This window comes from Rhodoblastus sphagnicola (assembly GCF_002937075.1).
GTDB lineage: Bacteria > Pseudomonadota > Alphaproteobacteria > Rhizobiales > Beijerinckiaceae > Rhodoblastus > Rhodoblastus sphagnicola.
This window is the reverse complement of record NZ_NHSJ01000129.1, coordinates 1-56,639: the sequence shown is the minus strand read 5'-3', so window position 1 is coordinate 56,639 and position 56,639 is coordinate 1. Positions and strand designations below refer to the sequence as shown.

General features: G+C 64.8%; 52 protein-coding genes (1 of these 52 running past the window's edge). 20 read left to right on the top strand and 32 right to left on the bottom strand.

Translation table 11 applies throughout. The features are described 5' to 3' along the window. A protein-coding gene (locus CCR94_RS21230) for an SDR family oxidoreductase (RefSeq protein WP_244594171.1) crosses the window boundary here: on the top strand, positions 1-511 show its 3' portion. The gene continues 263 nt to the left of window position 1, outside the view; only the last 511 of its 774 coding nucleotides appear in the window; its start codon lies beyond the left edge, outside the window; it ends in the stop codon at positions 509-511. 1 nt (position 512) lies between these two features. Here the strand turns inward: CCR94_RS21230 and CCR94_RS21225 are convergent, their stop codons facing one another. From CCR94_RS21225 to CCR94_RS21215, 3 genes are read right to left on the bottom strand one after another with little or no spacing between them, the layout of a single operon-like run. After that, positions 513-1,373, bottom strand: coding sequence for a helix-turn-helix transcriptional regulator (locus tag CCR94_RS21225; RefSeq protein ID WP_104510039.1), 861 nt, complete (start codon positions 1,371-1,373; stop codon positions 513-515). Continuing rightward, entirely contained in the window at positions 1,370-1,789 is a 420-nt protein-coding gene (locus CCR94_RS21220; protein WP_104510036.1) for an acyl-CoA thioesterase, read from the bottom strand. Before CCR94_RS21220 ends, CCR94_RS21225 begins: the two co-directional genes overlap by 4 nt. Then, the gene (locus tag CCR94_RS21215; RefSeq protein ID WP_104510034.1) at positions 1,786-2,595 is read right to left on the bottom strand and encodes an alpha/beta fold hydrolase; all 810 of its coding nucleotides are present in this window, start codon (positions 2,593-2,595) and stop codon (positions 1,786-1,788) included. Before CCR94_RS21215 ends, CCR94_RS21220 begins: the two co-directional genes overlap by 4 nt. A gap of 246 nt (positions 2,596-2,841) precedes the next feature. On the opposite strand from CCR94_RS21215, the gene CCR94_RS21210 reads away from it, so the two are divergent. After that, a complete protein-coding gene (locus CCR94_RS21210; RefSeq protein ID WP_104510032.1) occupies positions 2,842-3,801 on the top strand; it encodes a GNAT family N-acetyltransferase in 960 nt (319 codons plus the stop codon). 230 nt (positions 3,802-4,031) lie between these two features. On the opposite strand, the gene CCR94_RS21205 is transcribed toward CCR94_RS21210, so the two are convergent. After that, the gene (locus tag CCR94_RS21205) at positions 4,032-5,612 is read right to left on the bottom strand and encodes a benzoate-CoA ligase family protein (protein ID WP_104510030.1); all 1,581 of its coding nucleotides are present in this window, start codon (positions 5,610-5,612) and stop codon (positions 4,032-4,034) included. A gap of 463 nt (positions 5,613-6,075) precedes the next feature. On the opposite strand from CCR94_RS21205, the gene CCR94_RS21200 reads away from it, so the two are divergent. From CCR94_RS21200 to pcaF, 5 genes are all read left to right on the top strand, one after another. After that, entirely contained in the window at positions 6,076-6,555 is a 480-nt protein-coding gene (locus CCR94_RS21200; RefSeq protein WP_104510028.1) for a GNAT family N-acetyltransferase, read from the top strand. Between the two features lie 66 nt (positions 6,556-6,621). Next, on the top strand, positions 6,622-7,074 hold the full coding sequence (locus CCR94_RS21195; protein WP_104510026.1) for an Rrf2 family transcriptional regulator: 453 nt from the start codon (positions 6,622-6,624) through the stop codon (positions 7,072-7,074). A 105-nt stretch (positions 7,075-7,179) separates the two neighbouring features. Further along, positions 7,180-8,250 carry a 6-hydroxycyclohex-1-ene-1-carbonyl-CoA dehydrogenase gene (gene had, locus CCR94_RS21190; RefSeq protein ID WP_104510023.1) on the top strand — a complete coding sequence of 357 codons (1,071 nt, stop codon included), beginning with the start codon at positions 7,180-7,182 and terminating at the stop codon, positions 8,248-8,250. Positions 8,251-8,270: 20 nt separating this feature from the next. Next, entirely contained in the window at positions 8,271-10,385 is a 2,115-nt protein-coding gene (locus CCR94_RS21185) for a 3-hydroxyacyl-CoA dehydrogenase NAD-binding domain-containing protein (protein WP_210302456.1), read from the top strand. Further along, positions 10,382-11,584, top strand: a complete 1,203-nt coding sequence (pcaF, locus tag CCR94_RS21180) for a 3-oxoadipyl-CoA thiolase (RefSeq protein WP_104510017.1) — start codon at positions 10,382-10,384, stop codon at positions 11,582-11,584. The genes CCR94_RS21185 and pcaF overlap by 4 nt, the downstream gene beginning before the upstream one ends. Positions 11,585-11,767: 183 nt before the next feature. Here the strand turns inward: pcaF and CCR94_RS21175 are convergent, their stop codons facing one another. The 8 genes from CCR94_RS21175 to CCR94_RS21140 form a co-directional block, all read right to left on the bottom strand. Beyond that, positions 11,768-12,526 carry an SDR family oxidoreductase gene (locus CCR94_RS21175; protein WP_104510015.1) on the bottom strand — a complete coding sequence of 253 codons (759 nt, stop codon included), beginning with the start codon at positions 12,524-12,526 and terminating at the stop codon, positions 11,768-11,770. Between the two features lie 5 nt (positions 12,527-12,531). Beyond that, positions 12,532-14,064: a benzoate-CoA ligase family protein gene (locus tag CCR94_RS21170; protein ID WP_104510012.1), complete on the bottom strand. Its 1,533-nt coding sequence runs from the start codon at positions 14,062-14,064 to the stop codon at positions 12,532-12,534. Positions 14,065-14,145: 81 nt separating this feature from the next. Next, positions 14,146-14,667: a MarR family winged helix-turn-helix transcriptional regulator gene (locus tag CCR94_RS21165; protein ID WP_158254861.1), complete on the bottom strand. Its 522-nt coding sequence runs from the start codon at positions 14,665-14,667 to the stop codon at positions 14,146-14,148. Further along, the gene (hcrB, locus tag CCR94_RS21160) at positions 14,660-15,658 is read right to left on the bottom strand and encodes a 4-hydroxybenzoyl-CoA reductase subunit beta (protein ID WP_104510006.1); all 999 of its coding nucleotides are present in this window, start codon (positions 15,656-15,658) and stop codon (positions 14,660-14,662) included. Before hcrB ends, CCR94_RS21165 begins: the two co-directional genes overlap by 8 nt. Then, positions 15,655-17,973, bottom strand: a complete 2,319-nt coding sequence (gene hcrA / locus CCR94_RS21155) for a 4-hydroxybenzoyl-CoA reductase subunit alpha (protein WP_244594169.1) — start codon at positions 17,971-17,973, stop codon at positions 15,655-15,657. The genes hcrB and hcrA overlap by 4 nt, the downstream gene beginning before the upstream one ends. Then, positions 17,970-18,485, bottom strand: coding sequence for a 4-hydroxybenzoyl-CoA reductase subunit gamma (gene hcrC, locus CCR94_RS21150; protein WP_104510004.1), 516 nt, complete (start codon positions 18,483-18,485; stop codon positions 17,970-17,972). The genes hcrA and hcrC overlap by 4 nt, the downstream gene beginning before the upstream one ends. Before the next feature lie 139 nt (positions 18,486-18,624). After that, the gene (locus tag CCR94_RS21145; RefSeq protein WP_104510001.1) at positions 18,625-20,232 is read right to left on the bottom strand and encodes an NTP transferase domain-containing protein; all 1,608 of its coding nucleotides are present in this window, start codon (positions 20,230-20,232) and stop codon (positions 18,625-18,627) included. Then, positions 20,222-21,235, bottom strand: a complete 1,014-nt coding sequence (locus CCR94_RS21140; protein WP_104509998.1) for an XdhC family protein — start codon at positions 21,233-21,235, stop codon at positions 20,222-20,224. Before CCR94_RS21140 ends, CCR94_RS21145 begins: the two co-directional genes overlap by 11 nt. A gap of 268 nt (positions 21,236-21,503) precedes the next feature. On the opposite strand from CCR94_RS21140, the gene CCR94_RS21135 reads away from it, so the two are divergent. Next, on the top strand, positions 21,504-22,154 hold the full coding sequence (locus tag CCR94_RS21135; RefSeq protein WP_158254860.1) for a TetR/AcrR family transcriptional regulator: 651 nt from the start codon (positions 21,504-21,506) through the stop codon (positions 22,152-22,154). Between the two features lie 38 nt (positions 22,155-22,192). On the opposite strand, the gene CCR94_RS21130 is transcribed toward CCR94_RS21135, so the two are convergent. The 6 genes from CCR94_RS21130 to CCR94_RS21105 all read right to left on the bottom strand — a co-directional run bounded on the left by CCR94_RS21130 (position 22,193) and on the right by CCR94_RS21105 (position 28,005). Beyond that, positions 22,193-23,569: an MFS transporter gene (locus CCR94_RS21130; protein ID WP_104509993.1), complete on the bottom strand. Its 1,377-nt coding sequence runs from the start codon at positions 23,567-23,569 to the stop codon at positions 22,193-22,195. A gap of 82 nt (positions 23,570-23,651) precedes the next feature. Further along, positions 23,652-24,443: an SDR family NAD(P)-dependent oxidoreductase gene (locus CCR94_RS21125; protein ID WP_104509991.1), complete on the bottom strand. Its 792-nt coding sequence runs from the start codon at positions 24,441-24,443 to the stop codon at positions 23,652-23,654. A gap of 3 nt (positions 24,444-24,446) precedes the next feature. After that, a complete protein-coding gene (locus CCR94_RS21120) occupies positions 24,447-25,634 on the bottom strand; it encodes an acyl-CoA dehydrogenase family protein (RefSeq protein WP_104509989.1) in 1,188 nt (395 codons plus the stop codon). Then, positions 25,634-26,452, bottom strand: a complete 819-nt coding sequence (locus CCR94_RS21115) for an enoyl-CoA hydratase family protein (protein ID WP_104509987.1) — start codon at positions 26,450-26,452, stop codon at positions 25,634-25,636. Before CCR94_RS21115 ends, CCR94_RS21120 begins: the two co-directional genes overlap by 1 nt. 27 nt (positions 26,453-26,479) lie before the next feature. Then, positions 26,480-27,226, bottom strand: a complete 747-nt coding sequence (locus CCR94_RS21110; protein WP_104509985.1) for an SDR family NAD(P)-dependent oxidoreductase — start codon at positions 27,224-27,226, stop codon at positions 26,480-26,482. 14 nt (positions 27,227-27,240) lie between these two features. Then, positions 27,241-28,005, bottom strand: a complete 765-nt coding sequence (locus CCR94_RS21105; RefSeq protein ID WP_104509983.1) for an enoyl-CoA hydratase/isomerase family protein — start codon at positions 28,003-28,005, stop codon at positions 27,241-27,243. Between the two features lie 45 nt (positions 28,006-28,050). On the opposite strand from CCR94_RS21105, the gene CCR94_RS24740 reads away from it, so the two are divergent. Both CCR94_RS24740 and CCR94_RS21095 read left to right on the top strand, forming a co-directional pair. Next, on the top strand, positions 28,051-28,512 hold the full coding sequence (locus CCR94_RS24740) for a hypothetical protein (protein ID WP_146090133.1): 462 nt from the start codon (positions 28,051-28,053) through the stop codon (positions 28,510-28,512). Next, complete coding sequence (locus tag CCR94_RS21095; protein WP_104509978.1) at positions 28,505-29,632, top strand: SAM-dependent methyltransferase; 1,128 nt, start codon at positions 28,505-28,507, stop codon at positions 29,630-29,632. The genes CCR94_RS24740 and CCR94_RS21095 overlap by 8 nt, the downstream gene beginning before the upstream one ends. Before the next feature lie 61 nt (positions 29,633-29,693). Here CCR94_RS21095 and CCR94_RS21090 read toward each other — a convergent pair whose 3' ends face one another. Further along, a complete protein-coding gene (locus tag CCR94_RS21090) occupies positions 29,694-31,484 on the bottom strand; it encodes a nickel-dependent hydrogenase large subunit (protein WP_104509975.1) in 1,791 nt (596 codons plus the stop codon). 127 nt (positions 31,485-31,611) lie between these two features. On the opposite strand from CCR94_RS21090, the gene CCR94_RS21085 reads away from it, so the two are divergent. Next, entirely contained in the window at positions 31,612-32,685 is a 1,074-nt protein-coding gene (locus tag CCR94_RS21085; protein ID WP_104509972.1) for a hydrogenase small subunit, read from the top strand. A gap of 36 nt (positions 32,686-32,721) precedes the next feature. Here the strand turns inward: CCR94_RS21085 and CCR94_RS21080 are convergent, their stop codons facing one another. The 9 genes from CCR94_RS21080 to CCR94_RS21040 form a co-directional block, all read right to left on the bottom strand. Continuing rightward, positions 32,722-34,326 carry a hypothetical protein gene (locus CCR94_RS21080; RefSeq protein ID WP_104509970.1) on the bottom strand — a complete coding sequence of 535 codons (1,605 nt, stop codon included), beginning with the start codon at positions 34,324-34,326 and terminating at the stop codon, positions 32,722-32,724. 30 nt (positions 34,327-34,356) lie between these two features. Beyond that, positions 34,357-35,118, bottom strand: coding sequence for a glycosyltransferase family 2 protein (locus CCR94_RS21075; RefSeq protein WP_104509968.1), 762 nt, complete (start codon positions 35,116-35,118; stop codon positions 34,357-34,359). Beyond that, positions 35,115-35,534 carry an HAD family hydrolase gene (locus tag CCR94_RS21070; RefSeq protein ID WP_206605880.1) on the bottom strand — a complete coding sequence of 140 codons (420 nt, stop codon included), beginning with the start codon at positions 35,532-35,534 and terminating at the stop codon, positions 35,115-35,117. Before CCR94_RS21070 ends, CCR94_RS21075 begins: the two co-directional genes overlap by 4 nt. Beyond that, complete coding sequence (locus CCR94_RS21065; RefSeq protein WP_104509964.1) at positions 35,531-37,000, bottom strand: hypothetical protein; 1,470 nt, start codon at positions 36,998-37,000, stop codon at positions 35,531-35,533. The genes CCR94_RS21070 and CCR94_RS21065 overlap by 4 nt, the downstream gene beginning before the upstream one ends. Next, entirely contained in the window at positions 36,985-37,956 is a 972-nt protein-coding gene (locus CCR94_RS21060; protein ID WP_158254859.1) for a lysylphosphatidylglycerol synthase domain-containing protein, read from the bottom strand. Before CCR94_RS21060 ends, CCR94_RS21065 begins: the two co-directional genes overlap by 16 nt. Before the next feature lie 7 nt (positions 37,957-37,963). Beyond that, a complete protein-coding gene (locus tag CCR94_RS21055) occupies positions 37,964-38,767 on the bottom strand; it encodes a glycosyltransferase family 2 protein (RefSeq protein WP_206605879.1) in 804 nt (267 codons plus the stop codon). A gap of 170 nt (positions 38,768-38,937) precedes the next feature. Further along, a complete protein-coding gene (locus tag CCR94_RS21050; RefSeq protein ID WP_104509960.1) occupies positions 38,938-39,375 on the bottom strand; it encodes a hypothetical protein in 438 nt (145 codons plus the stop codon). Between the two features lie 210 nt (positions 39,376-39,585). Next, a complete protein-coding gene (locus tag CCR94_RS21045; RefSeq protein WP_104509957.1) occupies positions 39,586-39,750 on the bottom strand; it encodes a Flp family type IVb pilin in 165 nt (54 codons plus the stop codon). A gap of 134 nt (positions 39,751-39,884) precedes the next feature. Next, positions 39,885-41,333 carry a hypothetical protein gene (locus CCR94_RS21040; protein ID WP_104509954.1) on the bottom strand — a complete coding sequence of 483 codons (1,449 nt, stop codon included), beginning with the start codon at positions 41,331-41,333 and terminating at the stop codon, positions 39,885-39,887. A 195-nt stretch (positions 41,334-41,528) separates the two neighbouring features. On the opposite strand from CCR94_RS21040, the gene CCR94_RS21035 reads away from it, so the two are divergent. Further along, complete coding sequence (locus CCR94_RS21035; protein WP_104509951.1) at positions 41,529-43,358, top strand: hypothetical protein; 1,830 nt, start codon at positions 41,529-41,531, stop codon at positions 43,356-43,358. After that, the gene (locus CCR94_RS21030) at positions 43,358-43,579 is read left to right on the top strand and encodes a hypothetical protein (protein WP_104509949.1); all 222 of its coding nucleotides are present in this window, start codon (positions 43,358-43,360) and stop codon (positions 43,577-43,579) included. The genes CCR94_RS21035 and CCR94_RS21030 overlap by 1 nt, the downstream gene beginning before the upstream one ends. Here CCR94_RS21030 and CCR94_RS21025 read toward each other — a convergent pair. Next, positions 43,576-44,823: a glycosyltransferase family 2 protein gene (locus CCR94_RS21025; RefSeq protein WP_104510184.1), complete on the bottom strand. Its 1,248-nt coding sequence runs from the start codon at positions 44,821-44,823 to the stop codon at positions 43,576-43,578. The genes CCR94_RS21030 and CCR94_RS21025 overlap by 4 nt on opposite strands. A gap of 180 nt (positions 44,824-45,003) precedes the next feature. Between CCR94_RS21025 and CCR94_RS21020 the strand changes: the two genes are divergently transcribed. Beyond that, a complete protein-coding gene (locus CCR94_RS21020; protein ID WP_146090132.1) occupies positions 45,004-45,561 on the top strand; it encodes a GNAT family N-acetyltransferase in 558 nt (185 codons plus the stop codon). Between the two features lie 532 nt (positions 45,562-46,093). Then, a complete protein-coding gene (locus tag CCR94_RS21015) occupies positions 46,094-47,968 on the top strand; it encodes an arylsulfatase (RefSeq protein ID WP_104509945.1) in 1,875 nt (624 codons plus the stop codon). Between the two features lie 550 nt (positions 47,969-48,518). Here CCR94_RS21015 and CCR94_RS21010 read toward each other — a convergent pair. After that, on the bottom strand, positions 48,519-49,967 hold the full coding sequence (locus CCR94_RS21010; protein ID WP_104509942.1) for a tryptophanase: 1,449 nt from the start codon (positions 49,965-49,967) through the stop codon (positions 48,519-48,521). A gap of 133 nt (positions 49,968-50,100) precedes the next feature. After that, entirely contained in the window at positions 50,101-51,327 is a 1,227-nt protein-coding gene (locus tag CCR94_RS21005) for a multidrug effflux MFS transporter (RefSeq protein WP_244594168.1), read from the bottom strand. A 734-nt stretch (positions 51,328-52,061) separates the two neighbouring features. On the opposite strand from CCR94_RS21005, the gene CCR94_RS24735 reads away from it, so the two are divergent. Continuing rightward, positions 52,062-52,265: a hypothetical protein gene (locus CCR94_RS24735; protein ID WP_146090131.1), complete on the top strand. Its 204-nt coding sequence runs from the start codon at positions 52,062-52,064 to the stop codon at positions 52,263-52,265. Positions 52,266-52,318: 53 nt separating this feature from the next. On the opposite strand, the gene CCR94_RS20995 is transcribed toward CCR94_RS24735, so the two are convergent. Beyond that, positions 52,319-52,927: a L,D-transpeptidase gene (locus CCR94_RS20995; RefSeq protein WP_104509938.1), complete on the bottom strand. Its 609-nt coding sequence runs from the start codon at positions 52,925-52,927 to the stop codon at positions 52,319-52,321. A gap of 260 nt (positions 52,928-53,187) precedes the next feature. Here CCR94_RS20995 and rimP point away from each other — a divergent pair, with 260 nt between their 5' ends. The 4 genes from rimP to CCR94_RS20975 all read left to right on the top strand — a co-directional run. Further along, positions 53,188-53,967, top strand: a complete 780-nt coding sequence (gene rimP / locus CCR94_RS20990; RefSeq protein WP_244594167.1) for a ribosome maturation factor RimP — start codon at positions 53,188-53,190, stop codon at positions 53,965-53,967. A 17-nt stretch (positions 53,968-53,984) separates the two neighbouring features. Continuing rightward, positions 53,985-55,658 (top strand): transcription termination factor NusA, encoded by a 1,674-nt coding sequence (gene nusA / locus CCR94_RS20985; protein ID WP_104509933.1) that lies wholly within the window; start codon positions 53,985-53,987, stop codon positions 55,656-55,658. A 10-nt stretch (positions 55,659-55,668) separates the two neighbouring features. Next, entirely contained in the window at positions 55,669-56,421 is a 753-nt protein-coding gene (locus CCR94_RS20980) for an RNA-binding protein (protein ID WP_244594166.1), read from the top strand. Continuing rightward, positions 56,418-56,639: translation initiation factor IF-2 associated domain-containing protein (locus tag CCR94_RS20975; RefSeq protein WP_146090130.1), on the top strand; the 222-nt coding region annotated here is incomplete at its 3' end. The genes CCR94_RS20980 and CCR94_RS20975, both read left to right, overlap by 4 nt.

Here is a 56,639-nt window from a genome sequence, read left to right as displayed (position 1 = left end):
GGTCAACAATGCCGGCATTACCCGCCCGGCCATGCTGGAAAAGATGACGGCGCAGCAATGGTCGGACGTCATCTCCGTGAATCTCACCGGGCCCTATATCGTGCTTCAGGCGTTCGGACGGTCGGTGATCTCCCGCCATGAAGCGGGCGACGAGGCGCCGGCGGCGGTGGTCAACATTTCCTCGGTGACGGGCCGCAAGGGCACGATCGGGCAGATCAATTACAGCGCCGCCAAATCCGGCCTGTTCGGCGTCACCATGAGTGCGGCGCTGGAATGGGCGAAATTTGGCATCCGCTGCAACGCGGTCTGCTATGGCCTCGTCGAGACCGAAATGACCGAGGTGATCCGCGGCGAGAAGTTCCGCGACAAAATGCTCGCGCGCATTCCGATGGGTCGCTTCACCTCGCCGGAGGAATCGGCCAAGCCCGTGTGCTTTTTGCTCAGCGAGGCCGCGTCCTACATCACCGGGCAGATTCTTTCGGTCGATGGCGGGACATTCATGAGTCCGTGACTCAGTCCAGAAATTTCTCTCGCGCGATGGTTTGCAAGAGATCGGCGAGCGAGATTTCCGGCGTTTTTCCGGTGGTGTCCACCGTGGCTTGCGCCTGCTGGTAAAGCGGCGTCCGGCTCGCCAGGATCGCCTCCAACTGCCGCATCGCCTCGGGATTGCCCGCCATCGGACGCAGGTCGCCCTGGGCGCGCAGGCGGGGCATGTATTCGCCGGGCGCCGCCGTGATCCAGACGCTGTGAAAATGCGCGAGCAGGTTTTTGTACGTCTCGGGCTCCCCGACCACGCCGCCGGCGACCGCGACGATCACCGTGTCGTGCAGCGCGATGATCCGTTGGAGCGCCTGGGCCTCCAGCGTGCGAAAACCCTCGGGGCCATAGAGCGCCATCACGTCCGCCACGGGAATTCCGGCCAAATCCTCGATTGTGCGATTGAGTTCGACAAAGGGGATTTTCAGCGCCGCGCCGGCCATGCGGCCGAGCGTCGATTTTCCCGCCCCGCGCAGGCCGATCAGGCAGATGCGTTTGGCGCGGGGGCGCTCGACTGTCGTCAAGAGCTCCAGCACGGTTTTACGCAGATCGGTTGGCGCGGCGCGAAACAGGGCGGCGACCCGCAAAACCTGCGAGGTCCAGGGGTCTTCGTCTCCCACCAGCGCGTCGATTTTTTGGTCGAGCGCCAGCGCCACGCGCTGGAGCAGGCCGATGGAAATATTGCCGTCGCCCGCCTCCAGTTGCGCGAGATAGCGCGGCGACACGCCGGATATTTCAGACAGGGTTTTACGGGACACGCCGCGTCGCTCGCGCGCCTTGCGCACGCGCTCGCCGACGCGCGCCATCAGTTCGGCGACCGCGTCCGGCTTGGTCATCGCGCCGGCCGTATCTTTGACAGGACGAGGGTGCGGATTTCCTCGGGCGGACGCGTCTTCTTGAACTGATCGACCGCGACGAACACGCAGACGAAATCGCCCTCGAAACACAGCACGCCATTCTGAAAGCCTTCGACGTGGAAGCCGATCGAGGTCTCGCCGAGCTTGGTCGGCCACACCCGGCAGATCAGGCGGTGGCGCGGCGTGATCGGGGAGCGCATGGTCATGGCGATGCTGACAAAGGGCGTGCCGATGTTGCGGTCCAGCTCCATATGGAACCAGCCGCCGCCGGTGTGATGCTCCCACCAGGCTTCGATGGACTCGAGCGCGAAGGCCGGCACGCGGCCGGTATAGACGATCCTGGCGGGGTCGCAATCGCCCCAGCCCACGCGAATCTGGTGCTCGAATTCCGTCATTCATTGATCTCCACTTGTTGTAATCCGGCGATGAAGTCAGCCACGGCCGCGAGCGTCCTGTCGGGCTGTTCGAGGTGCGGCGCATGGCGGCAGGCGTCGATCAGCGCCAGCGTGACGGGCGCGCGCGACCGGCGCTCGATCTCGCGGATTTGCGCCAGCGTGCCGTACTGGTCCTGAAGGCCCTGGATCGCGAGAACCGGGACGCGCCAGTGTTCGATAACCTCCGCCACGTTCCAGCGCGCGAAGCCGGGCGCGAGCCAGGCGTCGTTCCAGCCGCGAAACGTCGCTTCCGCGTCCCTGTGATGTTGCGCCATCCGGTGTTTGAGATCGGTGGTGTCGAAGGCGGTTTTCGCCTTGGCGATTTCGGCCAGCCCCATGGATTCGGTGAAGAAATGCGGCGCCATCAGGATCAGGCCGCGCAGGCGCGGATCGTGATGCGCGCCGGCGTGGATTGCGGCGATGGTGGCGCCGTCGGAATGGCCGAACAGAATGATTTCTCGGGCGCCGAGCGCGTCGAGCGCGCGCGGCAGGATTTTGGCTTCGCGCGAGAGATAATCGAGCGGCCGGGGCAGGTCCGCCGGGTCGGATTGGCCATAGCCGGCGCGGGACCAAGCGAACACGCCAAGGCCGGTGGCCTCGGCGAGGCGGGCGGGAAAATCGCGCCACAGCGCCACGCAGCCGAGGCCTTCATGCAGCAGCGCAATCGTCGGCGCGTCGCCGGGCGGCGGCCCCCAGCGCCGCCATTCCAGGCCCTTGCCGTCACTCTCGAAAATTCCGCGACCCGCGGCCCAGTCAATTCGGCGCATATGCGTTATATTGCAAGAGACGCAGCGGTTCGCAACGATATTGCGGCAATTTGTTGCATATTTCGGACGCGCGGTTGCGGCGAGGGCGCGCGAAATCGCTTGCGCAGTCCCTGATAATGGTAATATCGTATGACTATACCAATTGGACTCTCGGCGCCTGGCTTGGCCTTTGCGCAACGAGCGTTGACCGATCCGCGCATGGGTGCGGGGAGACAAATTTTCCCAAGTTAAAATCGAGGAGACCCCATGAGCGAAGTCATTGAAAAACCGTCCGACGCTCGGTCCAAAACCATCCGGGTTCTCACGCCGGCGGACCTCGATCGGATCACCCAGATCGATCGCGCCATCATCGGCCAATCGCGGCGGGGCTTTTTTGAGAACCGCCTGCAAGCCAGCGTCCGCGACGCGCAAGGGTTCATTTCGCTCGGCTATATCGAGAACGGCGTGCTCGAAGGTTTTGTCCTGGCGCAAATTCTCGATGGCGAGTTTGGCGGCTCGGCGCCCGTCGCCGTGCTCGATGCGGTCGCCACCAGCGAAACCGTGCGCGGGCATGGCGGCGCGCGCGCGCTGCTGGACGAGTTAAAGGCCCACGCCCGCGCGCAGGGCGCGACCGAAATCCGCACGCAGGCGCCGTGGACCGATCGGCGGCTGGCGCATTTCTTTGCCGCCGCGGGTTTTGTGCTCGGCCACCGACTCGTGCTCGAACGCGACGCCGAGACGGACAGGCCGGACGGGGACGACGCGTGGGACGGGGATGACTCCTGGCGCGATGAAATCCCGGTGCGCTCCCTCGTGCGCGACGACCTCGCCACCATCATCGGGATCGACCGGCGCGTGACCGGCCGCGACCGCACGCGCTATTACGAGCGCATGGTTCGGGAATCGTTGCGCGACAGCGGCGTCCGCATGTCGATGATCGCCGAATCCGACGGCGTGCAAGTCGGCTTCATCATGGCGCGCGTGGATTATGGCGAATTCGGCGAAACCGCGACGGAAGCGGTGATGGACACGCTGGGCGTTCACCCGGATTTTGCGGGGAAGCGCACGGGAAGCGCCTTGATGAAGCAATTGCTCGCCAATTTGCAGGTTTTGCGCGTCGAGCGCGTGCGCACCGAAGTGAAATGGGATGAGTTCGAACTGCTCGGATTTTTGAGGCGCCAGGGCTTTCGGCCTTCGCAACGCTTGAGTTTGACCCTGGCGCTCTAGTGCGACGTGGCAAAATAAGTGAATCGTCCGCGTTGCAAGGGACGAACCCCTCATCCGTCGCGCTTGCGCGCGACACCTTCTCCCGCAAGGGGAGAAGGAAAGCGCGCTGGCGATTCGTGGCGCTTATCTGGCGCCGGAATTGAAGCGGCTATTTCGCTTCGTTGCCTAAGCCTCCAGGAGGCGCGTTTTTGCAGCGCGTTCGGCGTCGGCGTCGAACGCGCTTTCGTTCGTCAGGCTTCGGCGCGCAGACGAAAACGCTGAATTTTTCCGGTCGCGGTTTTCGGCAGTTCGGGAACGAAGCGGATCCAGCGCGGATATTGATAGGGCGCCAGTCGGCTCTTGCAGAACTGCATCAGCTCGGCCGTCAGGGCGGCATCGCCTTCGCGGCCTGCTTGTAGAACGACATAGGCCGCCGGTTTGATCAGGCTTTCCGCATCGGCCTTGCCGACGACCGCCGCCTCCAGCACGGCCGGATGTTCGATCAATTTTGATTCGATGTCGAAGGCGGAACACCAGATGCCCCCGACCTTCATCATGTCGTCTGTGCGCCCGCAGTAATAGTAAAACCCCTCGTCGTCGCGGCGATAGGTGTCGCCGGTGTCGAACCAGTCTCCCACCATGGTCGCGGCGGTTTTTTCGGGATTGTTCCAGTAGCAGCGCGCCAGCGAGGGGCCGGAGATGAACAGGCGCCCTTCGCCCGCGCCCAGAATGTCGTCGCCCGCGTCATCGACGATCCGCGCGCCATAGCCCGGCACGGGCAGGCCGCTGGAGCCCGGTCGCGCCGCGCCGTGGCGGTTGCTGATGAAAATGTGCAACGCTTCGGTGGAGCCGATGCCGTCGAGAATGTCGAGGCCGGTCGCCGCCTTCCAGCGTTGATAAATGTCCGGCGGCAGCGCCTCGCCGGCCGAGACGCAGGCGCGGATCGAGGACAGGTCGGGCTTTTGTTTGTCGAACAGGGCGAGATAGGCGGCATAGAGCGTGGGCACGCCGTAATAGAGCGTCGGCCGGTGGCGCGCGATCAGCGGGAAGCTGGTGTCCGGCCCGGGTTTTGACTCGTTGAGAACGCTGGTGGCGCCGACCCAGAGCGGAAAGGTGAGCGCGTTGCCGATGCCATAGGCGAAAAACAGTTTGGCCTCGGAATAGCAGATGTCGTCTTCGCGGATGCCGAGGACTTCAACGCCATAAAGCACGCTGGTCGCCACCATGTCGCGCTGGCGATGCACCGCGCCCTTGGGTCGGCCGGTCGAACCCGAGGAATACAGCCAGAAGCAATCGCTGTCCGGCGTGGAGGGGACGGCTTCGAACGTGTCGGACGCTTGCGCCAGAACGGCGTCAAGGCTGTTCGCGCCCTCCGTCGGCAGGACATGGCTTGGCTTGTGCGCGGAGAGTTCGAGCGCGCGCTCGACCTCGGCGGAAAATTCCGGCGAGTAGAAAAAAGCGGTGGCGGCGGAATTTTCGATGACGAAGGCGTAAGTGTCGGAGCGCAACAGCGTGTTGAGCGGAACGGGAATGACACCGGCCTTGATCGCGCCCCAGAACGTGTAAAAAAAGGCGGGACAATCCTTTATGATCATCAGCAGCCTGTCGCCCGGCCTCAGGCCCAGCGCCGTGAACCCGGAGGCGGCGCGGTTCACGTTGGCGGCGAGTTCGGCATAGGTGACGTCGCCCGCGCGGGCATGGATCGCGATCTTTTCCCCCCGACCTTCCCTTGGATGACGGTCGATGAAGGGAACCGCGACATTGAAATTTTCGGCGTAGGAAAGACGCACGGGGGTCTGTGCGCGGTCGATCTGAATCTCGTTCGGCTCCATCGGCTTATCCTCGCTGCGGGGCGGTCTGGGGCCGTCCTTGCGCAATAATGTATTTTGGTATAGTTTTACCACTATAACTTTAAGGAGCGCCCGTTGAACTTGTCAATGATCCAGGTCGGGTTTCCCAGGGCAATCGGATGAATGAGTATGGTCGCAGTCAGGCCGGGAACCCCTTCTCCCCTTGCGGGAGAAGGTGGCGCGAAGCGCCGGATGAGGGGGCGCCTGCCGGAGAAAAACGCCTTTGTTCTTGCGTTTGAACCCCTCATCCGACCCCTTCGGGGCCACCTTCTCCCGCAAGGGGAGAAGGGAACACGACCGCGCGCGCCTTCTCTTAATTCACCCGATTGTCCTGTCGGGTTTCGCGTTAGCCCAACGCGCCGCTTGCATCCGCCCGGCCTTCAGACAAGACTGTCGCCGAAAGTCAGCAAGCTGACGCTGCAACAACAACGAGGCGGGAGGGGGAATGACCAGTTCGATCAAGACGGCGCAGGCGATGCCGGCCGCCGATATAAAAATTCGCTCGGCGGCGTTCGAGGACGTTCCATTCATCGTCATGCTCGACGAACGCGCGACGGGACATTCAAAATGCTGCTACTGGCGGGAGTTGTTCGCCCATTTCGCGCAGACGCCCGGCGAGGGCCGCGCTTTTCTCGTGGCGGAGCAGCAGGGGCGTTTGGTCGGGTTCATCGCCGGCGAGATCAGGGCGTTTGAATTCGGGGCGGAACGCTGCGGCTGGGTGTTCGCGCTGAATGTCGATCAGGACATTCGCGTCAATAATGTGGGGACGCGGCTGTTCGAAGCTCTGTGCGAAAGGTTTAGCAGCGCCGGCGTCGAGAAGGTGCGGACGATGGTGGATCGCGACAATGATCTGGTGCTCGCGTTCTTTCGCAGCCTGGGGATGATGACAGGGCCGCTTATTCAGTTGGAGAAGGAACTGGATTAAGGTTTTGGCCGTTTGATTCGGCGTCATCACAAAAAACAGGCGCCAGCTTTGGGATGATCGAAGGCGATGAAGCTTCAGAAAGCCACAATGTGTGGACTCTACGCGGTGCTTGAACTCGCCACCCATCGCGATCAACAGATTTCGGCCGCCGAAATCGCGTCAAAGTACGAAATCTCGCTCAATCATCTGGCGAAAGTGCTGCGAACCCTGGTCCGCGCGCGGCTGGTCGAGTCCGTGCGCGGCGCTGGCGGGGGCTATCGCTTCTGCGGCAATCCCAAGCGCGTCACGCTGCTCGACATCATCCAGCTGTTTGAAGAGGTCGGCCCCGACGCCGAACCCGCGCCGCCGGTCGATCATGTCGAGGGGCGCACGCTGCACAAGGTTTTGCGCGAGATCGACGACATCGCCCTGGCGTCGTTGCGCGCGGTTTCGATCACCACCTTGCTGAAAATCAACGAGAAGCAGAAGCGGGACCCGGAGGTGAAGGCTGTCGTCGGCCGCGCCGCCAGCGGCGGCTGAGGCGCGGTTGCGCTCGCGCTGAATTTCGCGCTTGCAAATTGGTATTTTATTACTAGATTGCCATTAAATAAGAAAACCAAGGTAAGAACACCAAGGGGAGCGCAGATGAACGAACAGATTTCCGCACGTCGCTGGCTGATGACCGCGGTCGGCGCGCCCATGGTGCAGGAAGGTTTCTTGGCGACGCCTGACGCCGGAGAGGTTGTCGTCGCCATCGCCGGTTGCGGCGTCTGCCACACCGATCTCGGCTATCTCTACGATGGCGTGCGCACCAACCAGCCGCTGCCGCTGGCGCTGGGCCATGAAATCTCGGGCCGCGTCGTCGCCGCCGGCGCCGGAGCCGAATCCTGGATCGGCCGCGCCGTGATCATTCCCGCCGTTCTGCCTTGCGGGGAATGCGAGCAATGCAAGCGCGGCCGCCCCAACATCTGCCGCAAGCAGAAAATGCCGGGCAACGATATCCACGGCGGTTTTGGCACGCATATCGTCGTACCCGCGCGCGGCCTGTGCCCGGTGGATGAGACGCGGCTCGCCAAGGCGGGTCTCACGCTCGCCGACGTCAGCGTGGTCGCGGACGCCGTGACCACGCCCTATCAGGCTGTCGTGCGCGCGGAGGTCAAGCCGGGGTCGGTGGCGATCGTCGTCGGCGTCGGCGGCGTCGGCGGCTATGCCGCGCAGATCGCCAAGGCCTTCGGCGCGACCGTGATCGCGATCGACGTCGATGACGCCAAGCTCGCGCTGATCGGCCAGTATGGCGCCGCGCTGACCCTCAACGCGCGGGATCACGACCAGAAAAGCCTGAAGGCGAAGATTTCCGACTATTGCAAGGCGCAAAACCTGCCGCTGACCGAGTGGATCATTTTCGAGTGCTCGGGGACCGCCATTGGCCAGACCACCGCTTTCGGGCTGCTCACCTTCGGCGCGACGCTCTGCATCGTCGGCTTCACCATGGATCGTGTCGAGGTGCGCCTCTCCAACCTGATGGCGTTTGACGCGCGCGCCATCGGCAACTGGGGCTGTCCTCCGGAGCTTTATCCCGGCGCGCTCGATCTGGTGCTCGACGGCAAGATCGAACTCGGCGCCTTTGTCGAACGGCGGCCGCTCGCGGACATCAACGCCGTTTTCGCCGAGGCGCATTCACACCAGTTGAAACGCCGCGCCGTTCTGGTGCCGTGAACGGAGCCAGGGAGTTTTCTTTGTCCGTTTCCATCCGACGACACGACGAGATTGCGCTCGTCATCATCGACAATCCGCCGGTGAACGCCACGTCGCAGGCGGTGCGGCAGGGGCTTCTCGACGCGGTCGAAAAGATCAACGCCGATCCCGCTGTCAAGGCTGGCGTCATCGGCTGCGCCGGCAAGACTTTTATCGCCGGCGGCGATATTCGGGAATTCGGCAAGCCGCCGCTTTTGCCCCACTTGCCCGACGTGTTGCAGGCCATTGAGGACAGCGGCAAACCGCTCGTCGCGGCGATCCACGGAACCGCGCTCGGCGGCGGTCTTGAGACCGCTCTGGCCTGCCATGCGCGGGTCATGGCGGCCGACGCTTTGGTCGGGCTGCCCGAAGTCAAGCTCGGCCTCGTCCCCGGCGCGGGCGGAACCCAGCGTTTGCCGCGTCTCGTCGGGATGCTGCCCGCGCTCGATCTTGTCGCCAGCGGGCGCCAGGTCAAGGCGCAAGAAGCCCTGTCGCTCGGCCTCGTCGATGTCGTCGTTTCCGGCGATGTGTTTGAGGCCGCGCGCGCGCAGGCGCGAAAACTGATCGGCAAGGATTTGCGTCGCGCCGGGCGACTGGAGGTTCCGGCTTGCGACCAAGTCGCCTTCGCCGCCGCGCGCGCGCAGGTGGACAAAAAGGCGCGGGGGCAGATCGCGCCGGGAGTCGCCGCCGGCTTGGTTGCGGCGGCCTCAGCGCTTCCCTTCGCCGAGGGCATCGCGCGCGAGCGCAAAACTTTTTTCGAGCTGATGCGGAGCGACCAGTCCAGGGCGCTGCGCTACGTCTTCGCCGCCGAGCGCGAAGTCGCGCGGGTGGCGCGGCTCGAAGGCGTCGCGCCTCGTCCCGTGGAAAAGGTCGGCGTGATCGGCGCCGGGACGATGGGCGCGGGGATCGCCGTCGCGCTTGTGGATGGCGGCTATGACGTCCGCGTGGTCGAGACCAGCGCGGCGGCGGTCGATGCGGGCGTTCAGAGAATTGAAGGGCTTTGGGCGCGTCCGCTTAAATCGGGCAAGCTCACGCAGGCGCAGTTCGATCAGAAGCGGGCGCGCGCATATGTGAGCGCGGATTTTTCCGCGCTGGCGGATTGCGATCTGATTATCGAGGCGGCCTTCGAGGACATGGCCGTGAAGCAGGACATTTTTTCGCGCCTTGGCGCGCTCGCCAGGCCGGGCGCCGTTCTCGCCACCAACACCTCCGCGCTCGACGTCAACGCGATCGCCGCGTTCAGCGGCCGGGCCGCCGATGTGATCGGGCTGCATTTCTTCTCGCCAGCCCATGTCATGCGGTTGGTCGAGGTTGTCGAAGGCGGCCGGAGTTCTGCGGACGCGGTTGCGACCGGCGTGGCGGTCGCGAAAAGGCTGAAAAAACTGCCTGTGGTCTGCGGCGTGTGCGATGGCTTTGTCGGCAATCGCATGTTGGCGGTGTGGCGGCCGGTGGCGGAAATGTTTCTGGAGGCCGGCGCGCTGCCACAGGACGTAGACGGCGCGCTTGAAGCTTACGGATTCGCCATGGGGCCGTTCGCGGTGTCCGATCTTGCCGGCCTCGATATCGCCTGGGCGCGGCGCAAGCGTCTCGCCGCGACGCGCGATCCGAATGAACGTTATGCCTCGACCGTCGCCGATCGGCTCTGCGATCTCGGGCGGTTCGGCCAAAAAACGGGGGCCGGCTGGTACGTCTATCCCGACGGCAAGCGCACGATTGATCCGGTGGTGAGCGAACTCGTGGAAAAAGTTTCCGCTGAAAAAGGTTTCGCGCGCAAGACGAGTCCGGCCGAGGATATCCAGCGTCTGGTGCGCGCCGCCATGATCAACGAAGGCGCCAAAATCCTGTCGGAGGGGATCGTCGGGCGCGCGCTCGACGTGGATATGGTTCTCGTCCACGGCTACGGTTATCCCGCCTGGCGCGGCGGGCCGATGTTCGAGGCCGACGCCATCGGCCTTGAGTGCATTCTCGCCGATATCGAGGCTTTGCGCGCGTTCGCCGGTCCCGCATACGAACCGGCGGCCTTGATCCAGCAACTCGCCGATTCCGGCGGGACGTTTGGCGAACTCGCGCCCGGCGAGGCCGCGCCCAAAAACTCGCTGGTGGAGTCGTTGCGATGAAGGACGCCTATCTCTGCGAGGGCTTGCGCACGCCGGTGGGACGTTATGGCGGGGCGCTTTCGTGCGCGCGGCCCGACGACATGCTCGCCCATGTTTTGCGCGCCGTGCTGGCGCGGGCGCCCGGTCTGCCGGCGGAAAGCATTGACGATTTTTACGCCGGCTGCGCCAATCAGGCCGGCGAGGACAATCGCAATGTCGCGCGCATGGCGCTCCTGCTGGCCGGTCTGCCGCCTGAAATTCCCGGCGCGACCATCAATCGTTTGTGCGGCTCCGGTCTCGACGCCATCGGCGCGGCGGCGCGCGCCATTCGGGCGGGCGAGGCCGAGGTCGTGCTGGCGGGCGGGGTCGAATCCATGTCGCGCGCGCCGTTTGTCTACGGCAAGGCGGAGGAAGCCTTTTCACGCAAGGCGGAAATTTTCGACACCACCATCGGCTGGCGGTTTGTGAATCCGCTGATCAAGGCGCAATACGGCATCGAGTCCATGCCGGAGACGGCGGAAAACGTCGCCGCCGAATTCAACATTTTACGCGCGGATCAGGACGCATTCGCCTGCCGCAGTCAGGCGCGCGCGGCGAAAGCGCAGGCGAGCGGCCGGCTCGCGCGCGAGATCGTCGCGGTCGAGATTTCTGATCGCAAGGGCAATATCACCCTGGTCGAAAAGGACGAACATCCCCGCGCGACCACGCTCGAAAAACTCGCGGCTTTGCCGACGCCGTTTCGCAAGGGCGGATCGGTGACGGCGGGCAATGCCTCGGGCGTCAATGATGGCGCGGCGGCTTTGATCGTCGCCTCCGGCGAAGCTGTCGCGCTTTACGGACTGAACCCGATGGCGCGGATATCAGGCCTTGCCACGGCCGGCGTCGCGCCGCGCCTGATGGGTCTAGGGCCGATCCCGGCGACGCAAAAACTGATGGCGCGGCTGGGGCTGAAGATCGGCGATTTCGGCGTGATCGAATTGAACGAGGCTTTCGCCGCGCAGGCCTTGGCCTGCCTGCGTGGGCTGGGCATCGCGGATGACGCGGAATTCGTCAATCCGAATGGCGGCGCCATCGCCATCGGCCATCCGCTCGGCATGTCCGGCGCCCGGCTCGCCCTGACGGCGGCGATGGAGCTTTTGGCGCGCGGCGAAAAGCGGGCGCTGGCGACCATGTGCATCGGGGTCGGGCAGGGCATCGCGCTGGCTCTGGAGAAAGTGTGATCTGGCAAGCTGACGAAAAAGCCGCGCGTTGAACCCCTCGTGCTTCGAGACGCAATGCCGCGCATTGCTCCTCAGCATGAGGGGTTCAATGGAATCAATGGAAGCGCCCTCATCCTGAGGAGGCCCCGGAGGGGCCGTCTCGAAGGACGAGGGCGCTTGGCGCATCTTTCAGCGGCTTTCTTTCTAAACCACCGTCGGGCTTTTGCCGCCGTCCATCACCAGGGTGACGCCGGTGACATAGCTGGCCTTGTCCGACGCCAGGAACGCCACGGCATTGGCGATTTCCTCCGGCGTCGCCAGACGGCCCATCGGAATGTCCGCGAGGTTCTGGAGCAGGGCTTGCGCGACATCGGTTCCCATCAGGTGGGCCTCCGCGATCATGCCTTCGGCGACGCGGGTGGTGTCGGTCAGGCCCGGACTGACGCCGACCACGCGCACGCCTTTGCCCGCATAGGCCGCGCCAAGGCCCGCCGTCGCCAGCATCAGCGCGGCATTGGCCGCGCCGCCCGCCAGATGGGTGGAGGTCGCCGTCTTTCCGCCGACGCCGATGATGTTGACGATCACGCCCCGGCCACGTTGCGCCATTCTTTTCACCAGCGGATCGACAGCGTTGATCGTTGTGAAGAATTTTGCGTCCATCGCCGCGCGCCAGAAATCCGGGGTCAGCGCGTCCGGCGGGCTGCGCTTGGCCGCGCCGGCGGAATTCACCAGCACGTCGATGGGGCCGAGGCGCGCTTCGACGGCGTCGATCATCGCCTCCGCCTGCGCGGCATCCGACAGGTCGGCGGCGACGCCGAACGCGCCGGGAAGCGCGTTCGCGACGGAGCGCGCGCAGATCGCGACGCGCGCCCCTTCCTCCACAAAAAGTCTTGCGCAGGCGAGCCCGATGCCTTTCGAGCCGCCCGTCACGAGAACCACTTTTCCGGCGAGACTGAGATCCATGGCGATCAGCGTAGCAGAAAGCGTTGCAATTTTCCCGTCGCCGTTTTCGGCAATTCCGGGACCACCTCGATCCAGCGCGGGTATTTCCACGGCCCGACCGCATTCTTGACATGCGATTTCAGGTCGTCGAACAAGTCGTCGTCGAGCGCGACGCCTTCGGACAGCACGACATAGGCTTTTGGCTTGATCAGATCGTCCTGGTCCTGGCTGGGAACGACGGCGGCTTCCAGAATGGCGGGATGGCTGGCGAGCGCCTCCTCGACCTCGTAGGGCGACACCCAGATGCCCGACACCTTGAACATGTCGTCGGTGCGGCCGATCAGGACATAGACCCCGTCGTCCCGGCGCATGTATTTGTCGCCGGTGCGCGTCCATTCGCCGATGAAAGTGTTGCGCGACCGGGCGCGCTGGTTCCAGTAGCCGGCGGCCGAGGTTTCGCCGCGCACCCAGAGTTCGCCGGGTTCGTTGGCGCCGACCTCCTGGCCGGCTTCATCCACCAGTTTTAAGCTGTAGCCCTCGACCGGCACGCCGGCCGTGCCATATTCCACCGCGCCGGGAATGTTGGTCACGAACAGATGCCCCATTTCGGTGGAGCCGACGCCGTTGACAATGTCCACGCCGAACCGCTCCTTCCACGCCTGGCCGACATGGGCCGGCAAGGCTTCGCCGGCGGAAAAGCACAGGCGCAGCGCGTGCGAGCCGTTCTCCCGCGTGCAGTTTCGGTCGGCGAGGATCGCCGCGTAGAGCGTGGGAACGCCGAAGAAAATGCTGGGCTGGTAGGTGTTCAGCGTTTCGAACACGGTGGTCGGCGTCGGGCGCTCCGGATAGAGCACGCTGGTCGATCCCGCCCAGTTCGTGCAGACGATGGAATTCGACAGGCCATAGGAGAAGAACATTTTCGCGGCCGAGAACACCACATCCTCCTCTCTGTAGCCGACCCGCTTCTCGCCCGCGGCCTTGGCGACCGCGCGGGGGGCGCCGTGGACGTGCATCACCCCTTTCGGCATGCCGGTGGTGCCCGACGAATACAGCCAGTAGGCGACTTCGTCCACGCTGGTCTGGGCGGGTTCGGCGGGGCGCTTTTCGGCGGCGAGCAGGGTTTCGAAATTGGGAACGCCCGGAGGCGCGCCGCCCACGGCGACCAAGGCTCTCAAACGCGGGCAACCGGCCGACGCCTCCTTGACCGCCGGCAGGAGTTGCGGCGAGACGAACACGGCTTTCGCGCGCGAATCCGCCAGAAGGTAGCGGTATTGCTCGACCGTCAGCCGCGTGTTGAGCAGGACGGGAACGACGCCCGCGCGGATGGCGCCCCAGAACAGGATCGGGAAATCGACGGTGTCGAGCAGCACCAGCGCGACGCGGTTTTCCGGCTCGACGCCCATCTTGGCCAGCATCGGCCCGACGCGCGACACGGAATCGGCCATGGCGCCGTAGGTCAGGCTGCGGTTGGTGTCGATGAAGGCGATTTTTTCGGCGCGGCCCTCGGCAATATGGCGATCGACAAAATCGACCGCCGCGTTGTAATCGCGGTCGTTCATAGCATCCTCCCAGCACAGGCCTTTTGGCCTTTTTGTTTGGACGGCGGGCGCGTCGCGCCGCCGTCCGGGCTTCCCAAATTCTTAGGGAAAGCTTGCGGGCTGAGCGCCCTGGCACAGCCGCTCCAGCAGGCCGATCAGGGTTTGCACTTCCTCGGTCGACAGGCGGGACCGGACCAGAAGCGCCTCGTGATTCAAAATCAATTCGCGGATGCGGGCGCGCGCCGCCTTGCCGGCCGGGGTCAGGCACAGCCTATGGCGGCGTTTGTCGTCGCTCGATGGCCGGCGCGCGATCAGGCGGCGCGCCTCCAACTGGTCGATCGCCTTCACAATGGTCGAGCGGTCCACGCCCATGGCCTTGGCGAGTTCGCTTTGCGCCAGCCCCTCATTGGCGGCGATCACCTCCAGCATGCCGAACAGGCCCGGCGTGATCGATTCCTCGGGGCTGACAAACTCCATGAAATGGGAAAAAACCGCCGTCTGGCTGCGGCGCAGATGAAACCCCAGCAATTGCGGCAGCACGCCATAGGAGACCGGCGCGGAGTCGGAGGCGTCGCGCGGTTCGCGATCCTTTGATGCGAGCCGGACGATCCTCCGATCATTCATTGGCCGACTCATTTGTCGATTCTTGCGCCCACGCCTGGTCCATCAGCCGGCGCGCCAGGCCCTGCATCGCGCGGCGGCGGTATTTCGGGCCGGCGAGCGTGGTGGCCAGCGCGGTCGCGCGCGAGCGCAGGGCGTTCGACAGCAGCGTGGCCGTTTCGTCGCCCCACGGCTTGCCGATCAGCTTGCTGACATCGACCAAGAGCGGCGCGGAATTCATGCCGGTGATGGCGACGCGCAGGGCGGCGATGACGTCGTTTTCGCGCGTCAGCGCCACCGCGATGCCGGTGAGGGGAAAGTCGATGGCGTCGCGCACGCGCGCCTTGACGTAAGCCGCGCGCTGCGCGCCGAGCGGCGGCAGGGCGATGGCGGCAAGGATTTCATCGGGCGCGAGCGTCAGGTAATGGGCGCCGTCCTCCTTGAACAGATCCTCGACCGGCAGCCGCCTGATGCCGCCCTCCCGCACCACGATGGCGCTGGCGCCGAGCGCGATCAGGACGGGCGCGAGATCGCCGTGATAGGTGGCGTAGCAGCGGTCGCTCTTGGCGACGACATGGCACTTGTCGCCGTCGTGTTTGAGACAGAACCCGTTGCCGGTGCGCCACCATTCGCTCTGGTTGAAATAGACGCAGCGCGTGTCCTGGCACAGATTGCCGCCGAGCGTCGCGGCGGCGCGATGCGTGGGGCCGGCGACGCTCGCCGCCGCTTCAGCGATGACGGGATAGGCCGAGGTGATCTCGGGGTCGCGCGTGAGCCGCGCCAGCGTCACCAGCGCGCCGATCCATAGTTCGTCGCCCTGGCGCTGAATTTCGTTGAGGTCGCGCAGGCCGGAGAGGTCGATCAGGTCGCGCGGCTCGGCGAGGCCGCGTCGCAGGTTGACCAGGAGATCGGTGCCCCCGGCGACGCAGGCCGGGTTTCCGAATTGGGTTTTCAGGCGCACGGCTTCGTCGAGCGTGGCCGGACGGTGAAGGCGGAAGTCGGGAAGGATGTTCATTTTTTCACCCTGTCGCGCGCATCGAGAAGGTCGCTGATGCGGTCGGGCGACAGCGGCAGCGTGTGCGGCCAGACGCCGGCCGCTTCATGGACTGCGTCCATCAGCGCGGGCAGGAAGCCGGCGAGCATGCCCTCGCTCGCCTCCTTGGCGCCGAAGGGGCCGTTGGGGTCGATGCTTTCGACGATGTGGACTTCGATGTCCGGACTTTCGACGCTGGTGGGCACGCGATAGTCGAGCAGGTTGCCGTGCAGCATCTTGCCATCGACAAAACGGGTTTCCTCCGACAACGCTTGCCCCATGCCCATCCAGACGCCGCCCTGAATCTGCCCTTCGACCGCCAGCGGATTTAACGCACGGCCGACATCGACGGCGACCCAGACCTTGTGGGCGGTCACCTTGCCGGTAACCTCGTCCACCGAGGCCTCGACCACCTGCGCGGCGTAACAAAACCCCATGGTGGCGCCGATGGCGCTGCCCTTGATCGCCCTGTCGCCCATGAATTCCTTGGGACTGTTGAAGGCGCCGCTCACCGTGATGGCCCCGCCGCCAATCAAGGCGGCCTTGGCGACTTCGGCGAAGCTGAGGCCGGGATCCTGACCGACGACGCGGAAAACCTCATCGTCGCATTCGACGTCTTCCGGCCGCGCGTCGAGTTTTTTCGCCGCCGCCTCGATCAGGATTTGCCTGAGTTGCTGCGCCGCGTCGATGGCGGCGTTGCCGACCATGAAGGTGACGCGCGAGGAATAGCTGCCGTTGTCCTTGGGCGTGAGCGCGCTGTCGGCGGAGATCACGCGGATGCGGCGCCAGTCGATGCCGAGGGTTTCGGCCACCATCTGGCCGGCCATGGTGTTGGAGCCCTGGCCGATGTCGGCCGCGCCGGTGAGCACGGTGACGCCGCCATCGAAATCGAGCCGCAGATTGACCACCGCATGGGGTTCGCCGGTCCAGTGTTTCGGCGTCGTCGTGCCCGAGACGAAATGCGAGCAGGCCACGCCAAGGCCGCGCCCCTTGGGCATCTTGCCCCGGCGCTCGTCCCAGCCCGAAGCTTTTTTGACCTTCTCCAGGCATTCCGGCAGGCCGTAGCTCATCACGCGCTGGGCGTAGGCGGTGACATAGGGGACTTGCGGCAGCAGGTTGATCTCGCGCACCGCGAACGGGTCGAGGCCGAGTTCGTCGGCCATTTCGTTCATCAGCGCCTCGAACGCTGCGCGGGGATCGACCGTGCCGTGGCCGCGCTGCGCGCCGCAGGGCGGCGTGTTGGTGTAGACGCGCCAGCCGTCGTGCTTGATGGCGGGAATGTCGTAGATGCCGTGCAGCAGCGCGCCGGTGTAGAGAATGGTGATGATGCCGTAGCTGGCGTAGGCGCCGCCGCACTGGGTCGCCTGGAGGTGGCAGGCGGTGAGCCTGCCGTCCTTCTTCATGCCGAGTTTGACCGTGATCGAGGTTTCCGGCCGGCCGCGATGGGCCAGGAACGTCTCTTCGCGGGTTTGCAGCAGGCGCACGGTCCGTTTGGCCTTGCGCGCCAGCAGCGCCGCGATGATCTCGAAATGCAGGCATTCCGTGCGCGCGCCGAAACCGCCGCCGACAAAGGGTTTTATGACGCGGACGTGCGCTTCCTCGATTTCGAGGCATTTGGACACGTTGCGCAGCACATAATACGGCACCTGCGTCGTGGTGTGGATCACCAGGCGACCTCCGTCCGTCTCATATTCCGCGAGCGTCGCGTTCGGCTCGATGTGGGCGTGGTTGACCTCGGCGAATTTGTAGGTCTTTTCGCGCACCAGATCGGCGCTGGCGAAGCCGGCTTCGGAATCGCCAAACTCCGCGTGGACCTCGCGCAAAATATTGTTGGGCTTGTCGGCGTGAACAGCCGTGACGCCCTCGGCCATCGCCTTTTTGGCGTCAAAATAGGCCGGCAGCTTTTCGTATTCGACGCGGATCAGTTTCAGCGCCTTGTCGGCGGTTTTCTCGTCTATCGCCGCGACGGCCGCGACCGGCTCGCCGCGATAGCGCACCTTTTCGCGCGCCAGCGGAAATTCGTTTTCCGCGATCGGCAGCACGCCGAAGGGAATGCGGCAGTCCTCGCCGGTGCAGATGGCGATGACGCCCTCAAGCGCCAGGGCCTGCGACACATCCACGGACACGATGCGCGCATGGGGAAGCGATGCGCGCAAAATGCGGCCGCACAGGGCGTCGGGCGCGGGCAGGTCCGCCGTGTAGAGCGCCTTGCCGGTGACTTTGTCCACGCCGTCGATGAGAGGGGTGGGCACGCCGACGCCGCCGATGCGGGTCTTTTTAAGCTCCTTGATGCTCACCGGGCGGCCTCCATGGTCTCGGCCGCTTGTTTGGCCTCGGCGGCGGCCTGCATGGCTTGCGCCGCGGACTCGATCGCCTCGATGATTTTGACGTAGCCGGTGCAGCGGCACAGGTTGCCGGAAATCGCCACCTTGATTTCCTCGCGGTCGGGACGCGGATTGCGCCGCAAAAGGGCTTCGGCCGACAGGATCATGCCCGGCGTGCAGAAGCCGCATTGCGTCCCGAGCTTTTCGTGGAAGGCGCGTTGCAGCGGGCTGAGTTCGCCATCCTTGGCCTGTCCCTCGATGGTTTCGACGCGGCGATCCCGCACCTGCAAGGCCAGCGTCGAACAGGCCAGCCGCTGCTCGTCATCGACCAGGACCGTGCAGGCGCCGCACTCGCCGCCATCGCAGCCCTGTTTCGTCCCGGTGAGCCCGACGACCTCGCGCAGATAGTCGATCAAGAGCATGTTGTCGGGAACGAGATCTTCGCGCCGCCGCCCATTGACGGTGACGGAAAGGATTGATTTCATAAGACTTCGAGCGCCAGGTCGCGCTTCCTCTGCGCCGGCTTTCCGGCGTGTTCAAATTTGTTTGCCTAGGAAACAGTTTTTCGGCTTTTTCCACATTGATCCGCATCAAAATAGGGCTGCGGAGGGATGGTTTGGCGGATCAACTGGATAGCGTAAGGCGCTGGCGCCGCAGCAAGTCTTCGGGCGTATCGAGATCGGTCAGCACGCCGTCGTCGTCCGCCTCGACCTCGACGACCCATTCCGCGAATTCGCCCAGCAGATGCCGGGCGCCGGAATCGCCATGCGTGCGCTCGATCAGCGCCGGAAAGAAGGTTTTGGCCCACAGCACGGGATGGCCGCGCTTGCCCTCGCGCATGGGAACGACGATGGCGCGCAGCGCGGCGGGATCGAAGGCCTGAACCATCCGGCCGATCAAGGCGAGATCGACATCGGGCATGTCGCCGAGAAAGATCATGGCCGCGTCAATGTCGTCGGTCAGGGCGCGCACGCCCGCCTGCAACGAGGTCGAGAGGCCCTCGGCGTAGCGCGGGTTGACGACAAACCGCAGGGTTTCGCCCTCGAACAAGGCGCGGGTCTCCTCGGCGCGATGCCCGAGCACCACGACAATATCCGAAAAGCCAGCGGCCTTGGCCTTGTCCAACACGTGACGCAGCAGCGGCTTGCCGTCGAGATCGAGCGCCGGCTTATGCGCGCCCATGCGGCTGGAGCGCCCGGCGGCGAGGATGACGGCCGCGATTTTTGGCTTTGTGTTCACCTCCGCCCTCGTCTGTTCGCGCGGCGACGGCGCCTCGCGTAAAAGGCCGCCGACGCCCATGCGGGCGATGTCTTGCCGCGAAATGGCTTCGCCAGCGAAGACCAGACGCAGGATGGCGTCAAATCCGTTGGGCGTCGGGGCGCGCGCGCAGCCCGGCATCACCACAACCGGGGTCGCGCCGACGCGGCCGATCAGCATGAGATTGCCGGGTTCGACCGGCATGCCGAAATGCTCGATCACGCCGCCGCAGGCGGTGATGGCCATGGGGGCGACGTCCTTTCGGTCCGACGCGGCGGAGGCGCCGCAGATGAGGATGACATCGTCGCCCGCGCTCAGGCGCGTTTGCAGCGCCTGCGCCAGATCGGCCGTCGCATGGGCCGTCCGCGCCTGCGCGACGAGCGCGCCGTCCAGCGTCTCGACCCGGTTTTTGGTGACGCGCGCCGTTTTTTCGATCACGCTTGGTTTCGGCCCGCCAGCTTGGGTCTGGATCAGCGACGCCCGCAGCGGCCGCAGGGCGGCGATGCGCCACGGTTTCGCCGCCTGTTCCCATGCGATCACAGCTTGTTCGGGCGCCGCGAACGGAATCACTTTGAACGTCGCGACGATTTCGCCCGCCTCGACCAAAGTCTTTTCCAGCACGGTGGCGACGGTGAGCGACTCGTCGATCAGGTTGAGCCTGCAAATCTCGTCCGGCTCGAAACATAACAAGCCGCGCCGCGCCGCGTGCAGATTGACCCTTCCGCCCTCGGCGTCGCGGGCGAAAAAATCCTCGCCGACCAGCGGCGCGGCGATCCGCCGGGCGGCCTCGTCCTCGTGGATGTCGCCGTCTTCGAGCACGGCGACCAGGATCGGCCCGGCGCCCGCCGCCTTCAGCTCCGCAATGATTTTGCTTGTCAGGCGCAGGCCCTTGGGCAGTTTGGCGCCAGCGATGTGTTGGCTGTGGGCGAGCAGCGCGCCCTCGGCCTGTTCGGGCGTTCGCTTGTCATAGCGCATGTGCGACGTCCTTGATCTCGGCGGTTGCGCGATGGCGGCAGGCGGTGATCTCGGCCATGATCGACACCGCGATTTCCGCCGGGCCGACCGCGCCGATATCGAGACCGACCGGGCCGTGAATGCGCGCGAGATCTGCGTCGGAAAACCCTTGTTTGCGCAAGCGCGCTTCCCGCGCCAGCCCCGTTTTTTTCGAGCCGAGCGCGCCGATGTAGAAGGCGTCGCTGCGCAGCGCGGCGGCCAGCGCGCGGTCGTCGATCTTGGGGTCGTGGGTCAGCGCGACGATGGCGCAGCCGGCGTCGAGGCCGAAGGCGGGCAAAAAGTCGTCGGGCCAGACCGGCTCCACCGCGAGGCCGGGAAAACGTTCCGGCGTGGCGAAGGCGCTGCGCGGATCGATGATGGTGGCGCAGTAGCCGCAGGCTGCAGCGATCGGCGCCAGCGCCTGCGCGATGTGAACCGCGCCGACCAGCACAAGCCGGAGATCGGGACGCCAGAATTCGAAGAAAAATTCGCCCGCGTCGGTTTCGATGCGGCGGCTGCGCTTTCTTTGCGTGGCCTCCCGCAACACGCTGGCGGCGTCGGCGTCGATGTCCGGGCGCCAGCGCGCGCCGTCGGACAGACGCGTCGCCAGAAAAACCTCGCGTCCGCCGCGCTGGTCGGCCAGCGCCTGTCGCAGGAGATCGCCATCAAGCAGGGGCTCGACCAACACCGAAATCTTGCCGCCGCAGGACAGGCCGACGGTCCAGGCCTTTTCGTCGCTGACGCCGAAATCCAGCACTTTGGGGCGGCCCGTCGCGATGACGTCGAAAGCTTCCTCGATCACGGCGCCCTCGACGCAGCCGCCGGACACCGAGCCGAGGAAATCGCCGTGTTCGTCGATGAGGAGGCGCGCGCCGACCGGGCGCGGCGACGAGCCCCAGGTCTGGATCACCGTGGCGAGCGCCACGCGCCGGCCGTTTGCGAGCCAGTCGAACGCCGCCGCCAGGATTTCGGTGATGTCGCTCATGACCTGTCTTTCGTCGTTGCAGCCGCTCCGGCGCTTTTTCCCGACGTGAAACGCAGGGCGTCGCTTGAAAGGCGAGGACCGGGGGCTTTTCCAATCCTGGCGCTCTCCTGCGTCTACCTGCGCCAACGGTTGCGCATTATAAAGCATAGTGATGCCGTAAATGGGCGATATGTCAAGTCGTGTTGCAATATCATGCAGGGTTGACTAAATGTTCATTCATTTTCATTCTCACCGTCGCGCGGTCTGTCCGCCGTTTGCGGAGGACGCGATGAGCATCGAAATCGAAAGCCAGATCGAAAATCCCGATCGCGTGGAATGGCGCCGCGAGCAGGTCGTCAATGCGGCGGTCGAGAGATTCGCCCAGAACGGCTATCACGCCACCACGATCAAGGAGATCGCCGAGACGGCCGGCGTCAGCCCCGGCCTGATCTACACCTATGTCAAGGACAAGGAAGATGTTCTCCTGCTTGTCTTCCTGGCGGCGTTTCGGAGATATCAGACGGAAATCCCGCAAAAGATCGCCGGAATTTCGGACCCGCTGCAAAAATTCCGCGCCGCCTTTCGCGCCTATTGCGAATGTGTCGGGAGCAATCTCGACTCGACTCTGATCGCCTATCAGGAAAGCAAGTCCCTGAAACCGGGGCGGCGCAAGATCGTCCAGGACCTGGAGATCAAGACCAACGCCTTGATTTCCGAACCGCTCCAGGACTGCATCAAGGCGGGCTATATCGCCTGCGCCAATGTCGATCTGGCGACCTTTCACCTGATCCTGCACGCCCATGGCTGGGCGCTGAAGAACTGGTTCTTTCGCGAGAGAATTTCGCTTAACGGCTATATCGAGGAGGGCCTGAGCCGCTTCCTCAACAGTTCGTTGACCCCTTCGGGATGGGAGCGCTGGCGCGCTGAAGCCAAGGGATGATCCCCCGGTTGAGCCGGGGGATCGTGACTTTGGAGTCTTCAGTGCAGCACCGAAAGTTCGGCCTTTTCGGCGGCGGCTTCGGCGCGATAGGCGATCTGCTTGACCAGCAGCGCGACCACCGCGACCCCAGCGGGAACCGCCGCGACGGCGAAGATTTCCGAAAAGCCGAACTGCCGGCGGGCGAGTTCGGCGACCATGAAGGTGCCGGCTATGCCGCCGAAGCGGCCGACGCCGAGCATCCAGGACACGCCGGTGGCGCGGCCGCGCGTCGGATAGAAACTCGCCGCCAGCGTCGGCATTGAAACCTGCGCCGTGTTCATCGCCGTGCCCGCGAGGAAGACGACAAGCGCCAGACCGCCGACACTGCCGATGCTCTGGCCGATGCAATAGACCAGGATCGACGTCAGCAGATAGCAAAACGCCACAGTGTAATTGGCGTTGAAGCGATCCATCAGCCAGCCGGACGCCAAGGCGCCGAGGCCGCCGAGTTGGAACAGCGCCGCGATCACCACCGCCGTCGATTGGTCGATGCCGCTGGCCTTGAAAATCACCGGCATCCAGTTGAGCAGGCCATAGACGATGACGAGGCCGCTGAAATAGGCCAGCCACAGACAGATCGTCCCCAGCATGAAATAGCGCGACAGCACCAGGCCTATGCCCGCCTTGTCGCCGGTGAAGGCTTCCGATGGCGCGATCGGCTCTTTCAAATAAAAGCTGTCGGCGTTGTCGGCCTCGGGCGAAATGCGGCGCAGCGCCTTGCGAATCTTGTGGGCAGGAAAACGCCGCTGCGCCATGTAACGCACGGATTCCGGCAGGTTGAAGACGATCGCCAGCGTCAGCAGCAGCGGCAGGACGCCGCCGACCAGCATGACCATGCGCCAGCCGAAATGCGCGATGATCCACGCCGCGAGGAAGCCGCCGAAGGCCGAGCCGACCGGAAAGCCGCAAAACATCGCGTTGGTGAGAAAGGCGCGCTTGGATTTCGGCGTGTATTCCGCGACCAGCGTCACGGCGTTGGGCATGGCCGCGCCCAGGCCGAGACCGGTGACGAAACGCCAAATGGTCAGAGCCTGCAAATCGGCGGCATAGGCGGCGGCGATGCTGGCCGCGCCCATGACGGCGACGGAGACGAGCAGGACCAGCTTGCGGCCGAACCTGTCGGCGATCGGGCCGGAGCACAGCGCGCCGAAGGCGAGGCCGAACAAAGCGGCGCTGAGAACGGGCGCGAGGTCGGGCCGGGCGATATGCCATTCCGTCATCAGCGACGGCGCGATATAGCCGATCGCCGCCGTGTCGAAACCGTCGAGAATGACGATGAATAGGCAGATCGCGAAGATGATCCACTGGAAGGTGGAATATTTTGCCCTGTCGATGAAGTCGTGAACGTTGATGGCATTCCCACGCGTGTCTGGCATAGGTTCCTCCCCAATCGGGCGGCTTGGTGTTGTTGTTGGCCGCCCGTAAATGTCGCGCTTTTTCTTGCGCGATTATAAATCTTCACATCAATTCGCCGCCGGCGACGAGTATGCTCTGGCCGGTGATGGAGGCCGACGACGGCAGGCAGAGCCACGCCACCGTCTCCGCGACTTCGCTCGGCTGGATCAGCCTGCCTTGCGGATTGTGCGCGATCAATTCCGCGAGGGCCGCTTCGGTGGCGCGGCCGGTTTTCGCCGATATGCCGGCGACGGCGCCGGAGACGATATCGGTGTCGGTATAGCCCGGACAGACCGCGTTGACGGTGACGGGCGTCCGCGCATATTCCCGCGCCAGCGCGCGGGTCAGGCCGATCAGGCCGTGCTTGGCGGCGCAATAGGCGGCGATATAGGGATAGCCTGACAGCCCCGCCGTCGAGGCGATGTTGACGATGCGGCCGTAGTCCGACGCCGCCATTTTCGCGATCACCTGACCGATGCAGAGGAAGGCGCCGGTGAGGTCGGTGTCGATCACTTCGCGCCAGAATTTCTGGTCTGTTTTCGGGAACGGCGCGGCGCGCGCGATGCCCGCATTGTTGACCAGGATCGCGGCGGGGCCAAACCGGGCCGCCGCGCTCTGGAACGCGGCTTCGATCAGGGCGCCGTCGGTGACATCTACCCTTTCGTGTGCGACATCGACCTGAAATCGCAGGGAAAGCTCGGCGGCCTGGGTCTGCAACACATTTTCGTTGCGGCCCATGAGCGTGACGACAGCGCCACGGCTTGCCAGCGCCTCGGCGACGGCAAGCCCGATGCCGCGACCGCCGCCTGTCACGATCGCGTGTCGTCCGGCCAGGGGAGGGGCGTCATCGGGCACGGATCACTCCTGCGGCTTGTAGGCTTCGAGCACCTTGCCGGCGATGACCAGTTTCTGGATTTCGCTGGCGCCCTCGTAGATTCGCAGCGCGCGGATTTCGCGATAGAGGGTTTCCACCGTGACGCCGCTGACCACGCCGGTTCCGCCGAAAATCTGCACCGCCGCGTCGATGACTTTTTGCGCTTCTTCCGTGGCGAACAGTTTGGCCATCGAGGCCTCGCGGGTCACGCGCGCGCCTGAAGAATCTTTCACCCAGGCCGCGCGGTAAATCAGCAGGGCGCTCGCGTCGATCGCCACCGCCATATCCGCGATCTTGGCCTGTGTCAGTTGGAAATCGGCCAGGGGTTTGCCGAAGACGCGCCGGTTGAGCGCGCGTTGCGCCGCCTCGTCGAGCGCGCGCCGGGCGAAACCCAGCGCCGCCGCGCCGACGGTGGAGCGGAACACGTCCAGCACCGACATGGCGATTTTGAAACCGTCGCCGGGCTTGCTCAGCATGTTTGCCGCCGGTACGCGGCAATTGCTGAATTTTAGCGCGCCCAGGGGATGAGGCGCGATGACGTCGATCCGCTCCGAGACCGACAGACCGGGCGTCGTCGCCTCGACGATGAAGGCCGAGATGCCCTTTGCGCCAGGGTCGTCGCCGACGCGGGCGAAGACGGTATAGAAGTCGGCGAGGCCGGCGTTGGAAATCCAGGTCTTGGCGCCGTCGATGACGTAATCGTCGCCGTCCCTAACGGCATTTGTTGACATCGCGCCGACGTCCGAGCCGGCGTCCGGCTCGGAAATCGCGAAGGCGGCGATGGCCTCGCCGCGCCCCACCGCCGGCAGAAAGCGCGCCTTCTGTTCGGCGTCGCCGAACAGGGTGATCGCGCCGCTGCCGAGGCCCTGCATGGCGAAGGCGAAGTCGGCAAGGCCATCGCGCCGCCCGAGGATTTCGCGGGCGAGACACAGGCCGCGCACGTCGAAAGTTTCCGCGCGACCGCCATATGCGGCGGGGATGCAGGCTTTGAGGAAGCCTGCTGCGCCGAGGGCGCGCACGAGGCGGCGGACGGTTTCGTCCATCGCGGCGCCGTGCGCGTCACCGCCGCAAAGTTCCGCCAAGCCGTTGGTCGACCAGTTTTCCAACGCCGCCGCGAAGGCGCGATGCGAGCTTTCAAAAAACGGCCAGGAGAGGAACGAAGCGTCGGACATCAATCCCCCGCGAAAACCGGAGACTTCTTGTTGGCGAAGGCGGTGTAGGCGCGCTCGAAATCCTTGGTTTTCATGCAGATGGCCTGCGCCTGCGCTTCCGCCTCGATGCATTCGCCAAGGCCCGCGCTCCACTCCTGCCACAGCATTTTCTTCGTCATGGCGTGGCCGAAGGTGGGGCCGTCGGCGAGGCTTCTGGCGAGGCTGGTCGCCGCCGCCAACACATCGTCGGACTCGTGGAGGGAATTGTAGAAGCCGAAGCGTTCGGCCTCGTCGCCCGGCATGGCGCGGCCGGTGTACAACAGTTCGGCGGCGCGGCTGAGGCCGATCAGGCGCGGCAGCAGCGTGCAGGCGCCCATGTCGGCGCCGGCGAGGCCGACGCGCACAAACAGGAAGGCGACCTTGCTGCGCGCCGTGCCGAGACGGATATCGGAGGCGCAGGCGAGCATGGTTCCAGCGCCGGCGCAAATGCCGTCTATGGCCGCGACGATCGGTTGCGGCGCCATGCGCATCGCCTTGACCGCGTCGCCGGTCATGCGGGTGAATTCGAGCAGTTCCGGCATGTCCATTTTGGTGAGCGGCCCGATGATCTCGTGGACGTCGCCGCCCGAACAAAAGTTGCCGCCCGCGCCGGTGAGGACCACGGCTTTCACGTCATTGGCGTAAACGAGGTTGGTGAAGAGGTCGCGGAGTTCGCCATAGGAGTCGAACGTCAGCGGGTTTTTCTTTTCCGGGCGGTTCAGCGTGAGCGTCGCCACCTTGTTTTCGACTTTCCAGTCGAAATGCTGGGCCTTGTAGTCGGCCGCCCTAAACTCTCTCATGGCTGTCTCCCCTTATTGAATGAATGTTCAGCCAACCATGGCTATGCCGCCGTTGGCGGATAAAACCTGGCCGGTGATGTAGCTGGCGCGGTCGCTGGCCATGAAAATGATGGCGTCGGCGACTTCCGACGGTTTGCCGAAGCGGCGCAGCGGAATGGCTTTCAGGAAGGCTTCCAGGAACTTTTCCGGCTCCGAGCGCAGCAGCGGCGTGTCGGTCGGGCCGGGGCAGACGCAGTTCACATTGATGCCGTGGCGGGCGCCTTCCCGCGCCAGCGCCTTGGAGAAGGCGATGACGCCGCCCTTGGCCGCGGAATAGACGGATTCGCCGAGGCTGCCGACGCGGCCGGCGTCGCTCGACACCAGCACGACACGGCCGCCTTTCTGCGCGATGAAGACGGGGAAGAAGGCGCGCAAAAGTTCGACGGGGCCGCGCAGGTTGAGCGCCATCACCTTGTCGACGAAGGCGTCGTCATTGTCGACGAAGGGCTGGATGTGGCCCCAGCCCGCGACATTGGCGAGCACGTCGAGCCGGCCATGCTTTTCCAGGACGTGATCCTTGGCGGCCTTGATCGATGCCGTGTCGGTGATGTCCAGTTTTATGAAATGCGCCTTGCCGCCGGCGGCGCGGATGTCGGCCGCCGCCGCTTCGCCCGCTTCCGCATTGATGTCGGCGACGAGAACTTCGGCGCCGAGCGCGGCGAGGCCTTGCGCCGTGCAATGGCCGATGCCGGAGGCGGCGCCCGTCACCAGGGCGATTTTCCCTTCAAAATTCATGATGTTCTCCCAAATCAGCTTTTGTTGGACAGGAAGGCGTCCACGCGTGCGCGCGTCTCCGACTCGTTGAGCAGGAGGTATTTGGTTTGCTGCAATTCTTCTTCAAAACCGTCGCGGGCGGGGTCGGCATAGGCGGCGATGCAGGATTTGGCGGCGGCGGCGGCGGCGCGGGGGATTTTGGCGAGGCGCGCGGTCAGGTCGGCGACGAAGCCGGCGACGTTTTCGCGCGCGACCGACCAATGCGCGAGGCCGAGGTCTTGCGCGGTCGCGCCATCCAGAATTTCGGCGCCGAGGATCAGGCGCTTGGCGATGGCCGTTCCGCACAGAGCGGTCAGCCGTTGTGTGCCGCCGGCGCCGGGGATCAGTCCGAGATTGCACTCGGGCAGGGCGAGCTTGGCCGCGTTGGCCGCGACCCGGAGATCGCAGGCGAGCGCCAGTTCAAGGCCGCCGCCCAGCGCCGCGCCGCCAATCTCCGCGACGGTGGTCAGGGCCAGGGATTCGATGCGCTGCAACAGGCCCTGCATGTCGCGCACGGCGGCGATCTGGGTGTCGATCAAATCCGGCCGGGCGAGATTGGCGCGCATTTCCGCCAGATCCGCCCCGGCGCAGAACACTTTGAGCGCGCTTCTCACATGGAGGACGCGGATTTCGGCGTCGGCTTCGACCTGATCGAGCGCGGCATGGAGCGCGCGCACGAGGGTCTTGCTCAGCGCATTCACCGGCGGCGAAGCGAGCGTGAGCACGGCGACGCCATCGCCGCGCGACAGTTCGACAGTCACGTCGTTCCTCCCCTTGCCGCTTCCGCAGCGTTGTTTATTAAATGAATGATCATTCAATTTTGGAGTCGAGTCAAGCGCCGGCCCTTCAGGAACGATCGAGACGCGCCGAATTGCGCGCCTTCTTCGGCGTGGCCGCACAGTGAAAAGCAGAGCTGCGGGTTTTCCCCCGCTGGCCGAAATGGCTCTGGCGGTGTCATACGAAATCCGAATGATCCATTATTGATTTCGTATCCCGTTCGCGCGGAATTTCGCTTCCGCCTCAAGGAAGTCCGCGCGATTTTGTTTCCGCTAATCGCCAAGCGATCCGGCAGAAGTCGTATCACTGGCGCCGCCGCCGTTTCCCATTCCGCGCGTCGCGTTGAAGTTGACAGCGCTGGCGCGCTGGCGCCTATTACGCGCCACGCCAGCCGCGCCTATGCGGGTTTTTTCAAAGCTCGGGCGGCCCGCGCGGGCCATGGTCTCGGCGGAATGATTGCTGACAAGGCGGAAGGAGCGGGCCATGGCTGAATTGCTTGCGAGCGGGCGCTCCATCGACTTCGTTCTGGCGATGATCGCCCTGGAGGCGATTGTGCTGATCGTGCTGTGGCGCAAGCGCCTGTGCCCGTTGCGGCCGAGCTCGACCCTGCTCATTCTCGCGCCGGGAACCTGTCTGTTGCTGGCCTCGCGCGCGGTTCTCTCCGGCGCGTCCTGGACAGCGGTTTCCTGGCTTTTCCTGGTTGCGCTGTTCATTCATCTGGTCGATCTGCGGCAAAGGTGGCGGCGCGAAAGCGGTCGCCTGGACACGGCCTCGGCGGACAGGAGCGGGATGACCATCCCGGCGCTGCCGGCGCGCCTGCTTTACAAGGCCGCGTCAACCCACGCTTTCACCGAGCGTGGTCTATACCTGAACCTCGGTTACTGGCCGAAAGCGCGGACCATCGACGAGGCCTGCGAAGCCATGGTCGAACTGGTCGGCCAGACGGCCGGCCTCACCAGCGAGGATGAGGTCGTGGATGTCGGCTTCGGCTTCGCCGAGCAGGATATCTACTGGATCCGGCGCTTTTCGCCGCGACGCATCATCGGGGTTAACATCACGCCCGAGCAGGTGCGGGTGGCGCGGGAGCGCGTCCGCGAACTGGGGCTGGAGGCGCGGATCGATCTGCGCGAAGGTTCGGCCACCGCGACCGGCTTGCCGGACGCCTGTTGCGACGTGGTCACCGCCGTCGAATGCGCCTTCCATTTCGATACGCGCGAACTGTTTTTCGCCGAGGCCGCCCGCTTGTTGCGGCCGGGTGGCCGCCTCGTGCTCGCCGACTCGATCCCGATCAGGGTCGAGTCCGATCCGTGGCGCCACCCGCTGCGGACTTTTCTGCACGCATTGGTCCGCGCCGCGCTCGCGGTGCCGCTTGCCAATGTTTACCCGCGCGAGGTTTATGCGCAAAAACTCGCCGCCGCCGGGTTCGAGTCCGTGCGGGTGGACTCGATCCGCGATCAGGTGTTTCCGGGCTGGCGCCGCGCCGTGGTCGAGGACGCCGGGTTGCGCCGGCGGCTTGGCCCCGTGGGCTGGCTGCTGCGCGCCATGCCGGAGACGCCGATGGACGAGGGTTTCGATTACGTGCTGGCCGTGGCGTATCGGCCGCGGGGATAGAGTGTCCCCGCTTCATGTGGCGCTGGGCGCCGCGCCTTGCGCCGCCGGGGGCTTCGCGTCGCTATCTCACGCGTATCACGGCCATCTCCTGTCCGTCCTCGCTCATCACATGGGTCGAGCAGGCCAGGCACGGATCGAAGCTGTGCAGCGTGCGTAAAATTTCCAGTGGCTGCTCGGGGTCGGCCATGGGGGTGTTCATCAGCGCCGCCTCGAAGGCGCCGATGTTGCCCTTGGGGTCGCGTGGGCTACCGTTCCAGGTGGTCGGCACCACCGCCTGATAATTGTCGATCTTGCCGTTCTTGATCTTGATCCAGTGGCCGAGCGCGCCGCGCGGCGCCTCGGTGAAGCCGACGCCCTTCACTTCCGCCGGCCAGGTCTTCGGATCCCATTTTTCGACATTGGCGGTTGAGGAGTCGCCGGCCTTGATGGTGGCGATCATCTTGTCGAAGAAATGGCGCATCTTGTAGCCGGCCCATTGGCTTTCCAGCGCGCGGGCGGCGGTGCGGCCCAGCGTCGAGAACAGGGCCGGGAACGGCAGGCCCAGGTCTTGCAGGAATTTGTCCACGGGATCCTTGAATTCGGCCTTGCCCTGGGCGTAGCCCACCGTCCAGCGCGACAGCGGGCCGACCTCCATGGCGTGGCCCTTCCAGCGCGGCGACTTGATCCAGCTGTATTTGCCGTCCTCGTCGAGGCTGTCGATGGCGGTTTTCGTTCCCTTGGTTTTCGGACCGAGTTCGTAATACGGGTCGGTCACGCCGTCCCAGGGGTGCAGGCCCTTGGTCTCGTCGGGGTATTTGTACCAGCTGTGGGTGACGAATTCCTGGATTTCGTCGGGGGCGCGCAGATCGACGGGCAGGATTTCGCTCAACTTGCCGCCGACAATGGCGCCCTGGGGCAGAGCCAGGTTTTCCGCCGAAAAATCATTGGCGCGCTCGGGTATGTCGCCATAGGCCAGCACGCATTGGCTGGAAATGCCGCCGCCGTGCAGCCAGTCCTTGTAGAACGAGCCGATCGCCGCGACATCCGGCACATAGACCTGATCGTTGAACTGGATGATGCGCTCGATGATTTCGGCCACATAGTTCAGGCGCTCCATGTTGAGCGCGCCGACGCCGCCGACGCCATCGACATTGATCGGGCAGGGCACGCCGCCGACCAGCCAGTTCGGATGCGGATTCTTGCCGCCGAAAATGGTGTGGATCTTCACGATCTCCTTCTGGAAATCGAGCGCCTCCAGATAATGCGCCACCGCCATCAGATTGGCTTCGGGCGGCAGCTTATATGCTTTGCTGCCCCAATAGCCGTTCTTGAACGGGCCGAGCTGGCCGGATTCGACGAATCTCTTCAGGCGGCTCTGCAAGTCCTTGAAATAGCCGGGCGAGGACAAAGGCCAGGACGAGATCGACTGCGCCAGGGTCGAGGTTTCCTTGGGGTCGGCCGAGAGCGCCGAGATCACGTCCACCCAGTCCAGCGCGTGCAGGTGATAGAAATGCACGACATGGTCGTGAACCAGCAACGCCAGTTGCATCATGTTGCGGATGGAATTGGCGTTTTCGGGAATCTTGATGTTCAGCGCGTCTTCGACCGCGCGCACCGAAGCGAGCGCATGCGTGCCGGTGCAGACGCCGCAGATCCGCTCGGTGAAGGCCCAGGCGTCGCGGGGGTCGCGGTTTTTCAGGATCACCTCGATGCCGCGCCACATCGTGCCGGTAGAGACGGCGTTGCGAATGACATTGTTGGAATCGACGTTCACCTCGACGCGCATATGGCCTTCGATGCGGGTGACGGGATCGACGACGATGCGCTTGCCGGACGTGTCGAGTGTGAAGCCGTTGGGTGTCTGAACGCTCATGCTGGATCCCTCATGCCCCTCGATAGGCGGCCAGGCTGGATCGAGCCTTTCGCGCCAGCTTTCGGCAAGCTTGCCGCCTTAGCCTGCCGAGAGGCGCACGCTGCGCGAAACCGGAAAAAGGTCTTTCATGCAAGGCGCGGAAACGTTTTACGATGTTATCAGGCGCCAGGGGATCACCCGACGCAATTTCTCCAAATTCTGCTCCCTGACCGCAGCCAGCATGGGGCTGGGCGCGACCGGCGCGTCCGAGGTGGCCCATGCGCTGGAGACCAATCCCCGCGTGCCCGTGATCTGGCTGCACGGCCTGGAATGCACCTGCTGTTCGGAAAGCTTTATTCGCTCGGCGCATCCGCTGGCGAAGGATGTCGTGCTGTCGATGATTTCGCTCGATTACGACGACACGCTGATGGCGGCGGCCGGACATCAGGCTGAGGCCATTCTTCAGGAGACGCGCGAAAAATATAAAGGCAAATATATTCTGGCGGTGGAGGGCAATCCGCCGCTCAACGAAGGCGGCATGTTCTGCATCGACGGCGGCCGTCCCTTCGTGGAAAAGCTGAAAACCATGGCCGCCGACGCCATGGCCGTGATCGCCTGGGGCTCCTGCGCCTCCTGGGGCTGCGTGCAGGCGGCCAAGCCCAATCCGACCCATGCCGTGCCGATCGACAAGGTCATCACGGACAAGCCGATCATCAAGGTGCCGGGCTGCCCGCCCATCGCCGAGGTCATGACCGGCGTCATCACCTTCATCAATACATTCGGACGCTTGCCGACGCTCGACCGTCAGGGGCGCCCGCAAATGTTCTATTCGCAGCGCATCCACGACAAATGCTACCGCCGCCCGCATTTCGACGCGGGACAGTTCGTGGAAGAGTGGGACGACGAATTCGCGCGGAAGGGCTTTTGTCTCTACAAGATGGGCTGCAAGGGGCCGACCACCTACAACGCCTGTTCGACGGTGCGCTGGAACGATGGCGTGTCCTTCCCGATCCAGTCGGGCCACGGCTGCATCGGCTGTTCGGAGCCGGACTTCTGGGACAATGGCCCGTTCTATGCGCGTCTCACGCGCATTCCCATGGGCAATATCGAGAGCACCGCCTATGACGTCGGCGCGGCTTCCGCGGCCATCGTCGGGACGGCGGTGGTGGCCCATGCGGCGGTGTCGGCGGTGAGCCGCGCGCGGTTCAAGCTGGACAAGTGAGCGGGGCGGCCACGGCCGCCCCAGTCGCCGCGATCCTCAAGCCCGCGCGATCGCGCCCGCGTCTTCGGGCCGTCCGGTCCTCCCACGTGTCAGGACAGAGCGGACCCCCGAACCGGCGAAAGCGCACAACAGGCAGATCAGCGCGCCGGTGAGCGGCGACATGAAAACGACGTAACGGTCAACCGGCGCCACCGAAACCAGCATGACCCCGTAAATCACCAGCCGCGCGCCGATCAGGCTGAACAGCGCCAGGGTCAGCGGCCACAGCCGGCCCGAGATCGCGCCGAACACGCCGATGACGAAACACAGGGCGGCCAGCGCCGCGATACCAAAGCGATAATTTCCAGCCACCGCTTCGCGGATGGCGTCTTGCGGGCCTCGGAACTGGCGCGCGACCAGAGCGCCCCGCCGCGTCAGGGCGGCGTCGAACAGATCGGGGCGGAAATCGTCGAGTTTGCGCACGCCGGCCTCGTCGGCGGAGGGCGCGACCAGCATGTGCAGCACCTGTCCCAGTTCCGCAGGCAAGGCCGGCAGCCATGCCGACAGATTGGGATCGAACGGGTAGGGCAGGCGCAGGTCTGTCCGGGGCAATGCGCCGCTCGCCAGCGCGGCATGGACTTCCGCCGTCGCCGCCTGCAACTTCTCGACCAGAACCTTCGGGTTTGCGCCATATTGGGCGACGACGAGGTTATTCACCAGCCAGAGCGTGCGCGAAGGATCGATTTCGAGTCTGTGAACGAAGCCTGACGAATGTTCGCGCGGGATTTTGATCATCGGCGGCGCCTCCTCATCCGAGGCCAGAGCCGGTCCCACGAATTCGGCGAAGGTCTTGCTGACGCGCGCGGCCTCGGCGAAACTTTTCCGCGTCGCCGGGGCGTAGCGCACGGAATCGTCCACCTTGATCTGGTGGATTTCGGTCAGGAAGTCCCGGATGTAGGGGAACAGGCCGCGATAAGCCGGCACGCCCCAGTTGGCGTTGTGCGCCACCGCCGTCAAGCTGCACAGCGTCACCGTGATCAGCGCCGCCGGCGCGACCAGCAAGCCGGCCTTCCTGACCCAGTCGCGCCGGTCATCGCGCCGGAACAGGCTGAACAGGCAAAGCGAGGCGACGAACACGACAATGAAGACCTCCTCGCCCTCCCGCGTCAGGACGATCGCGGCGCAGAACAGGCCGAAGAAGGCCGAGGCGATGGCGCGCTTGCGAATGGCCTCAGCCTCGTCCAGCACGATCAGCGCGCAGCCCAGCAGAACGATATATTCCACATAGAGGAACGGTTCGCGCTGGAATTCCGTGAAGGCGCGGATGGCGTAGGGGTTGAATAGCAGGGCGGCGAAAACGGCGAGGGAGACCCAGGCGTTGAACCGGGGCCGCACTTGCAGGGCGAGAAAGGCGGCGGCGCCGATCAGGGCGGCTTCCAGCCCCATCCGGTAGGGGATGGCGAGGGCGGCGAACCAGTGCGCGACAATGGGAACGACGGGCGGACGGTAAAGCGAGCCCATGTCGCCCCAATAGCCGGCGCGCGCCAGATTGGCCAGGCCTTCGGTGTCCCATTGCGCGCCGACGATTTCCGTGTCGGCGCACAGCGCATAGCGCGCGATCGCCAGCAGCGCCAGCAAGGCAAGATAAATCCGGTTGGACATGAGGTCTCGTCTCTGGTTTGCCGGTCGCCGTCAGCTTGCGCGCGCGGCGACCGCGCGCGCCGATGCCGGCGGGTTGCGAATGAAATCTTCAACTTGTGCGGGCGTGCCCAATTGCCCGACCTCGTCGAGGGCAAGTTCGAGAATGCGCAATTTGCAGCCGTCCGCGATCAACTGGTTGTACATGGGCGCGATATAGCGCTCGCCCTTTTCCTCGCCGCCCCCATCGAAGAAGCGCCGATAGGCGTCGCGATACAGTTTCGCGCTGGAGAACCAGTAGAATCCGACCGTGGCGTGATCGGAGATGCGCTTTTTCTCGCGCAATTCCACCGCGACTCCGGTGTCATCGAGGCGCACGAACGACCAGCCTTCGCCGGCGCCGGGAAAGCAGGGGATCCAGCCGTCGCAGGGCGGTATGGCGGCGGGGGTCATGGCGCCCGGCCGCACGAAAGTGTCGATGTTGAACACCGCGAAGGGCGCGTCGGCCGGGGCGTGCTCGGCCAGCAGCAGGGCGGTGGTGGCCTGGCCGTCGGTCGGCGCCGGCAGGCTCAGCAGGCGGCCGAGCGGAATGTTCAGGGCGCGGCAGCGGGCGCGAATGAAATCCTCGGCGTTTTCCTGCGCGCGCACCGCGAAGTCGAAGGTCCAGCCCGCCTGGCGAAAGCCCTCCAGCGCCAGCATGGACCAGTCGAACAGCGGCCGCCCCAGCGCCTCGATGCGATATTTCGGCGCGGTATAGCCGGCATTGGCGAAACGCGAGCCGAAGCCCGCCATGGTGATCGCGAGCGTCGCCGTCATGAGTCCTGCATCTCGCCTTCGCCCGCGAGCCGATCACGCCGGCAAATGGCTTCGAGACCCTCAAAGGTATTGTCGAGGAATTCGCGCGGACGCACGGCGCGGTCGTCGATATAAAAACCGTTCGACCCCGCCCACGGTTTGGCGACGTGCAATTCGTGAAAGGGAATGTCGTGGCGGCGCAGCCAGTCGAGCAGGACCGGCGCGACATTGATGGCGATCTCGCCGGCATTGCCGTCATAGGTGCGCATGCCCCGGGCGGTCTGGATCACGATGCGCCAGCCTTGGTCGGCCAGGGTTTTGAGCTTCGCTACGATGCGCGGCTCCGGCGTCAGATCGGCGTAACTTTGATCGCGCGACTTGATCGGGCACAGCGTGCCGTCGACATCGACAATCAGGATGTTCTTGCTTGCTATCACGGTTGTTGTTCCAACCAGTCGATCAATTGGCATGCGGTCAGCGCGAAGCCGACCAGTTTTTGCGGATGGTCCATGTGCAGCGGCAGCATGGACAGAAACAGCGACAATTCATAGGCCCGGACCACCTTCAGGTCGATTCCGGCGCCTTGGAGCCGGGCGGAAAACATCTCCTGGCTCCAGCGCGGCGGGCCGCCGGATTGAAGCAGCAGTTGCAGCGACAGCGATTTGTCGATCACGCAGTCGAACAGGTCGTTGTTGATGAAATCATAGCCACCCAGCACGGAATGGCTGAATTTGGCCAGATCGTAAAGCGGATGCATCCAGGCTTCGTCGCGCGAGCGGGCGCCGCGCGGGTCGATCAGCCGCATCAGGCGGGTGCGGCGGTCGAACAGGATGTTGGAAAAGCAGGGATCGCCATGGCCGATCGCCAGGCTGTCGGAGCGGTCGGCGTCGATGGCTTGCGCGATCAGGGCGCGCGCACGTCCAGCGAACTGGGACAGCGCGCCGAGCGGGCCGGCCTCCGCCAGCATCCGGTCCACCCGCCGGCCCATGTCGCAGCCGAGAAATGTTTCCAGCCTTGCGTCCATCTTTTCGACAATCGTTTTCCGCGCGACATTTCGCACCGAAGTGGCGCCGTCCGGGCGCAATGGCCGCGCCGCGATGAAGCAGAGAAAGCTGTCGATCAGGTCGCCAAACGAGGTTTCGTCGAAGGCGAAATGGATGAATTGCATGGCGCAATCGGGCACCGCCAGCCGCTCCATGGCGTAGGAGGCCACGCGCCCGTCATCCTCGAAGCCGAAGGTCGGCAACAGGAAGGGTTTCAACTGCTCCGGCACGATATGGAAGAACTGGTATTCCGCCTCCATTTTGGCGCGGTCGGACGAACTCTTGCGCAGGGTCCAGCCGCTGATGCGGGCATTGTTGAAGGCGCGCGTTTCGGTCGCGCCGGCCATGAATTCCAGAAACGTTTCGGGACGGCGCAGGTCCACGAAGCCGCACGGGTTGGCGCTGACCTTGGCGTTGAAGACGGGGCTGAGGAAATGCTCGCGTATGCCCTGCTGGTTGTAGGGCCGCAGCAGGGGCAACAGGTCGGACGCCTCCAGCAGGGCGGGGGCCTCGCCATTCACCGGCTCGGCCAGCAGGCGGGAGCCCGGTGTGTAGATCGCCTGCGCGGCGAGGTCGGCGAGCTTGCCGGCGCGCGTGGGCATCTGGCACGAGGGCAGGCGCAGGAAAATCGAGCCCGGCGCGGAGGTCTGGATCATGCCCGCGAGGAAATTGGCGTCGAGATCGTCGGTGAGATGGTAGAAATCCTCGCAGCCGCCTTTGAGGATCTCGTCGCGGATCGATTCGCCGAAGGTGACGCGTCGCCTGAGAATGGCGGAAAAGCGGCCCGCGCCGACAATTTCCTCGATCTCGCGGGGCAGCGGCGGCCGATCGTCGTAAACGACGGTCAATCTGGCGAACATGTTGACCTGCGGAACATGTGAAGGCGGACCCGGCGCGGCTGCGAGCGGTTGGCGAAGGAAATATGCTTGAGGTCGCCGTTGGCCTTGCGGCCGGGCTTGCGCGCCATGCGCAGCAACTGGAAGCTGGCGAACGGCCAGCTCACGGCGATCGCCGTCAGCGCCACCGCGCCATAGGCGCTCGGCGGCAGCCCGTTCTGGAACGACAGGAGGCCCACGAAATCGTCGGCCAGTTTCGGCAGCGACAGCGCCGGGGCGAGGCTCGCCACGGTCGCGGCTTCCGCCAGCCACACCGCCAGGGAAAAGGCGAGCAAGGCCGCGAAATTGCGGGCGGCGCAGCCGCGGGCGAGTTCGACGGCCTGGCGCAGCGAGCAGAGGATTCGCAACACGAAACGCGCGTCGCGCGACAGATGATGGGTGAAGACATAGTCCTGCAACGCCAGCAGGCCCGGACCGGCGATGAAGACCAGGGCGAAGCCGGCGCCGATGACAAGGGCCAGGATCGTCAACGTGAGGCGGAACGGTTCGGGAAATCCGACTCCGAGCGCGCTCAGGCCGATGGTGAACACGATCAGGGCGATGGCGTCGAAAACGCGCTGCACCAGCGCGATCAGGAACGCCTTGCCGGGATCGCCCGACAGCAGGGTCAGCGCCGCGATCAGATAGGCGTCGCCCAGCTTGAACGGCAGCACCAGCGAGGCCGGCGCGGCGTGAAAATGCAGCGCCAGCAATTGGCGCAGCCGCAGCGGCGCGACCCCCGCCGCGATCAGCGCCAGCCGCAGCGCGCGCAAGACATGGGACAGCAGATAGAACGCGCCCGCCGCGAGCAGCCAGTTCCAGGCCGGAAGGATCGGGGACGAGGTCTTGACCCAGGCGTGGGCGTAAACCAGGAACAGTCCCGCAAGCGACAGCCCCGCGACAATGGACAAGGATTTGAGGAAGGTCGTCGCGTTGCGCACGGGTGACTCAGGCTCCGGGCCATGCCCTGACGGTTTGCGATGAATAATCGGCGATGGCGACCGCGCGATGTTCGGACGCCAGAAACCCCTTCGGATCGAAAATGCGTTGCGCCAGCAGCTTCAGCATGCGCACGCCCTGGCGGAACAGCTTGGCGTTGGAGATCTGATCGTCCTCGCACCAGGTCAAGGGAAAGAATTTTTGCCGGAAGCCCTTCTGGCAGCAGGCCAGAATCAGGAAATAATTGAAGGTCAGATCGTCGCGAAAGCGCCGGTGAAAGCCGTCGCGGAAGATGTCGAGCCGGTAGAGATTGAGGCCGGAGCCAAGATCGTAAAGTTTTTGACCTGAAATGATCGAGAAAATGGCATTGAAAACCCGGTTCGCCAGGGTGCGCAGCGCCGAATAGCCTTGCAGTCGGGAGCCGGGCATGAAACGCGCGCCGAGCAGGCAGTCCAGCGAGTCATGGGCGCCGGCGGCGACAAGCGGCGTGAGATCGGCGATCGAACCCTGGTCGTCGCCATGCAGCACGACGAGGTGCGAATAGCCTTGCGCGAGACCGAAATCGATCGCGACCTTGTGCGAGCCGCCCAGACCGTAATTGCCGGCGTTGCGCAAAATCGCGCGAAAGGGAAGGGGGACGCGCTCCATCGCGGCGGCGGCGACCTCTAGTGTCGCATCCGGCGATTGGTTGTCCACGCAGAGCACGCCATGGAAAAACTTGGCGACATCGGGGTTTTCGAGTTGCTTCAGCACGCGCCCGATCTGTTGAGCGCAATTATACATCGGGATGAAAATCAGGATTTTGTCGGCCATGAACAAACTCGTCTTATGCCGGGGTTCTCTAGAGCGCGATGCGTTTCCACGGAAACGCATCGCGCTCTAGGCTATTTGTTTTCGCATGATCTTTTCCAAAAACCGGTGTCCACTTTTTGGGATCATGCTCTACCCGACAAGCCCGGCCTTGTCTTGCGAAATTTCGGCGCTCACAGCAGCGAAACCCTCCGTTCGACCAGCCAGCCCATGAACAGGAAATTGCTGTAGAGCGTCAGCGGCGTCACCGCCACCTTGGCGGCGAGCGAGGCGAAGGTCAGCTTTTGCCCGTCGTGGAGATGCAGCAGGGCGAAGAGGTCGGCCGGCGCGGCGGCGAGCAGGACGAACGCCAGTTTCTGGATCACGATGGAAGCCAAAGGGACCGCCACGGCCTGATACAGGAAATAAGCCGCGAATTTGGCGAACAGAAAGCGGCCGTTGTCGATGAAGACGCGGTTTTGCGCGGCGAAGAAGACAAAGCTGATGGCGAGGCCGGCGCTGGTCAGGTTGGCGATGAAAACCGAAACCCCGCCCGAAACCAGCAGGGTCATCACCAGCATGTCGATCAGCCAGCCAAGGCCGGAAATGATCGCGAAACGATGCAGCCGCATGACGCGCCAAGTCCAGAGTTCGCGGGGTTCGAGGCGGCGCGCCGCCTCGGCTCGCCCTGCGATAGCACCGGGCGGCCCGCGACACAACGCAGGAGAAAATGGCGGGAGAAATGGACGCAAGAAGATGGCGCGGGAGCAGGCTCTCGCGCCACAAAAGCTGGAAAGACGGGGGGAACGGCGCCGACGGCCTTGCGTCGCGCCGCAGCCCGATCAGTTGAGGCCGTTTGAAACCGCGATGAACTTGCTGTTGATCTTGGTGCCGACCGTGGTGAGGGTCGCGATGGCGACCACGGAAATCAGCGCGGCGATCAGGCCATATTCGATCGCGGTGGCGCCGGACTCGTCACGGAGGAAATTCTTGAGCTGACGGATCATGATAGTCTCTCTCGATCGCGGAAGGTTGGGGCTGCCCTTCCGTCAGTCGGGTTATGGAGGCTTAAACGTTGCAATTTCGTTTACGTGAAGGAGTGCTTGATGGTGATGCAGCGTTTCTCGCAACGCGCTGAACATTATAGTGAATTTTTGCTTGCGGGCGAGCGCGCGCCAGCAGGGGCCATGACGATGTCAGCCGCGCGAGGGGGGAGCCGCCACGGGGGCCGCGTCGGTACGGTCGCGCGCCGGACCAGCGCGGCCAGACTCAGCAGCACCGCGAGATGCAGGCCGGCCAGGACTTCGGGCCGGACCAAGCGCGCCAGGAGTTCAGGCAATTCCTGGATGATGGAGAGGACGAACAACCCGTAGAGCGTCCCGGCCGAGAGATAGCAGCCGATCGTCGCGGCGCGCGCGCCGCGCGGCGCCAGCACGGCGGCGGCCAGCAGCGCGAACGGATAGAAGTGGTAGAGATAGCGCTCGTGCGTGCCGGTGAGGAAGAGGTTGAAGCCGAGGTTCATGAGCGCCACCAGCAGCAGGCAGCCGGCCAGAAAGCGTCTTGACGACTCGGCGTCGGCGGCGGCGCGCCAACAGAACCGCGCCAGCAGCGCGCCCGCGCCCAGCGCATAAAGGCCGTAGAGCGCGAAGCCGGCGACGCGCGGCGTCAGGCTGACCGCGCGCCCGAACAGGCTCAGGTTCAAGAACGGGTCGTCGGAGGACGACGCCATGTCGCGGCCGAGAAACACCCAGATGTTGAAGCCATTGCCGGTGAGGATGCGGCCGTGATGGCTGCCGCCGCCGAACCAGACATAAAGGAAGCTGGAGCCGAAATAGCCGGGGATGTCGGCCTGCCGGTCAAGCCACAGCAACAGGGCGCCCGCCAGCGCCACCGCAACGGCGCCGAGGGCGAGGGCGCGTTTCGAAGCGGCGCCGAGACGCCAGAGCGCGGCGGCCGCCAGCGGCGCCATGGCGACGATGGAGAAAATCGCCAGTTGCTTGGTCAGGGCGCATAGCGCGAGCGCGCACAGGCCGACGAGGAAATGCGCTTGCGCCTTGGCCCGGTCCCTGGTTTGCGCCGCGCCGGCCAATTGCCAGGCGCGCATAAGACCATGCAGGCTGGCGAGCAGAAAGAACTGGGAGATGGTGTCGATCTGGCCCCAGACCTCGCCGCCAGCCCAGGTCGAAGGCAGCAGTTCGATCGCCAGGGCGAGCGCGACCGCATGGCGAAGGCCCAGCGCGCGGCCGATCAACGCCAGCAGGACGAAATTGGCGGCGTCGAAACAGGCCAGCACAAGGCGATAATAACGGGCGATCTCCTCGACATCGTCGAGGTGGAAGACCTCCCGCAGCCCGGCGATGACGCCGGCGCTGAAAAAAGTTCCGACCAAGGGATAATTGGCGCTCGGGCACAGGCCATAGACATGGCGCGCGTCGGCCTTCCAGCAATCCGCCCATTCGACGAAAATGCGCATGTCGTCGTAATGAAACACATTGGCCAGACGCAGGATCAGGAAGGGAAAGGCGAGGCCGAAGGCCAACAGCACGGACTCAAGGCGCGGCGCGCCCGCATTTTCGACTGCTTTCCCCATCCGCAAGACCTCGATGCCCGAATAACGCCAAGCGCGAGGTCAAATTAGGCGAGAACCGTTACGAACTCTTTGCCTTACGCTGCTTCGGCCTGGTTTGACGGCCTCCCGCGCGTTGCGGCGACTTCCCAAGCCTGTCGGCGACTTCCCAAGCCTGTCGGCGACCTAAGGTTAACTATTTGCGGGCAAGACTGGATCATGTCGTTCTCCGTTTCCTCCACACCCGCCCGCGCCGCGGCGCCGCCGGACAACCTTGTCTTCGCGCTGTTCGTGCTCGGCGCCCTGGTGCTGTCGCTGGTTTTCCAGCAGGGGCGGCTGCTTGACGTCTGGAGCGGCGGCGGTTTTTACGACACCGACGACGCCATGCGCATGGTTCAGGTGCGCGACCTGCTGGCGGGACAGGGCTGGTACGACCTGACGCAATATCGGCTCAACCCGCCGCAGGGTTCGATCCTGCACTGGTCGCGCATCGTCGATATTCCCCTTGTTATTCTGCTGAAGTTTTTTGGCCTGTTCCTCACCCCGGACCTCGCCGAGCGCGCCGCGCGCATCGTCTTCCCGACGCTCGTCCTCGCCGTGCTGCTCGCCGGCGGCGGTTTCGCGGCGCGAGTCTTCGCCGGGTCCGCGATGCGCCTGTTCGGCGTCTTCGCCGTGTTCTGCTGCGGCGTGATGTTCTGGCAGTTTCCGCCCGGCCGCGTCGATCATCATTCCGTCCAGATCACGCTGTTGCTGTTCGCCGTCGCGACGCTGGCCCGCGCCTTCGATCCAGCACAGGCGCGCTGGGCGGCGTTGTCGGGCGCTTGTGTCGCGGTGTCGCTGGGTATTGGCCTGGAGAACCTGCCGTTTTTCACCGCGCTGGCGGCGGCGCCGGGCCTCGCCTTTTTGCTGCGCGGCGCCGAGGCGCGCGGGCTGCTGCGGCGTTTTGGCGGCGGCCTCGCCCTCGCCCTGATCGCCGTGTTCCTGCTGACGGTCGGCGCGCAACGCTGGCGCGTTCCCGCCTGCGACGCCCTGTCGATATCGTGGATGACGCCAGCCCTGATCGGCGCCGCCGCCTACTTCTTGCTGTCCTTCGCCGGCAATTTTTCGCGCGCCGGTCGCGCCGTGCTGCTGGTCCTCGCCGGGGCGGCGGCGCTGGCGCCCGTCGTGGCCTTGTGGCCGGACTGCCTGCGCCCGCCCTATGCCGATGTCGATCCGGTGCTGAAAACCTTCTGGATGGACCATATCGGCGAAAACCAGACGCTTGCGCAAAACTATGTCATCGCGCCCGGCGCGGCGGTCTTGATGGCGGTTCCGACGTTGATCGGCCTCGCCTGCGCCCTGTTCGGCGTTGTCGTCGGACGCGGCGTGGCGCGGGCGCGCTGGCTGGTGCTCGCGGTGCTGCTGGCGCTGGGTTTTGTCGCCGCCTGCGCCTGCCTGCGCATCTTCTCTTCGCTGGCGCCACTGGCCGCCGTCGGCCTGCTGGCGCCGGTCGATGCGGTCCGCCGCGCTCTGGCGCCGCGCGGAAAACTGCTGGCCGGGGTGGCCGCGAGTGTGGCGCTGCTGGCCGGGTCGTCCTTCGGCGTCGCGCTCGCCATGCCGGAGCTGGAGCCGGCGCCGGAGGCGAAGGCTTCGCCGGATTTGGCGTGGCGGCGGCCCGATCCCTGCATCGACTCCGCCAGCTATCGTTACCTCGACGACCATAAGCCCGGTCTGGTCGCGGGGCCGATCTCGCCCGGCTCCTATATCCTTGCGCATAGCGCCATGCGCGCGCTGGCCGCGCCCTATCATCGCAACAATGCCGGCAATCTCGCCGCGCTGAACATTTTACGCGCCGCGCCGCCGCAGGCCGAGATTTTGGCGCGCAAGGCGGGTGTGGATTACGTGCTGTTGTGCTGGGCGACGCCGGCCGACGCCGCGGCGCTGCGCGCGCTGTCGCCGGACGGTCTCGCGGCGCGCGTCGAGGACGGCGAAATCCCCGGCTGGCTGCGCGAGGTCTCGCCCGAGGGCGCCCCGGCGCGGCTCTACCAAGTTCTGCCGCCGAGCGACTGATGCGATCGGACCTGCGCGCCCTCAACGGGTTTGCTGGCGTCGGCGGCGCGGGCGCGCTCGCCTATGCGACGATGATTCCGCTGGTCTATCCGGCGCAGCGAAGCCTCGCCTTCCGCTCCAGCGAGCCGCACGCAAAAGCGTTTCCCAAATATGTCGCGACGCAATTGCTCGGATTGCAACTGTCCGCGCTGCTGAAATTCTGGACTTTTGCGCGGGCTTAAGCCGCCTCGCGCATCGGTTCGGCGGGTCTGGCCTCCGGCTGCGCCGGCTTCAAAAAGTCCGCCTCATGGCCGGCGCCGATCGCCAGCAAAAAGCCGCCCATGGCGTTTTGCGCGCCGATCACCATCAGCGTCGAACCGAGCACGGCGGGCAGGACATTGCGGATGCCGCTGAAATTATGGCCGGACCACCAGGCCAGCACGCCCGACAGCAGGCCGGCGCCGGCGAGGAAAACCAAGCCGCCGGCGATCAGCATGCTTTCCAGCGAAATCCACCGCGCCAGAAAGCCATCGGCGCGGAGGGCGGGGCGGTAGCCGGCGCGCACGCTGTAGAGATGGGTGGCGGCGCCGAGCAGGCCGGCGGTATGGGCGAGGCCGAGCAGCGAACCGGCGAGAATCGCCCAGTAATTGCCGAAAAAGCTCTCCTCCCAATGGCCGCTCGCCCAGGCCGACAGGCTCATGGCGAAAATGAACAGCGAGACGCTCGCGGCCAGCGCGGCCGGGGCCGCGAAGGCCCAGGCGGGGCTGAGCATCAGCAGATAGCGCAAATGGCGCCAGCCGTCGCGCCACGGGCGCAGATGTGGCGGCCGGTCGCGAATGTCGCGCGACAGTTTGACCGGGGCCTCGGCGATCTTCTCGCCCTTCAGCGCCGCCTTGATGATCATTTCGCTGGCGAATTCCATGCCCGAGCCGCTCAGCCCCAGGCGGTGGAAGCAATCCTTGGTCAGCGCGCGCAGGCCGCAATGGGCGTCGGACACGCCCGAGCGGAAAAACAGGTTCAGGATTCCGGTGAGCACGGGATTGCCGATATGGCGATTCTTCCAGGGCATGGCGCCCGGCGCGATGCCGCCCTTGAAGCGCGAGCCCATGGCGAGGCCGGCGCCGTCGCGCAGCAGGGCGACGAGATCGACCGCCTCGCGGAAATCATAGGAGCCGTCGCAATCGCCCATCACGAGATAGCGGCCGGACGCGCCTTCGAAGCCAGCAATCAAGGCGGCGCCATAGCCCCGGCGGGGCGCATCGACGACGCGGGCGCCGCCGGCGCGGGCGATCAACTGGCTGCCGTCGGTCGAGCCATTGTCGGCGATCACGATCTCGCCGGTGAGGCCGAGGCGCGACGCCAGCAGCGCCAGCGCCTCGCGGGCGTTGGCGAGGCAATGCGGCAGGCTCAGCGCCTCGTTGAGGCAGGGCATGACGATGGAGACGTCGGGGGCGTCGAGGGAATCAACGGCGCGAATGTCCGGCATTTTGGCGGTGTCCAATAAAACCTGGGCGCATCATGGACCTAAGGTCATTTATTTTCCCTGAAGCACGTTGGCGGTCGCGGGCGTGACATTTTGCCTGCGCTGGGCGGATGGCGACTTGTGACGGAGACGCCTAATATCGCCGCGCTCGCTCGTCCGTTTTTTTCCGTGGGACTTCCGTTCATGGCTTCGTCCGATTCAGATCCTTTCGTCCTGCGCGCCGCCGAGGCCGCCGACATTCCCGCCGTAACCGTTCTGATCAATTCGGCCTATCGCGGCGAATCCAGCGCCATGGGCTGGACCACCGAAGCGAACATCCTCCAGGGACGCCGCATCGACGAGGCCGGACTGGCCCGCGTCATGGCGGCGCCGGATACAATGTTTCTGCTCTGCTTCCAGGATGACAGGCTGATCGGCTCGGTGCAGTTGCAAAAGGTATCCGAGGGCGTCGGCTATCTCGGCATGTTCGTCATCAGGCCCGGCTTGCAGGGCAGGGGCCTCGGCCGGCGCTTCATGCGGGAGGCCGAGGCGACGGCGCGACGGCGCTGGGGCGTGACGCGCATGACGATGAGCGTGATCGGCCTGCGCAGCGAATTGATCGCCTATTACCAGCGTTGCGGCTACACGCTGACCGGCGAGCGCCTGCCGTTCCCGTTCGAGGACGGGCTGAGCACGGCGCTGGTGGACGGCATTTATCTCGCGGTGATGGAAAAGGATTTGGCGCTGGCGCCGGCGCAGTGAGCGCTTGTTTCTCCCCTTGCGGGAGAAGGCGGCTCGTCGCGGCGAGACGGATGAGGGGGCATCCAAGACACCCACCAGACATGGGCTTGGCGGCGAGCCAGATTTGAGATCGGCTGCGTTCGGCGCGAAGGCGTCTTTCAAGCTTTTCTGGCGATGGCGGGAACCATGCCGTCAGCGGAATTTCCCGGCCTCGGTCAAACGCGAATTGATGTCGCGAAGCCGTCGCTCGCCGAGGGAACTCTCATCACGTCCCATTCAATTGGGCAGAATCCGGCTGTTTTGTGGAAGACAGGGCGGATGTGTTTTCCATGTGGGAAACGCCAGTTGAAAAAAGACATTTCCGATTTAATCGGTAGACTAAGTAGAGTGGCCTCTATAAGCTGACTTTGTGTGTGAAACGCGGGATTCGACGGAGCGGAATGGCGCGCCGAAATCGGGCTGGCGCCCGGTCGGCGGCGGCCCGATCCCTTCGGCGGGAACCGGCTTGACACCCGCTAACCAAGTCATCTTCGCGCAGCAAACGGGGCCCTCCATGAACGAAAAAACAATATTGAAGACTGCGACCTTGGCGGTGTTCCTCGCCTCAAGCGCGGGAAGCGCGCTCCAGGCCCAAACGGCGCAGCCGTATCAGGGAGTCGTCGGCAGAACGCTCGCTGAATCCAAGGAATGGTGGCCGACGCCGACGCAGGCTCCCGCCAGCGCCCCCAACATCATCTGGATTTTGCTCGACGATGTGGGCTATGGCGCGTCCGACGCCTTCGGCGGGCTGATCGAAACCCCCACCCTCGACACGTTGGCCAACAACGGTTTGCGCTACACCAACTTCCACACCACCGCGATCTGCGCGCCCACCCGCTCGGCGCTGCTGACCGGCCGCAACAGCGCCTCGGTTCACGTCTCCGGATTCAGCCACACCGTGCTGTCCGCCGGCTTCCCCGGATGGGACGGCCGGCTTCCCTCCACGGCCGGCACCGTCGCCGAGATCTTGCGCGACAACGGCTACAATACGTTCGCGGTCGGCAAATATGGCGTGACTCCCGACGAGGAAGCCACCGACGCCGGTCCCTTCGATCACTGGCCCACCGGAAAGGGTTTTGACCACTTCTTCGGCTTCCTCGGCTCACAGACCGATCAATACAAGCCCGATCTGGTCGAGGATCAGGCCCACGTCCGTCCCGACGGACGCCACCTCAGCGCGCAGATCACCGACAAGGCGATCTCCTACATCGATCGCCAGAAGAAGGTCGCTCCCAACAAGCCGTTCTTCCTGTATTACGCGCCCGGCGCCACGCACGCGCCGCATCAGGTCGATAAATCCTGGAGCGATCAGTACAAGGGCAAATTCGACGCGGGATGGGATGCGTATCGCGACGAGGTCTTCAAGCGCCAGAAGAAACTCGGCGTGATCCCGGCCAACGCCCAACTGCCGGACCGCAACCCCAACATCAAGCCATGGGACACGTTGCCGCCCGAAGAGAAAAAGCTCTATGCGCGGTTCATGGAGGTCTATGCCGGCTATCTCGCCTATACCGACTATGAAATCAGCCGTCTGGTCAACCATTTGAAGGAAAGCGGCCAACTCGACAACACGCTGATCTTCATTTCCGTCGGCGACAACGGCGCCAGCAAGGAAGGCACGCTCAACGGCGACATCGACCGCTCCCTGGCGACGCCGCCACTGCCGGAGAAGGAAAACATCGCCCATAATCTCGCCAAGATCGGCGAAATCGGCACGCCGGAAGCCGTCGAGGGCAATTACCCGCTCGGCTGGGCCCAGGCGGCCGATACGCCGTTCAAGCAATGGAAGCAGGACGCCAATGCCGAAGGCGGCACGCACAACCCGCTGATCGTCTATTGGCCGAAGGGCATCAAGGACAAGGGCGGCATCCGGCCGCAATACAGCCACGTCATCGATCTGCTGCCGACGACGCTTGATCTGATCGGCGTCAAGGCGCCCGAGGAAATTCGCAGCGTCAAGCAGCAGCCGATCGAGGGCGTCTCCTTCGCCGATTCTATCGACAACGCCAACGCGCCCTGGCATCACACCGAGCAATATTATTACATCTTCGGGTCGCGCGCGATCTACAAGGACGGATGGAAAGCGGGGCTCGCCTATCCCAGCAGCTTTATCACCGGCAATCTGAGCAACCGTGAGCCGTTCGACGAAAACGCCTGGGAGCTCTACAACCTGAACGACGATCCCACCGAGCGCATCGATCTGGCCAAGAAGAATCCGGAAAAACTCGCCGAACTGAAGGCCGAATTCGAAGCGCAGGCCAAGGCGCACAATGTCTATCCCCTGATCACCTGGGATGACGTTCTCAAGGGACGTATTCACGCCACCAAAGGCAGAAAGAACTTTTTCGAAGCCGTCAAAGACATAACAAAGGCGGGCGACAACCAGTAGACGTCCCCCGCGCCTCGGCCCGAGCCCTCCGGCTCGGGCCCTCCGCTTCTGGCGCTTGTCGAGGCCAAGCTGGACCCATCGCCAATGGAGCCGGGCGCCGTCCATGCGCTGACACATCCCAATCGTCGGCCCGCCGCCAAGACCCGCGCCTGGGTAGACTTTCTTGTCGCCCGACGTCCCGCGACGGCGCCAGACAGGTGACGATTGGCATGAAGGGCGCCGACAGGCGCAAACGTTTTTCCGAAATTAGACTATTCAGTTAAATCATCATTGTGGTCGGCAACGACTGGAAATGGCGCATCCCTCCGGCTGAGCCTTCGACTGGTCCATCGCCCGACTCCCGCTTTCCGCCGGCTCCTGTCACTGTTGCCGGCTGGATCGGGTGGGTGACGCCTCAGCGCGCGGCGGGTGTTGTGGTTTGCGCGTTTTCACTTTTGACGGCGCGACGCGCTTCGCGTCATGCGTTTCCGCGGACAGCCGCCGCCGCGCCCCGCCGTCGCCCAAGCGCGCGGCAGCGCAAGGGGAGAAGGAAGCGCGGCGGCCTCATGCCTTACAGACTGTCGCCCAAATCAGCGCGGAACTTCGCCAGCAGCTTGTGCTGCCAGTCGCTGGTCGCAACCAGCTTGCCGAAGAAGAACCGCAACATTTTCGGCTCCTCGACAAAGCGCAGGCCGCCGATCAGATCGCGGTTCTCGTGGAGCCAGACAATGCGATCGACCGCATATTTCAACTGCGACAGGGTGAAGACGCGGCGCGGCACCGCGAGGCGCAGCAATTCCATGTTGGAATAGACTTCGTTGCCCTGGTCGTCGCGCTGTTCGGACACCGAGCCGCGCTCCATGCCGCGCACGCCGCTGACGAGGAACAAGGCCGAGGCCAGCGCGCCGGCCGGATATTGCGTCTGCGGCACATGGGGAATGAAGCGCAGCGCGTCGAGATGGCAGCCCAGCCCCCCCGGCGGGGTGATCACCGGCACGCCCTTGCGGTTCAACTCATCGACCATGAATTTGATGAATTGCGGCCCCTGCGAAATCATGTCCTCGTCCATGGTTTCCTCAAGGCCGACCGCGATCGCCTCGATTTCGCGCACGGACATGCCGCCATAGGTGAGGAAGCCCTCGAACAGCGTGACCAGTTCGCGCATCTTCATGTAGAGATCGCGGCTTCTGGTGCAGATGCCGCCGCCGCGCGCGCAGCCGAGTTTTCGCGCCGAGAAATAGACGATGTCGCACAGATCCGCGATGGCGCGGGTGATCTCCCGCACGCTCATGCCCTTGCAGGCTTGCTCGCGCGTCTTGATGAAATAGAGGTTGTCGGCGAGCAGGCTGGCGTCGAGCACGAGCAGGACGCCGTGCTGTTTGCAGACCTTGCTGACCTGCCGCAGGTTTTCCAGCGAATGCGGCTGGCCGCCGATCAGGTTGGTGCCGGTCTCGACGCGGACGAAGGCGATGTTGGCGGCGCCATGCCGGGTAATCGACGCCTCCAGCTTGGCGATGTCCATGTCGCCCTTGAACGGCAGATCGCTGGTGACCTCCAGCCCCGCATCGATGATGAGTTCCTCCACGGCGCCGCCATTGACGGTGATATGGGCCTTGGTCGTGGTGAAATGGTAGTTCATCGGCACGACGGAACCGGGCCGGCAGAACACGCGCGCGAGGACGTTCTCGGCGGCGCGGCCCTGATGCACCGGCAGGAAATAGTCCATGCCGAAGATGTCGCGGATCTTGGTTTCGAGCTTGGTGAAGGTGGCCGATCCGGCATAGCTGTCGTCGGATTCCATCATCGCCGCGAGTTGCTTGTCGCTCATGGCGTTGACGCCGCTGTCGGTCAGCATGTCGAGGTAGATATCGGCGTTCTTCAGCAGGAAGGTGTTGTTGCCGGCCTCGTCCAGCGCGGCCAGCCGGCGCTCGATCGGCGGCAAGTTCAGTTTTTGCACAATGCGGACCTTGTGCATCTCCAGCGGGACTTGCTCGCCGGAGTAGAATTTGATGTTGGCCATGGACGTTTCCTGCTTGTCGTTTGTCGAAACCAAGACATTACCAATGCGAACGCTTAAGCACATTGTCACGGGGGCGAAATGTGACCCATTGTCCCAACGCAATTTTTTCAGGCGCGCGCCGCAAGGAAAGCGCTTATTTCCTTGCGGAAACCAGCGTCCACGCGCACACGGCGCAGCCGAGCCCCGACAGCGCGATGGTCAGGGCCATGGGCCAAGGGGTGCTCGAAGGCGTTCCGTCGCCCAGCGCGCCGACGAGGCCTGAGCCGACAATGCCCGCGCCATAGTGCGAGGCGCCGACCAGCGCCGAAACCGCCCCCGCGCGCTCGGGAAAGGCGGCGAGAGCGCCGGCGATGGAATTGGCGACGATCAACCCGGTCGAGGCGACGAAGACCAACAGCGGCGCGACCAGTCCCGCCAGCCCGCCCAGGCAAAGGCGCGTATCGACGGCCACGGCGATCCCGGAAACGGCCGCCGCCAGCGCGCCGATCCGCAGCAGGCGCAGGCTGCCAAATTGCGGAATGAGGCGCGCGTTGAGCAGGTTGGCGGCCATGATGCCAAAAGTCCCCAGCCCGAACAGCAGCGCATAGCGGGCCGGCGTCACGCCGTGATAGACGATGAAGGCGAAGGGAGAGCCGACGACATAGGCGAACAGCCCGACATAGAACAGGGCGCCGACGCTGGCGAAGCCAAGGATTCGCCTGTCTCCGAGCAGGCGGCCATAAGCCGCGAACGCCGTGCGCAAGGACTCCTTGTTGCGGCGCGCGACCGGCAGCGTTTCCGGCAGGGTCGCGAGCGCGGCCAGGGCGGCGGCGGCGCAGGCGACCAGGGTCCAGAAGATGGCGCGCCACGACGCGAAGGCCAGGATCTGGCTGCCCGCGAGCGGCGCGACCAGCGGGGCGATGGCCATGACGGACATGAGCGTGGACATCATCCGCGCCGCTTTTTCGCCGTGGTAGAGATCGCGGACCATGGCGCGCGACAGCACCACGGCGGCGCAGGCGCCCAGCGCCTGCACGATGCGCCAGCCGATGATCTGGCCGGGCGTCGCCGCGAGGGCGCAACCGCCGGAGCCGAAAGAATAAATGACGAGGCCGAGCGCGACGGGCGCGCGGCGGCCGTAGCGGTCGCCGACCGGCCCCCAGACCAATTGTCCCAGGCTGAAACCGATCAGAAAGCCCGAAATCGTCCATTCCATCTCGCCGGATCCGGCCCGCAGCGCGACGGCCATGGCGGGCAGCGCCGGGAGGTAGAGATCGGTCGAAATCGCGGCGAAGGCCATCAGGGCGCAAACGACGGCGAGCACACGCGGGCCGGTTGGCCTGGCGCCCACGCCAGCGGTCGCTCCGGCTTCGAAATTCAACTGCGCGGGTCCATTTTGATCATCCTTGCCGCAACGGGCGACGCTGGGTCGCGACGCATGTTCTTGTCTGTCGCCGGAAATTCTTCAAGGCGGAATCGCAAGCGGCGCGCGGAGTTTGGTCAGATGACCGGATCCGGGCTTTGTGTTCGCCTCAACCTTGGCTGTGGCAAGGGCATCGGTTCTGACACGGTCCGCTCCGGTTTCGGCGCAAGGCGTGCGGCGCCGGGCGACAGTTGCGCATCATCGGGTGGTTCCCGCCGCTCGGGACGAATCTTGCCGCCGCCATGATCACGCCGAGCGCAATATCCGCATGAATTTTCTGTTGGTTCACACAAGGATTCCGGCGCAATTTCGACTTGTCGCGGGGTGTCTGGCGGTCGCCCCCCGTCACGCGGTCTTCGCCATTGGGTCGCTGACCTCCGGGTCCCTGCCGGGCGTCAATCTGTTCCAATATGCCCTTGCCCATGGCGGTCCCGTCGGCGACCCTTCAGGCGCGTCCCTCCGCGCGGGCCGTCATCATTGGCGGCGACGGTGTCGCCTGCGGCCCGGCCGCGCTCTGCGGACAGACGTGGAAATCGATCCTTCTCGACGAAGTAAAGGAGCGCCTCGACCTCAGCCGAGTTCATTTCACCGGCCATATCCCGGTCGCGCGCTATCGCGCGGCGCGCCCTTTTCTCTTGACCCCCGGCGCTTTTGCCTTACTGCAAAATCAACGCAAGAAAGGAGGCCCGCCGATGGCTTCGGAATGGATCAAATTGACCGACCGCGACAATGGCGAGCCGATTTTCGTCAATATGACCAATGTGCTGACCGTGCAGCGCGGCAACAAATGCTCGTGGATCTGGTTTCCCACCGGCGTCAGTGACGATTCCATGCTCGAAGTGGTCGAGACCCCAGAGCAAATCTTCGAAATGCTGAAGCAAAGCCGGGGTGGCTGATTTCAGCGCATGATCCCAAAAAGTGGGCGCCGGTTTTTGGATAAAAATCCTGCTTAGCGCCGTCCGCGCGGCTTCGGCTGGGCGGCCGGCTCGCTTGGCGCGCTGAAGCCGAAGATCAGGGCCAGTGGATTGTCGTTTTGCGCGGCGACGGGCGCCGCAGCGACCCGCTGCGGCCGCGCGGCGGTCTGGCGCGGCGCGGCCGGAGACGCTTCCCGCGGCTCGACATCGCGGACATAGGTCGCGTTGGATGCGTCGCCGATGATGTGGATGGTCGCGCCCTCCTCTCGCACCAGCTCGTAAAGCGTCGCGGCGTTGGCCGGCGAGATGCGCACGCAGCCATGCGAAGCCGGGCGGCCGAGATTGGCGAGATCGTAGGTGCCGTGGATGGCGAAGCCGCCATTGAAGAAGATCGAATGCGGCATCGGCGAATTATGATATTTTTTGGAATAGTGCATGGTTTGCAGGCTTTGCACCCCGTAGGTTCCGCGCGGCGTGACATAGCCGTCGCGCGCCGAGGAAATCGGCCAGGAATAGGAGCCGCCCGACGCATCCACATCCATGGTCTGGTTCGAGAGATCGACGGTGATCCGCACCCGGGCTTGGCAGACGGCCGGCGCGCCCAACGCCAGCAAAAGCAATACAGCCGCAAGCCTGTTGCGCATGATCCGACCCGATCGTGAAAAAAACAGAAGAAGGTCCGGCCAACCTATAGCGGCGCCTCCCGGCGGGCAAACCTGTTCCGGACCGGCTCAAGCTTTTTTGCCGCCCTGTTGCCCGCAAGCGACAATGACGCGGCTTGCGTGGGGCGCGCCTTTGCGTTATAGCCTCGTTCAGTCAACATCTTCGTCAAGGCCTTCGGGCCATGCGGGAGTGGGGCCCAAGCGGGACCCGCTCTTTTTTGTTTTACCTGGCTGGATTCCATTTGAACGACACGCCCCATCAGGATCGGACCCTGGAAGCCCCGCTCGACGAGCCGCGCCTCGTCGAGGAGAGCGGCATGGCCGCCCGCGTCGCACATGTCGCGGAACGTGTGCTGAAATCGATGAATTTCCGTCTGGTCCGGGTGAAAATCATGGCCGGGGGGCAGGGCATGATCGTGCAGATCATGGCCGAGCGTTGCGACGGAACCCTCACCATCGACGATTGCGAGGAGATTCACGACAATCTGTCGCCGGTGCTCGACGTCGAGGACATGATTTCCCAGGCTTATCGGCTGGAAATCTCTTCCGCCGGCATCGACCGCCCGCTGGTGCGCGTCTCCGATTTTCGCCGCTCCCTTGGCATGGAGGCGCGCGTCGAACTCGCCCGCCCGCACGAAAGCGGCCGCAAGCGCTTTCGTGGCTTGATTCAGGACATTGAAGGCGAAGGCAAGAACGCCATATTAACGATCTGCCGCGCGGACGCCGGACCCGACGAGGACAAGACGCCGCGCCTGCGCCTGGGCGATCTCGACGAGGCGAAAGTGATCCTGACCGAAGCCCTTATCCGCGAGTCGCTTCGGGCCGCCAAGGCGGCGGTCAAAGGTGGCGCGGAAGAAGGCGAAGACTCCTCCCCCGAGGCGCCCGAACCGGCCGAGCGCGGCCCCGGCCGCTTCGGCTCCAAAGGCTCGAAAGCCAAGCCCCTCATGCCCGCGGGCGTTCGGGCGCAGTTCAAGAAAGGCGGCGGCGCCCCGCGTCGCCCAAAAAGTTCAGCTAAAGACTGATCCAATAGGAGAATACAATGGCCGTCAGCGCCAACAGGCTCGAACTCTTGCAGATCGCCGAAGCGGTCGCGCGCGACAAGTCCATTGATCGCGGCATCGTGATCGCCTCCATGGAGGAGGCGATGGCCAAGGCGGCGCGCTCGCGCTACGGCCAGGAGACCGAGATCCGCGTCGAGATCGATCCGCGCACCGGCGAGACCCGTTTCTCCCGCCTGATGCTGGTGGTCGATCTGGTGGACAACGATTCCACGCAGATTTCGCTGGTCGACGCCCACAAGCGCAATCCGGCGGCCGAGGTCGGCGACTGGATTTCCGAAAAGCTGCCGCCGCTCGATTTCGGCCGCATCGCCGCGCAATCGGCCAAGCAGGTGATCGTGCAGAAGGTGCGCGAGGCCGAGCGCGACCGCCAATATGACGAATTCAAGGATCGCATCGGCGAGATCATCAACGGCGCCGTGAAGCGCGTCGAATATGGCAATGTGATCATCGATCTCGGCCGCGCCGAGGCGATCATCCGCCGCGACGAGATGATCCCGCGCGAAATGTTCCGGCCGGGCGACCGCGCGCGCGCCTATGTCTATGACGTGCGCCGCGAGCAGCGCGGCCCGCAGATTTTCCTGTCGCGCACCCATCCGCAGTTCATGGCCAAGCTGTTCACGCAGGAAGTGCCGGAAATCTACGATGGCGTGATCGAGGTGAAATCGGTCGCTCGCGACCCCGGCTCGCGCGCCAAGATCGCGGTGACCTCGCGCGATTCCTCCATCGATCCCGTGGGCGCCTGCGTCGGCATGCGCGGCTCGCGCGTGCAGGCCGTGGTCAACGAGTTGCAGGGCGAGAAGATCGACATCATCCCCTGGTCCGCTGACGCAGCCACCTTCATCGTCAACGCCTTGCAGCCGGCGGAAGTGGTCAAGGTTGTGCTGGACGAGGATTCCTCGCGCATCGAGGTGGTGGTGCCGGACGACCAGTTGTCGCTCGCCATCGGCCGTCGCGGCCAGAATGTGCGCCTCGCCTCGCAACTGACCGGCTGGGACATCGACATCCTGACCGAGGCGGAGGAATCCGAGCGCCGCCAGAAGGAATTCATCGAGCGCACCCACGCCTTCATGAACGCGCTCGACGTGGACGAAGTGGTCGCCCAGTTGCTGGCCTCCGAAGGCTTCCGCAATGTCGAGGAGCTGGCCTATGTCGATCCCACGGAGGTCGCCAACATCGAAGGCTTCGACTCCGATTTCGCCGAGGAAATCCAGACCCGCTGCCGCGATTACCTCGCCCGCCTCGAAGCCGAGCTGGACGCCCGCCGCACCGAGTTGGGCGTCGCCGACGAATTGCGCGAGATCGAAGGCGTGACCACGGCCGTGATGGTCAAGCTCGGCGAGAACGACGTGAAGACGATCGAGGATCTCGCCGGCTGCGCCACCGACGATCTGGTGGGCTGGACCGAGAAGCGCAACGGCGAAACCGTCAGGGAGACAGGTTTCCTCGACGGTCTCGACGTCAGCCGCGAAGAGGCGGAGGTCATCGTCATGCGCGCGCGCGTCAAGGTCGGCTGGGTCCAGGAGGACGAGTTGACTTCGCCCGAGTCGGGTTCGCAAGAGTCGGGTTTGCATGAGCCGGTTTCGGACGAGACGGCTGCAAATGATTTGACGGAAACTGAGCCAGCGCAAGGCGCAAGCTCGGCGGAAGCGTAAGGAGAACGGATTGGCGAAGACGGCGCGGGGCAAGAACGAGGCTTTGGACGTCTCTTCCGACGAGGAGAGCGGTTCCGAGCGGACGTGCGCCGTCACGCGGGAAAAGGCGCCGCCGGAGGAAATGCTGCGTTTTGTGCTCGGGCCGGACGGTTTCGTCGTCCCCGACATCAAGCGCAAGCTTCCGGGGCGGGGCGTGTGGATCGGCCTGTCGCGTCAACGTGTCGCGGCGGCCGTCAAGAAGCAGGTTTTCGCGCGGTCCTTGAAAAACAAGGCTCTGGCCGCGCCCGACCTGCCGGAGATGGTGGAGAGCCTGCTCCGGCGCGACGCGCTGCAAACCCTGTCGCTGGCCAACAAGGCGGGGCTGGTCACTGCCGGCTTCGTCAAGGTGGAGAAAGCGATCGAGGCGGGCGATGTCGGCGCGCTGCTGCACGCGCGCGACGGCAAGGCGGACGGCAAGCGCAAGCTGGGCCAGGCTTTGCGCCGCCGGCACGGCGCGGAGGGCAAGCCGGAGATCGGTCTGTTCTCGACCGATGAGATCGATGCGGCGCTTGGTCGCGTCCATGTGGTGCACGCCGCGCTGGGAAATGGCGCGGCGACGAAGGTTTTGCTCGCCTCATGCCGCAGACTTGCGGTATATCGCGGCGACGAAGAAGCGGACAGCCCCGCAGGCGGGGAAGATTTGAAGGCGGATGAGACCGGGCGAAGCCGCCGCCCGGACGAGGACGCCGGGGACATTAGCTCTTGGGACGCACGAACGATATGAACGACACCAATAATCCCGGCGAAAAACCCGCGAACAAGACGCTGACGCTGAAGCGCCCGATCGAGCAGGGCACGGTACGGCAGAGCTTTTCGCACGGCCGGTCGAAGACGGTCGTCGTTGAACATGTGAAGCGCCGTCAGCATGGCGAGCCGGCCAAGGCTCCCGCCGCCGCGCCTCCGGCTCCCGTTTCCGCCGCGCCCGCCGCCCCGGTTCAAGCT

Coding starts and splice junctions, on each gene's coding strand:
- CCR94_RS21045 (WP_104509957.1), bottom strand. CDS start 39,750: ATGATCCGTCAGCTCAAGAATTTCCTCCGTGACGAGTCCGGCGCCACC.
- CCR94_RS21040 (WP_104509954.1), bottom strand. CDS start 41,333: ATGGGGAAAGCAGTCGAAAATGCGGGCGCGCCGCGCCTTGAGTCCGTG.
- CCR94_RS21210 (WP_104510032.1), top strand. CDS start 2,842: ATGAGCGAAGTCATTGAAAAACCGTCCGACGCTCGGTCCAAAACCATC.
- CCR94_RS21090 (WP_104509975.1), bottom strand. CDS start 31,484: ATGAGCGTTCAGACACCCAACGGCTTCACACTCGACACGTCCGGCAAG.
- CCR94_RS21205 (WP_104510030.1), bottom strand. CDS start 5,612: ATGGAGCCGAACGAGATTCAGATCGACCGCGCACAGACCCCCGTGCGT.
- CCR94_RS24740 (WP_146090133.1), top strand. CDS start 28,051: ATGATCATTCAATTTTGGAGTCGAGTCAAGCGCCGGCCCTTCAGGAAC.
- CCR94_RS21050 (WP_104509960.1), bottom strand. CDS start 39,375: ATGCGGCTGCATCGTTTCGCGATCATTTCCGGCCTTGGCTGGCTGATC.
- CCR94_RS21215 (WP_104510034.1), bottom strand. CDS start 2,595: ATGCGCCGAATTGACTGGGCCGCGGGTCGCGGAATTTTCGAGAGTGAC.
- CCR94_RS21140 (WP_104509998.1), bottom strand. CDS start 21,235: ATGAGCGACATCACCGAAATCCTGGCGGCGGCGTTCGACTGGCTCGCA.
- CCR94_RS21145 (WP_104510001.1), bottom strand. CDS start 20,232: ATGCGCTATGACAAGCGAACGCCCGAACAGGCCGAGGGCGCGCTGCTC.
- CCR94_RS21085 (WP_104509972.1), top strand. CDS start 31,612: ATGCAAGGCGCGGAAACGTTTTACGATGTTATCAGGCGCCAGGGGATC.
- CCR94_RS21020 (WP_146090132.1), top strand. CDS start 45,004: ATGGCTTCGTCCGATTCAGATCCTTTCGTCCTGCGCGCCGCCGAGGCC.
- pcaF (WP_104510017.1), top strand. CDS start 10,382: ATGAAGGACGCCTATCTCTGCGAGGGCTTGCGCACGCCGGTGGGACGT.
- CCR94_RS21195 (WP_104510026.1), top strand. CDS start 6,622: ATGAAGCTTCAGAAAGCCACAATGTGTGGACTCTACGCGGTGCTTGAA.
- CCR94_RS21110 (WP_104509985.1), bottom strand. CDS start 27,226: ATGAATTTTGAAGGGAAAATCGCCCTGGTGACGGGCGCCGCCTCCGGC.
- CCR94_RS21170 (WP_104510012.1), bottom strand. CDS start 14,064: ATGAACGACCGCGATTACAACGCGGCGGTCGATTTTGTCGATCGCCAT.
- CCR94_RS21065 (WP_104509964.1), bottom strand. CDS start 37,000: ATGTTCGCCAGATTGACCGTCGTTTACGACGATCGGCCGCCGCTGCCC.
- hcrB (WP_104510006.1), bottom strand. CDS start 15,658: ATGAACATCCTTCCCGACTTCCGCCTTCACCGTCCGGCCACGCTCGAC.
- CCR94_RS21135 (WP_158254860.1), top strand. CDS start 21,504: ATGAGCATCGAAATCGAAAGCCAGATCGAAAATCCCGATCGCGTGGAA.
- had (WP_104510023.1), top strand. CDS start 7,180: ATGAACGAACAGATTTCCGCACGTCGCTGGCTGATGACCGCGGTCGGC.
- CCR94_RS20995 (WP_104509938.1), bottom strand. CDS start 52,927: ATGCGCAACAGGCTTGCGGCTGTATTGCTTTTGCTGGCGTTGGGCGCG.
- CCR94_RS21010 (WP_104509942.1), bottom strand. CDS start 49,967: ATGGCCAACATCAAATTCTACTCCGGCGAGCAAGTCCCGCTGGAGATG.
- CCR94_RS21080 (WP_104509970.1), bottom strand. CDS start 34,326: ATGTCCAACCGGATTTATCTTGCCTTGCTGGCGCTGCTGGCGATCGCG.
- CCR94_RS21165 (WP_158254861.1), bottom strand. CDS start 14,667: ATGAATGATCGGAGGATCGTCCGGCTCGCATCAAAGGATCGCGAACCG.
- CCR94_RS21095 (WP_104509978.1), top strand. CDS start 28,505: ATGGCTGAATTGCTTGCGAGCGGGCGCTCCATCGACTTCGTTCTGGCG.
- nusA (WP_104509933.1), top strand. CDS start 53,985: ATGGCCGTCAGCGCCAACAGGCTCGAACTCTTGCAGATCGCCGAAGCG.
- CCR94_RS21200 (WP_104510028.1), top strand. CDS start 6,076: ATGACCAGTTCGATCAAGACGGCGCAGGCGATGCCGGCCGCCGATATA.
- CCR94_RS21055 (WP_206605879.1), bottom strand. CDS start 38,767: ATGGCCGACAAAATCCTGATTTTCATCCCGATGTATAATTGCGCTCAA.
- CCR94_RS21025 (WP_104510184.1), bottom strand. CDS start 44,823: ATGCCGGACATTCGCGCCGTTGATTCCCTCGACGCCCCCGACGTCTCC.
- CCR94_RS24735 (WP_146090131.1), top strand. CDS start 52,062: ATGGCTTCGGAATGGATCAAATTGACCGACCGCGACAATGGCGAGCCG.
- CCR94_RS21175 (WP_104510015.1), bottom strand. CDS start 12,526: ATGGATCTCAGTCTCGCCGGAAAAGTGGTTCTCGTGACGGGCGGCTCG.
- CCR94_RS21220 (WP_104510036.1), bottom strand. CDS start 1,789: ATGACGGAATTCGAGCACCAGATTCGCGTGGGCTGGGGCGATTGCGAC.
- CCR94_RS21035 (WP_104509951.1), top strand. CDS start 41,529: ATGTCGTTCTCCGTTTCCTCCACACCCGCCCGCGCCGCGGCGCCGCCG.
- CCR94_RS21030 (WP_104509949.1), top strand. CDS start 43,358: ATGCGATCGGACCTGCGCGCCCTCAACGGGTTTGCTGGCGTCGGCGGC.
- CCR94_RS21130 (WP_104509993.1), bottom strand. CDS start 23,569: ATGCCAGACACGCGTGGGAATGCCATCAACGTTCACGACTTCATCGAC.
- CCR94_RS21015 (WP_104509945.1), top strand. CDS start 46,094: ATGAACGAAAAAACAATATTGAAGACTGCGACCTTGGCGGTGTTCCTC.
- CCR94_RS21225 (WP_104510039.1), bottom strand. CDS start 1,373: ATGACCAAGCCGGACGCGGTCGCCGAACTGATGGCGCGCGTCGGCGAG.
- CCR94_RS21075 (WP_104509968.1), bottom strand. CDS start 35,118: ATGACGGCGACGCTCGCGATCACCATGGCGGGCTTCGGCTCGCGTTTC.
- hcrC (WP_104510004.1), bottom strand. CDS start 18,485: ATGAAATCAATCCTTTCCGTCACCGTCAATGGGCGGCGGCGCGAAGAT.
- CCR94_RS21120 (WP_104509989.1), bottom strand. CDS start 25,634: ATGTCCGACGCTTCGTTCCTCTCCTGGCCGTTTTTTGAAAGCTCGCAT.
- CCR94_RS21115 (WP_104509987.1), bottom strand. CDS start 26,452: ATGAGAGAGTTTAGGGCGGCCGACTACAAGGCCCAGCATTTCGACTGG.